The 57,671-nt window shown below is 29.6% G+C and carries 51 protein-coding genes, 5 tRNA genes and 1 pseudogene (2 of these 57 cut by a window edge); 45 read left to right on the top strand and 12 right to left on the bottom strand.

The genetic code is table 11. From position 1 onward, the window contains the following. Together mreB and F1564_RS08530 are read right to left on the bottom strand one after the other, a co-directional pair. Positions 1-580: the 5' portion of a rod shape-determining protein gene (mreB, locus tag F1564_RS08535; protein ID WP_018450483.1), read on the bottom strand. 467 nt of this gene lie to the left of the window's left edge; 580 of the gene's 1,047 nt are visible here — the first part of the coding sequence; its start codon is at positions 578-580; its stop codon lies off the left edge, out of view. A 156-nt stretch (positions 581-736) separates the two neighbouring features. Beyond that, positions 737-3,331 carry a DNA translocase FtsK gene (locus tag F1564_RS08530; RefSeq protein ID WP_018450484.1) on the bottom strand — a complete coding sequence of 865 codons (2,595 nt, stop codon included), beginning with the start codon at positions 3,329-3,331 and terminating at the stop codon, positions 737-739. Positions 3,332-3,757: 426 nt separating this feature from the next. Here F1564_RS08530 and F1564_RS08525 point away from each other — a divergent pair, with 426 nt between their 5' ends. The 13 genes from F1564_RS08525 (at position 3,758) to ruvA (ending at position 19,619) form a co-directional block, all read left to right on the top strand. Further along, positions 3,758-5,476 (top strand): phospho-sugar mutase, encoded by a 1,719-nt coding sequence (locus tag F1564_RS08525; protein WP_018450485.1) that lies wholly within the window; start codon positions 3,758-3,760, stop codon positions 5,474-5,476. 332 nt (positions 5,477-5,808) lie between these two features. Then, positions 5,809-7,395 (top strand): PAS domain-containing protein, encoded by a 1,587-nt coding sequence (locus F1564_RS08520; RefSeq protein ID WP_018450487.1) that lies wholly within the window; start codon positions 5,809-5,811, stop codon positions 7,393-7,395. 233 nt (positions 7,396-7,628) lie between these two features. Next, positions 7,629-8,261: a MotA/TolQ/ExbB proton channel family protein gene (locus F1564_RS08515; protein WP_018450488.1), complete on the top strand. Its 633-nt coding sequence runs from the start codon at positions 7,629-7,631 to the stop codon at positions 8,259-8,261. A 20-nt stretch (positions 8,262-8,281) separates the two neighbouring features. Next, on the top strand, positions 8,282-8,701 hold the full coding sequence (locus tag F1564_RS08510) for an ExbD/TolR family protein (protein ID WP_018450489.1): 420 nt from the start codon (positions 8,282-8,284) through the stop codon (positions 8,699-8,701). 63 nt (positions 8,702-8,764) lie between these two features. Continuing rightward, on the top strand, positions 8,765-10,840 hold the full coding sequence (locus F1564_RS08505; RefSeq protein ID WP_232053374.1) for a TonB-dependent receptor: 2,076 nt from the start codon (positions 8,765-8,767) through the stop codon (positions 10,838-10,840). 52 nt (positions 10,841-10,892) lie between these two features. Next, positions 10,893-12,083: a TonB family protein gene (locus F1564_RS08500; protein WP_018450491.1), complete on the top strand. Its 1,191-nt coding sequence runs from the start codon at positions 10,893-10,895 to the stop codon at positions 12,081-12,083. A 128-nt stretch (positions 12,084-12,211) separates the two neighbouring features. Beyond that, entirely contained in the window at positions 12,212-13,486 is a 1,275-nt protein-coding gene (gene hemW, locus F1564_RS08495; RefSeq protein WP_018450492.1) for a radical SAM family heme chaperone HemW, read from the top strand. A 210-nt stretch (positions 13,487-13,696) separates the two neighbouring features. Then, complete coding sequence (locus F1564_RS08490) at positions 13,697-14,380, top strand: YggS family pyridoxal phosphate-dependent enzyme (RefSeq protein ID WP_018450493.1); 684 nt, start codon at positions 13,697-13,699, stop codon at positions 14,378-14,380. A gap of 11 nt (positions 14,381-14,391) precedes the next feature. Continuing rightward, complete coding sequence (locus tag F1564_RS08485) at positions 14,392-14,931, top strand: cell division protein SepF (protein ID WP_018450494.1); 540 nt, start codon at positions 14,392-14,394, stop codon at positions 14,929-14,931. Positions 14,932-15,043: 112 nt separating this feature from the next. Beyond that, the gene (locus F1564_RS08480) at positions 15,044-16,234 is read left to right on the top strand and encodes a M50 family metallopeptidase (protein ID WP_018450495.1); all 1,191 of its coding nucleotides are present in this window, start codon (positions 15,044-15,046) and stop codon (positions 16,232-16,234) included. A 471-nt stretch (positions 16,235-16,705) separates the two neighbouring features. Beyond that, the gene (locus tag F1564_RS08470) at positions 16,706-18,043 is read left to right on the top strand and encodes a D-alanyl-D-alanine carboxypeptidase family protein (RefSeq protein WP_018450496.1); all 1,338 of its coding nucleotides are present in this window, start codon (positions 16,706-16,708) and stop codon (positions 18,041-18,043) included. 67 nt (positions 18,044-18,110) lie between these two features. After that, on the top strand, positions 18,111-18,896 hold the full coding sequence (murI, locus tag F1564_RS08465; protein ID WP_018450497.1) for a glutamate racemase: 786 nt from the start codon (positions 18,111-18,113) through the stop codon (positions 18,894-18,896). An 81-nt stretch (positions 18,897-18,977) separates the two neighbouring features. Next, entirely contained in the window at positions 18,978-19,619 is a 642-nt protein-coding gene (gene ruvA / locus F1564_RS08460) for a Holliday junction branch migration protein RuvA (RefSeq protein ID WP_018450498.1), read from the top strand. Between the two features lie 374 nt (positions 19,620-19,993). On the opposite strand, the gene F1564_RS08455 is transcribed toward ruvA, so the two are convergent. After that, a complete protein-coding gene (locus F1564_RS08455; protein WP_018450499.1) occupies positions 19,994-20,209 on the bottom strand; it encodes a hypothetical protein in 216 nt (71 codons plus the stop codon). A gap of 229 nt (positions 20,210-20,438) precedes the next feature. On the opposite strand from F1564_RS08455, the gene F1564_RS10525 reads away from it, so the two are divergent. The 10 genes from F1564_RS10525 to F1564_RS10385 all read left to right on the top strand — a co-directional run bounded on the left by F1564_RS10525 (position 20,439) and on the right by F1564_RS10385 (position 31,473). After that, positions 20,439-20,873 carry a J domain-containing protein gene (locus tag F1564_RS10525; protein ID WP_018450500.1) on the top strand — a complete coding sequence of 145 codons (435 nt, stop codon included), beginning with the start codon at positions 20,439-20,441 and terminating at the stop codon, positions 20,871-20,873. A 2-nt stretch (positions 20,874-20,875) separates the two neighbouring features. Then, positions 20,876-21,694: an FHA domain-containing protein gene (locus F1564_RS08445; RefSeq protein ID WP_018450501.1), complete on the top strand. Its 819-nt coding sequence runs from the start codon at positions 20,876-20,878 to the stop codon at positions 21,692-21,694. Positions 21,695-21,719: 25 nt separating this feature from the next. Next, complete coding sequence (locus F1564_RS08440) at positions 21,720-22,358, top strand: FHA domain-containing protein (protein WP_018450502.1); 639 nt, start codon at positions 21,720-21,722, stop codon at positions 22,356-22,358. 211 nt (positions 22,359-22,569) lie between these two features. Next, positions 22,570-24,972: a protein phosphatase 2C domain-containing protein gene (locus tag F1564_RS08435; protein ID WP_018450503.1), complete on the top strand. Its 2,403-nt coding sequence runs from the start codon at positions 22,570-22,572 to the stop codon at positions 24,970-24,972. Between the two features lie 16 nt (positions 24,973-24,988). Beyond that, positions 24,989-26,368: a hypothetical protein gene (locus tag F1564_RS08430; protein WP_149201934.1), complete on the top strand. Its 1,380-nt coding sequence runs from the start codon at positions 24,989-24,991 to the stop codon at positions 26,366-26,368. A 14-nt stretch (positions 26,369-26,382) separates the two neighbouring features. After that, positions 26,383-27,288, top strand: coding sequence for a serine/threonine-protein kinase (locus F1564_RS08425; protein ID WP_018450505.1), 906 nt, complete (start codon positions 26,383-26,385; stop codon positions 27,286-27,288). Positions 27,289-27,549: 261 nt separating this feature from the next. Continuing rightward, complete coding sequence (locus tag F1564_RS08420; RefSeq protein WP_018450506.1) at positions 27,550-30,213, top strand: acetate and sugar kinases/Hsc70/actin family protein; 2,664 nt, start codon at positions 27,550-27,552, stop codon at positions 30,211-30,213. Positions 30,214-30,228: 15 nt separating this feature from the next. After that, positions 30,229-30,636 (top strand): efflux RND transporter periplasmic adaptor subunit, encoded by a 408-nt coding sequence (locus F1564_RS10395; RefSeq protein WP_232053372.1) that lies wholly within the window; start codon positions 30,229-30,231, stop codon positions 30,634-30,636. 28 nt (positions 30,637-30,664) lie between these two features. Continuing rightward, complete coding sequence (locus F1564_RS10390; RefSeq protein ID WP_232053371.1) at positions 30,665-30,844, top strand: HlyD family efflux transporter periplasmic adaptor subunit; 180 nt, start codon at positions 30,665-30,667, stop codon at positions 30,842-30,844. Positions 30,845-31,239: 395 nt separating this feature from the next. Beyond that, positions 31,240-31,473 (top strand): hypothetical protein, encoded by a 234-nt coding sequence (locus F1564_RS10385; RefSeq protein ID WP_232053370.1) that lies wholly within the window; start codon positions 31,240-31,242, stop codon positions 31,471-31,473. Positions 31,474-31,596: 123 nt separating this feature from the next. On the opposite strand, the pseudogene F1564_RS10555 reads toward F1564_RS10385, so the two are convergent. The 6 genes and pseudogenes from F1564_RS10555 to F1564_RS10355 all read right to left on the bottom strand — a co-directional run bounded on the left by F1564_RS10555 (position 31,597) and on the right by F1564_RS10355 (position 35,459). Then, positions 31,597-32,739, bottom strand: a pseudogene (locus tag F1564_RS10555) (CapA family protein). A 627-nt stretch (positions 32,740-33,366) separates the two neighbouring features. Beyond that, complete coding sequence (locus F1564_RS10545) at positions 33,367-33,486, bottom strand: hypothetical protein (protein WP_332103014.1); 120 nt, start codon at positions 33,484-33,486, stop codon at positions 33,367-33,369. Between the two features lie 53 nt (positions 33,487-33,539). Next, on the bottom strand, positions 33,540-34,028 hold the full coding sequence (locus tag F1564_RS10370; protein WP_232053367.1) for an acyl carrier protein: 489 nt from the start codon (positions 34,026-34,028) through the stop codon (positions 33,540-33,542). A 204-nt stretch (positions 34,029-34,232) separates the two neighbouring features. After that, positions 34,233-34,415, bottom strand: coding sequence for an AMP-binding protein (locus tag F1564_RS10365; protein ID WP_232053366.1), 183 nt, complete (start codon positions 34,413-34,415; stop codon positions 34,233-34,235). A gap of 185 nt (positions 34,416-34,600) precedes the next feature. Then, the gene (locus tag F1564_RS10360) at positions 34,601-34,771 is read right to left on the bottom strand and encodes a hypothetical protein (RefSeq protein ID WP_232053365.1); all 171 of its coding nucleotides are present in this window, start codon (positions 34,769-34,771) and stop codon (positions 34,601-34,603) included. Further along, positions 34,758-35,459 carry an AMP-binding protein gene (locus tag F1564_RS10355; protein ID WP_232053364.1) on the bottom strand — a complete coding sequence of 234 codons (702 nt, stop codon included), beginning with the start codon at positions 35,457-35,459 and terminating at the stop codon, positions 34,758-34,760. The genes F1564_RS10360 and F1564_RS10355 overlap by 14 nt, the downstream gene beginning before the upstream one ends. Before the next feature lie 222 nt (positions 35,460-35,681). Here F1564_RS10355 and F1564_RS08400 point away from each other — a divergent pair, with 222 nt between their 5' ends. Both F1564_RS08400 and F1564_RS08395 read left to right on the top strand, forming a co-directional pair. Then, a complete protein-coding gene (locus F1564_RS08400) occupies positions 35,682-35,981 on the top strand; it encodes a YciI family protein (RefSeq protein WP_018450510.1) in 300 nt (99 codons plus the stop codon). Between the two features lie 350 nt (positions 35,982-36,331). Further along, complete coding sequence (locus F1564_RS08395) at positions 36,332-36,961, top strand: lysozyme inhibitor LprI family protein (RefSeq protein ID WP_018450511.1); 630 nt, start codon at positions 36,332-36,334, stop codon at positions 36,959-36,961. Positions 36,962-37,033: 72 nt separating this feature from the next. Here the strand turns inward: F1564_RS08395 and F1564_RS08390 are convergent, their stop codons facing one another. The 3 genes from F1564_RS08390 to truA form a co-directional block, all read right to left on the bottom strand. Next, positions 37,034-37,723: an N-acetylmuramoyl-L-alanine amidase family protein gene (locus F1564_RS08390; protein WP_018450512.1), complete on the bottom strand. Its 690-nt coding sequence runs from the start codon at positions 37,721-37,723 to the stop codon at positions 37,034-37,036. Positions 37,724-38,023: 300 nt separating this feature from the next. Then, positions 38,024-38,491, bottom strand: coding sequence for a GNAT family N-acetyltransferase (locus F1564_RS08380; RefSeq protein WP_018450513.1), 468 nt, complete (start codon positions 38,489-38,491; stop codon positions 38,024-38,026). A 29-nt stretch (positions 38,492-38,520) separates the two neighbouring features. Next, positions 38,521-39,279: a tRNA pseudouridine(38-40) synthase TruA gene (truA, locus tag F1564_RS08375; protein ID WP_018450514.1), complete on the bottom strand. Its 759-nt coding sequence runs from the start codon at positions 39,277-39,279 to the stop codon at positions 38,521-38,523. A 169-nt stretch (positions 39,280-39,448) separates the two neighbouring features. Between truA and F1564_RS08370 the strand changes: the two genes are divergently transcribed. The 20 genes from F1564_RS08370 to ileS form a co-directional block, all read left to right on the top strand. Next, entirely contained in the window at positions 39,449-39,934 is a 486-nt protein-coding gene (locus tag F1564_RS08370; protein WP_018450515.1) for an HMA2 domain-containing protein, read from the top strand. Between the two features lie 26 nt (positions 39,935-39,960). Then, entirely contained in the window at positions 39,961-40,332 is a 372-nt protein-coding gene (locus F1564_RS08365) for an HMA2 domain-containing protein (protein WP_018450516.1), read from the top strand. 35 nt (positions 40,333-40,367) lie between these two features. Next, positions 40,368-42,551: a heavy metal translocating P-type ATPase gene (locus F1564_RS08360; protein WP_018450517.1), complete on the top strand. Its 2,184-nt coding sequence runs from the start codon at positions 40,368-40,370 to the stop codon at positions 42,549-42,551. 35 nt (positions 42,552-42,586) lie between these two features. Beyond that, a complete protein-coding gene (locus F1564_RS08355; RefSeq protein ID WP_018450518.1) occupies positions 42,587-43,333 on the top strand; it encodes a hypothetical protein in 747 nt (248 codons plus the stop codon). Positions 43,334-43,372: 39 nt separating this feature from the next. Beyond that, positions 43,373-43,660 carry a hypothetical protein gene (locus F1564_RS08350; RefSeq protein ID WP_018450519.1) on the top strand — a complete coding sequence of 96 codons (288 nt, stop codon included), beginning with the start codon at positions 43,373-43,375 and terminating at the stop codon, positions 43,658-43,660. 39 nt (positions 43,661-43,699) lie between these two features. Next, the gene (gene gpmA, locus F1564_RS08345) at positions 43,700-44,386 is read left to right on the top strand and encodes a 2,3-diphosphoglycerate-dependent phosphoglycerate mutase (protein ID WP_018450520.1); all 687 of its coding nucleotides are present in this window, start codon (positions 43,700-43,702) and stop codon (positions 44,384-44,386) included. Positions 44,387-44,629: 243 nt separating this feature from the next. After that, a complete protein-coding gene (locus F1564_RS08340) occupies positions 44,630-45,031 on the top strand; it encodes a DUF2721 domain-containing protein (protein ID WP_018450521.1) in 402 nt (133 codons plus the stop codon). Between the two features lie 188 nt (positions 45,032-45,219). After that, entirely contained in the window at positions 45,220-46,560 is a 1,341-nt protein-coding gene (gene glmU / locus F1564_RS08335; protein ID WP_018450522.1) for a bifunctional UDP-N-acetylglucosamine diphosphorylase/glucosamine-1-phosphate N-acetyltransferase GlmU, read from the top strand. 57 nt (positions 46,561-46,617) lie between these two features. Continuing rightward, positions 46,618-47,610 carry a ribose-phosphate diphosphokinase gene (locus tag F1564_RS08330; protein ID WP_026231245.1) on the top strand — a complete coding sequence of 331 codons (993 nt, stop codon included), beginning with the start codon at positions 46,618-46,620 and terminating at the stop codon, positions 47,608-47,610. After that, positions 47,603-48,229: an L-threonylcarbamoyladenylate synthase gene (locus F1564_RS08325; protein ID WP_232053363.1), complete on the top strand. Its 627-nt coding sequence runs from the start codon at positions 47,603-47,605 to the stop codon at positions 48,227-48,229. Before F1564_RS08330 ends, F1564_RS08325 begins: the two co-directional genes overlap by 8 nt. A gap of 27 nt (positions 48,230-48,256) precedes the next feature. Next, positions 48,257-48,730: a hypothetical protein gene (locus F1564_RS08320; RefSeq protein ID WP_018450525.1), complete on the top strand. Its 474-nt coding sequence runs from the start codon at positions 48,257-48,259 to the stop codon at positions 48,728-48,730. Between the two features lie 37 nt (positions 48,731-48,767). Beyond that, complete coding sequence (locus tag F1564_RS08315; RefSeq protein ID WP_018450526.1) at positions 48,768-49,961, top strand: GspE/PulE family protein; 1,194 nt, start codon at positions 48,768-48,770, stop codon at positions 49,959-49,961. Positions 49,962-50,229: 268 nt separating this feature from the next. Beyond that, positions 50,230-50,306, top strand: a tRNA-Pro gene (locus tag F1564_RS08310). A gap of 12 nt (positions 50,307-50,318) precedes the next feature. Then, positions 50,319-50,394: transfer RNA gene (locus F1564_RS08305), tRNA-Gly, on the top strand. Positions 50,395-50,425: 31 nt separating this feature from the next. Next, positions 50,426-50,501 (top strand) — tRNA-His (locus F1564_RS08300). Between the two features lie 6 nt (positions 50,502-50,507). Next, a tRNA-Lys gene (locus F1564_RS08295) sits at positions 50,508-50,583 on the top strand. A 22-nt stretch (positions 50,584-50,605) separates the two neighbouring features. Continuing rightward, positions 50,606-50,689: transfer RNA gene (locus tag F1564_RS08290), tRNA-Leu, on the top strand. A 200-nt stretch (positions 50,690-50,889) separates the two neighbouring features. Next, entirely contained in the window at positions 50,890-53,055 is a 2,166-nt protein-coding gene (locus F1564_RS08285; protein ID WP_018450527.1) for a Tex family protein, read from the top strand. A 134-nt stretch (positions 53,056-53,189) separates the two neighbouring features. Further along, positions 53,190-54,767 (top strand): L-lactate permease, encoded by a 1,578-nt coding sequence (locus F1564_RS08280; protein ID WP_018450528.1) that lies wholly within the window; start codon positions 53,190-53,192, stop codon positions 54,765-54,767. 250 nt (positions 54,768-55,017) lie between these two features. Beyond that, positions 55,018-57,671 carry the 5' portion of an isoleucine--tRNA ligase gene (gene ileS / locus F1564_RS08275; RefSeq protein ID WP_018450529.1) on the top strand. It continues 139 nt past the right edge of the window, so only the first 2,654 of its 2,793 coding nucleotides appear in the window; its start codon is at positions 55,018-55,020; the stop codon falls past the right edge of the window.

Raw genomic sequence — 57,671 nt, 5'->3', positions numbered from 1 at the left:
AATGATCCCCAGCGATTTTAACTGATCTAGATAATGCCGCTCCACCTGATACAATAAATGCGATTTCAGTAGTTCCTCCACCTATATCGACGATTAAATGCCCTTTTGGTTCAAATAAATCAATTCCAACACCGATTGCAGCGGCTATTGGTTCCTCAATTAGATAAACTTCTTTTGCTCCAGCATCTTTTACAACTTCAATTACTGCTCTTCTTTCTACTTGTGTAACTCCACTTGGAACACATATAATTACTCTCGAGCTTTGGAATTTATCTTTTTTTATTCTATGTAAAAATTCTTCAAGCATTCTTTCAGTAACTTCATAATTTGAAATTACTCCATTTTTTAATGGACGAATAATTTCAGTATGCTTAGCTGTTCTACCGATTATTTCCTTTGCCTTTTCACCGATATGTTCCAATTCTTCTGTTTTCTTATTGATAGCCACATAAGTTGGCTCATCTACCTGAATTCCTTCTCCCTTTACATACATGACAGTGTTTGCCGTTCCTAAATCAATAGCTATATCACGTGTAGCCTTTGGTGCTATATTTGTCTTAAACAAGTCAAAAAATTTCATCTATTCTATCTCCTTCATTCTTTTTTGTTTTTTTATAAAATATCTATCAATTATTATAGCCTTAAAGTATTTTACCATTTTTTTTGAATATACTCAAGCAACTTTAAGGATGAATTTTCTATAATATTAATTAATATCCTGAAATTTATCTTTTTTTTAATTAATTTCATTAATATTATCGGCTATTATCTGATCATCATAACTTATAATTCCATGTTCCTTTAGCTGATCATAAATTCTAGAGGCTCTGTTAAATCCTATTTTTAATTTGCGTTGAAGAAGTGAAATTGAAACTTTGTTCTCCTGTCTTATGATATTTACTGCATTTTCAAAGTAAGGATCTGTATCATCATCTATTTCCTCTTCAGGTTCTTTTAAAATTTCATTTCTATATTTTACTTTTTTGGTAGATTTCAACGTATCAGTTAAGTCTTTAACTTCTTCATCAGAAATATATGCTCCCTGTATTCTTTCTAATTTTGAAGATCCGTTGGCAAGCAATAGCATATCACCTTGACCTAAAAGTTTTTCTGCGCCTGCCGAATCAAGTATTGTTCTCGAATCAATTTGTGATCTTAGTGCAAATGAAATTCTGCTTGGCAAGTTAGCCTTTATCATTCCAGTTATAACATCTGTAGATGGCCGTTGTGTCGCAACAACTAAATGGATTCCAACTGCCCTTGCCTTTTGTGCAATTCTTGCAATTGATTCCTCCACGCTTCCAGAGGCAACCATCATAAGGTCAGCCAGCTCATCAATTATTATAACAATATACGGCATTTTTTCCACGAAGCTCAATGAATTATAACCTTTTATATTTCTTACCCCATTTTCCATAAGTTTCATATATCTGTTTTCCATTTCGTTAACTGCCCATTTTAATGCTATTGCAGCTTGTTCAGGATCTATAATTACTGGCACTAAAAGATGCGGAATATCGTTATATGGCATAAGTTCCACCATTTTCGGATCAACCATTATAAATTTTACTTCCTTGTCAGATTTTTTTGAAATCAATGTTGAAATTAACGTATTTACACAAACTGATTTTCCAGATCCTGTTTGTCCTGCAATAAGCAAATGTGGCATTTTAACAATATCTATGAATTTATCTCGCCCAACAATATCTTTTCCCAATATTACCTTTAATTCTCCAGTATCAAGTTCCTTATTTTTTATAATATTTGAAAAATGCACAGGCTCCTTTATTTTATTTGGAGTTTCAATTCCAATTGTATTTTTTCCTGGAATTGGAGCTTCTATACGAATGCTTTCCGCCGCAAGGTTCATTGCAATATCATCTGAAAGTCCCGTTACTTTGCTAACTTTTACACCCTTTGGAATTATAATTTCATATCTTGTTATAGTTGGTCCATATTCATAATTTACAACTTTTGCATCAATTCCAAATTCCTTTAATACATTTTCCAAATGACTTACATTTTCCCTTATATTTTCTTCTATTTTCTGCTTTCTTTCAAGATCCATCGGTTTTGACTTAAAAATTTCTGCAATGGATTTTTTTACGACGTCATCATATCCCTGATCATTATCAAATACTGCATTAATTTTTTTCAATTCATCTTCCAGCTCTTTTTCTTTTAATTCTCCATTTTCAAATGCTTCAAGTTTTGGAAATTGCTGAAAATTTGGATCTGCATTCACTGAATTAATTTCTTCTTTTTTTAAGGGAGTTATAATTTCGAGCTTTGGTTCTTTTTCGTTCTTTTCATTACCTTTTTTGATTTCAGATTTTTTTTCATTTTTTACTTCTTTTTTATTTTCTGAATTATTCTCATTTTTTGTGTCTGAAGTATTTTTATTATTTTCAGATTTTTCTGTATTTTCTAATGGTTTTACAACTGTTTCCAATGTGTCTTCTTTTTTTCTTTTTTCCTTTTCTTTTATTTTCTCTCTTCTTGCATTTTCGTCTTTTTTAAAATTCCCTTTTTCCTTTTCTTCAAAAATTTCAATCCATTCTTTTTCTTTTTCTGCAAGCTCTTCTTTAGAGTAAACTTCTGTTTTTTGTAAAAAATTATTTTTAGGCTTTTTAGAAATTTCAAAACTTAGCTTTTCATTTCTAGACTGTATAATTTTAGCCTTTAACATTTCTCTTTGATACCGCTTATAATCCGTCTTCTTTAAATTTTCAGCATATTTTTTTGCAGCTAATTTTCTTTTTTTCTCTTTGTAATCATCACTTTTATAATATTTTATTACTTCTTTTAAAACTTCATATCCAAGCTCAATTAAATCTCTGATTAGCAACGCTACAAAAAATAATGCCACTATTAAAAGAACAAAAAACATCCATTGAAAATGCAGTATTTTATAAAATGGCATTGAAAGCAATGCTCCCAAAATTCCTCCACTTTCACGTCCAAACCCTATTTCCAGAAGTTGTCTTCCAGCCTCGGTAAAATTATCTGATAAAGGGTTTCCCTTAACAACAGAACCTCTTATCAAAATCATTCCCCAACTTAAAAATAACCCTAATAACGCAGCGATTTTCCCTTGTGTTATGTCAATTCTTATTTTTTCATGAAAAAATAGAGTTATTCCATACAACATGGAAACTACAGCTATAAACCATGTCATTTTTCCAAAAAATAACGTAATTCCGCTCAATATAAGCGAAAATATATTTTCTCCGATATTATCACTGAGCATTTTTGACTTATTTGCTAATAATAAAACCAATATAAGTCCAACAGCAAACCAGATTATACCTTCAATTTTTCTTTTACTCATGTCATTATCCTTTCTAAAAATTCTATCTAATTTTCACAGATTCCAAATCTAAAAATTTTTAATTAATTTTATTTTATAATAAAGCCATTCTCAAAACCCTTTAAAAATTATATTAAAATAAATAAAACTTAAAACTTAGATTGGAATGGAATAGTCATCGGTTCTAAAGTGACTTTTTTACATTATACTATATTTTTTCAATTTTGTCATTTTCTATTTCTTAAAAAAATAAACTATAATTAAAAAATAGACCTCTATTTTAAATATAAAATTAAATTTATTTAGTAAAAAAAAACATAATTTTTTTTCATTTAGATACTTGTTAATTGAAATAAATGTGGTAAAATTAAAATAGGGTGTAGAGAAATTCATTACAAAAAAATATACTAAAATTAAATTTTTAAATAAAACTTTAGGAGGAATACCATGGACTACATTAAAAAATATGAATATTGGCTAAATTCAGATGCCATTGATGAAAAAGACAGAGAAGAATTAAAAAGCATTGCAGGGAATGAAAAAGAAATAGAAGATAGATTTTTTAAAGATTTGAGTTTTGGAACTGGAGGAATTAGAGGAGTTCGTGGAATTGGAACTAACAGAATGAATAAATATGTAATTAGAAAAGTAACTCAAGGACTTGCAAATTATATGTTAAGTTTTGATGAAAAAGCGGCAAAAGAAAAAGGAATTATAATTGCTCATGACTGTAGAATAGGTTCGAGGGAATATGCATTGAATACTGCAAGGGTAATGGCAGCAAATGGAATTAAAGCATATATTTATGAAAGCTTACGTTCAACTCCTGAGTTGTCATTTGGTGTAAGATATAAAGGATGTATGGCCGGAATAGTCGTTACAGCTTCTCATAATCCTGCCGAATATAATGGATATAAAGTTTATTGGGATGATGGAGCACAAGTTGTCGATCCACATGCACCAGCAATTGTTGAAGAAGTAAATAAGATTGGGACATTGGAAGAAATAAAAGTTATTTCTGAAGAAGAAGGAAGAGAAAAAGGATTAATTATTCAGCTTGATCATCAAATTGATGACGATTATATAGCAGCAATCAAAAAACAAACTATACATACAGATATTCCAGGAAAAGAAGACTTCAAAATTGTTTATACACCGCTTCACGGAACTGGTGGAAGACCAATGAAGAGAATTTTATCTGAATTTGGATATTCATTTGAAGTTGTAAAAGAACAAATTGAGCCTGACGGAAATTTCCCGACAGTAGTTTATGCAAATCCTGAAGAAGTAGCGGCATTTAAATTGGGAACAAAATTGGCAAATGAAATTGGAGCAAAATTAATTTTAGCTAATGATCCTGATGCAGACAGAATCGGAATTGCAATAAGAGATGACAAAGATGAATGGTATTATCCAAATGGTAACCAAGTAGGGTTATTGCTATTGCAATACTTATTAAACTATAAGAAAGATATTCCATCAGATGCAAAAGTGATAACAACTGTAGTTTCTACACCGATGATTGATGTTGTCGCTCCAGCTAAAAATGTTGGAGTTATGAAAACACTAACAGGATTTAAATATATTGGAGAAAAAATTAGACAATTTGAAAATAAAGAATTGGCTGGAGAATATTTATTTGGATTTGAAGAAAGCTATGGATATTTGATAGGAACTCATGCAAGAGATAAAGATGCTTTAGTAACTTCAATGGTTATTTCTGAAATGGCAACTTATTATAACTCAAAAGGAACTTCTATTTACAAAGAATTACAAAAATTGTATGAAGAATTCGGATATTATTTAGAAGGAATCAAATCAGTAACCTTAAAAGGTAAAGATGGAATTGAACAAATGGCAGCATTAATGGGAAACTTGAGAGAAAATGTAAAAGATGAACTGCTTGGCAAGAAAATTAAAATTAAAAGAGATTTCTTCACACATAAAGAATACAATTTGAAAACTGGTGAAGAAAAAGAAATTAAATTGCCAAAAGAAAATGTGTTGCAATTCGTGTTGGAAGACAACACATTTATTACAGCAAGACCATCTGGAACAGAACCAAAAATTAAATTCTATTTCAGCGTAAATGCAGATTCTAATGAAAATGTCAAAGCTAAACTTGATAAAACAATGGAAGAATTTTCTAAATTTATCGAAGTTTAATTTTTGAACATAAATATTTTAGGAAATAAAAAATAAGAACTTAATAGAAATTAAGTAAAAAATAAAATATATAGAGGCAGGAATATTCTTGTATCGAGAATGCTTTTCCTGCTTTTTTATTGGAAAATTGAAAAAAAATGAAAATATTGGTTACCAAAAGCAGTTAAAATTTGGATTATTTTTTGAAAATGTACCATAAGTTACATATTTTAAAGATAAAAATATGATAAAATAAAATAGAAGTTTTATAATCAAATATTTTTTAAATAAAATTAATTTGTAAAAAGATTTTGAACTTTAATTAAAAAATAAAATATGAGGTGGTGTTTTTTATGGAAAAAGCGAATATGAAGGATCATTTGAATATAAATTTTGATTTGATTGAGAAAATGACTGAAATTAAGAAAGATTATATAGAGGGAACAGCGGATGTTGAAACGACAAGAAGGCGGATAAAGGAAACTTTTAAGGATAAAAAGATAACTCCTGCTGAGTTTGCCTATTCTGAGCAGAAAATAAAGGATTTAGGATTTGACGATGCAACTGTTCACGATAAGATGGATGATGTGCTTGATTTATTTGATGAAATTATTGAAAGAGAAGATTCTTCGTTGCCTGAGGGACATCCAATAAAAACTTATTTGAGGGAAAATGAAGCGGCTAGAAAGCTGATTGCTGAAATGAAGGAAGAATTAAATAAGAAATTTATAAAAAATAGATGGCTGGAGTTTTACGATAAACTTTATACATTTAATTTGACACACTTAGCTAGAAAACAGCATCAGTTATTTTCGATACTTGAAAGTAAAGGGTTTGACAGACCGTCTAGAATAATGTGGACTTTTGATAATGCAGTCAGGGATAATATAAGTGAGGCTAGAAAGCTGTTAATGGAAGATAAAATGGAAGAATTTTATGCGAAACAGGAAATTGCTTGGGAATTGACATTGGATATAATGCATAAGGAAGAAGAGATTTTATTTCCAACTTCGCTTAAAATGATTACTGAAGAAGAATTTAGAAATATGAGAAGTGGCGATGATGAGATTGGATATTTCCTGATTGACAAGCCTGAAGGATTTTTGCCTGAGAAAAAAGAGGAAAAAATTGAAAAAGAGGAAAATGTAAATATAAATACGTCTCAAACAGGTAATTTTATGAACGACTTAGCGGGACTTCTTTCAAAATATAATATGAATACAGGCGGAGAAAAATCTGACGTGCTAGATGTTAAACAAGGAAAACTTACTTTGGAACAAATAAACTTAATTTTCCAACATATGCCAGTGGATTTATCTTTTGTGGATGAAAATGAGATTGTTAAGTTTTATACTGATACGAAACATAGAATTTTTCCTAGAAGTGCGGGAGTTATAGGAAGAGATGTTAAAAATTGCCATCCAAGAGAAAGTGTTGCTTCGGTTTTGGAAATAATTGATGCATTTAGAAATAATGAGCAAGATGAAGTGGATTTTTGGCTTGAAATGAATGGGAAATTTATTTATATCTATTATGTAGCTGTGAGAGATGAAAAAGGTATATTTAAAGGAGTTCTTGAGATGATGCAAGATGTTACGAGAATAAGAAGCCTTGAAGGAAAGAGAACGCTTGTAACTTGGGAAAAACCTAAAAAATCTGAAATTAATCAAGAGAATGAAAAAGATTTTGAAGAAGATAAAAATCCTTATGGATTAACAGAAAATACAATAATTGGAGAAATAATAGATAAATATCCTTATATAAGAGAATTTATGCCAACATTGTCGCCTACATACAAAAAACTGCTTGATCCAATTCAATATATGATAATGTCTAAAGTTGCAACGCTTGATATGATTGCGATGCGTGGCGGATTTCCTCTAGATGAGTTAATAGAAAGAATCTCTAATCAAATTAGAAGAAATGAAACTGGAAAATAGTTTTTATGGAAAGAATACGAGTTAGAACATAGCATAGGAGTTAAAAAAAATTTGGGACTTGCTGAAAAAATTGTATGGAAAGCATAAATTTTTATTATTTGCATACTTTAAATTTAGCAGTTCCATTTTTTATTTTTAAAATTTAGTTGAATTGTCAAAAAACATTTGACATACATAAATTTATGATATAAAATATTATTATTATCAAAATAATTTATAGAAAGGAAAAATGAATGTTGCTACATTATTTTATTGCAGGTGGAATATTTATGTGGGGAATACTGCTGGCTTCTATTTGTGGAGTTGCGGTAATTCTGGAAAAATTATGGATTTTTCTTATGAAGGAAAAAGAGTTTACCAGAGAGTATAGGAAACAGCTTTACAAAGCGTTGAAGACAGAAAGTAAAGAAGAAATTATTAAGATTGCAAAATCAAAAAGAGATTCAGTTTCTAAAATTATTACAAAAACGATGGAAAATATAGATTTAGATTTGGATAAAATTGAGGAATCGGAGAAGGAATATCTTGAAGAGGTAATAAAAGAAGCGGTTTTAGGACAGACAGGAAAGCTGGAAAAAGGAATGTGGCTTCTTGGAGCAGTTGTAAATACGGCACCGCAGTTGGGGCTTCTTGGAACAGTTACTGGGATGATAACATCGTTTTCAGCATTGTCTGCAAGTGCTGAAAGTTCAAAAACAGTTGCGGCTGGGATATCAGAAGCACTTTATACAACAGCATTTGGTCTAATTGTAGCAATACCTGCACTAATTTTTTATAATTATTTTAATAGAAGAATAGATGCAGTAGCTTTAGAAATGGAAAGAGCGGCTTTACATATTATGGGAAGAGTGAAAAAAAAATTATAAAGTATTGAAAGGAATAAAAAATGAAATTTTCTAACAGAAGAAGTAGACAGAATGCAGAAATATCAATGCTTAATCTTATAGATGTCATATTTATGCTATTAATATTTTTTATGATTGCTACGACATTTAATAAATATTCACAATTTCAGCTTTCGGTTCCTAAATCAGATGCTAAATTTGATAAAAAAGAGAAGGCAAAGATAGAAATAATAGTTAATAGAGAAAAAAAATATTTTTTGAAGTTAGGAAATAATGTTAAAGAAATTTCGGGAGAGAATATTCATAATGAGATTTTGAGATTGCCGAAAGAGATGCTTGAAAATGTTGCATTGACAGCGGACGAGCATTTGGAATATGGCTATATTGTGGAAATAATGTCAAAATTGCGGAATGAGAATGTAAAAAATGTTAGTCTTAATATACAAAAAAATAATAAATAATATATAGAATGAAGAAAGGAGAGCATGGCAGATGTGTATTAATGTCATGCGGGAATGAAATTTATGTTAAAAAAATTTGCGATTTTAAGTTTAATTTTAGCTAGTATTTCTTTATATGCAGAGGGAAAATATGAAGGAAAACTTGAAGAGGTAGTTGTAACAGCGACAGGATTTAGCGATAATGTTGACAATCAGATAAAAAATGTAACTATTATTACGTCGGAGGATATTAAGGAAAAAGGGTATAATACTGTAGAAGATATATTAAAACAGGCACCAGGAATTAATATTACACAAACTGGATTTGGTTCAGCAGTAGATATTAGAGGGCAAGGAAGATTTGGATTGGGAACGAGTGCGAATATTTCTAAAGCAGTTTCTTCAGTAAAAATCTTGATTGATGGAGATATTGCTATGGATACAATTGATACTTCTCATGCTTATATTCCTTTGAATACAATATCAGTTAATGATGTGGAACGAGTGGAAGTAATAAATGGTGGAGGAACAGTTCTGTATGGAAGTGGAACTCGAGGTGGAGTTGTAAACATCATTACAAAAAATAGGACAAAAGAAGGAGCTTCAGGTAAAATTTATTATCAAAATAGCTCTTATGGAACAAATAAATTAGGATTTGATACAGGAATTAATTATGATAATAAATTTATTATTGATTTGGGATATGAAAATGTTAATGGAAAAGGGTATAGAAGAGGTTCTAAAGAAGCGTATGAATATTTGAATGGGAGCTTGAAATATAATATAACAGATAATCACAGTTTAAAATTTAAGGCGGCGAGATACAATTCAGAAGAAACATTGGCATCAGATTTAACAAAATCGCAACTTTTGGGTGACAGAAGACAGTCTGGAACTTTGAGTGATCTTGATATTGATAGAAAAGAATATAGCTTGGGATACGAAGGGAAAGTTACCGATAACTTGAAATTATCATTGACAGGATATAAACAGGATACAAATAAAATTATGTACGGAATGCCTAAAACGAAATTTGAAGATAATAAAAAAGGAATCAATTTTAAGGGAAATTATGGGCTTGAAAATGGGAATATAATTTTTGGATATAACTACATCGACCATAAAGGAAGTAGAGAGCAAACTATATTTGGTACACCAATTATGAATGTTGATTTGGCGAAAAAGACAAGCTCGTTTTATTTGCTGGGACGGCATAAAATTGTTGGTAATTTAGAGGGAACAGCAGGATATAGATACGAAAGAGCGGAATATAAAACGAATAGGGAAGTTCCATCTACAAGAATGCCGATACCTGGCGGAAGAGGCTTTGTGACTATTCCATCAAGAGAAATGCACGGTTCAAGAAAAGACAATAATAGTGCTTATGAATTAGGACTTAATTACAAATATTCTGATACAGGAAATGTTTATGTGAAATATGAAAGAGGATTTAGATCACCAGCTGCAACAGAATTTGTTGATTATGCACCAGGAGCTAGAAATTATACTTTAAATAATTTAAAAACCGAAAAATTTAATACGTATGAAGCAGGATTTAAAGATATGTTATGGAATTCGTTTGTAAGTGCTACAGCGTTTCATACACGAACAAATAATGAAATATATTTGAATATGGATCACGGAGTGCTGGGAGGGCCAAGTACAGCAAGATGGACATTCCATAATTTAAAAGCTACCGAAAGAACAGGTGTAGAACTATTTGCTGAACAATATCTAGGTAAATTGAGAGTAAATGAATCATTTACATATGTAAATGCTAAAATTAAAAAAGTTGGAGATGATGTGCTAACTTCAACAACTTATAATTTTAAAGATGGACAAAAAATACCGGGAGTTCCATCTACAAAAGTTACATTAGGGCTTGACTATGAAATAGCAGATGGTTTGAGAACTACTGCTAACTTAAATTATTATTCAAGTTCAGTGGATACTTACAATGATAAAATACCTTCATATTCTACAACAGATTTAGGTTTAAAATACAAACATCAAAGTGGATTTGGGCTTAATGCAGGAGTAAAAAATGTATTTAACAAAAAATACAATGTTGCTCAAGGAAAAGACCCGCTTACAGGAAATACAGTATATTCACCAGCTGACGAACGAACTTATTACATTGGAGCAAGTTATGAATTTTAGAAAAGTGAACTTATTTCATAAATTTGTTTAGAGCGTTAAAGAGAGGGAAGAAATGAAATTTTATATAATTTCAATTATTTTAAATGTTATGGTTTTGTTTATTCCAGCAGCCTATTATGTTTCTAATAGTAGTGAAAAGAAAAGTAAGCAAAATGAGCCAATAACAGTAAATTTAAGCGAAAGTGTATTCCAAAGTGTTTCACAAGGAACAGCTGGAAATGAAAATATTGGAGAGAAAAATGGAGAATCTGGAAATAATGAGAGTGTAAAGAATTCTGATGACACTAAAAATACTGGAAATTCTGAAAAAATAAAAGTTTCACAAAAAAATGAAATCTCAAATTCACATTCTGAATCTAACTCAGAAAAAATTAATAACTTAAACGATCAGAAAGAAAGTCGGAAAACTGAAAATATTAAGACAATCTCACAAAATGAACAAGAAAAAGAACAGCCAAAAGTATTTTCACTAGAAAATAAGAAAAGGGATATTTCACAGGCTATTTCCAGTATTTCATCAACCTCGCCAGTAAAATCAATACTTTCCTCGAGAAATACTGAAAAAGTTTCACAAAAAAATGAGAACATAAAAGTAATTTCAAAAGAAAATCTGACAAACACAGTATCAACATCTACAAATATTTCAAAAAATATTTCAGAAAACACTGCTGGAAATGGCAAAAATAATTCTCATATTTATAAAGTAAAAACTAATAGTATTGCTGGAAATGAGAATCAGGTAGACAGTACTAATAAAAATGATAAAAGTGATTCTTTTGTTCAAAAAGTGAGAAATAGCGAAAATAGTGGAAAAAATGGAAATAACAGAGGAAATATTAATGCAAAAGTTGAAAGTGGAGGTAATTCAAAGACAGGGAATTTAGAAAAAACTAGCAAAAATTCTAATAAAAATCATGATATTGAACAAAGAAGAAATGTAGAAAAAGGTAAAGAGGAAAATATAAATGTTTGTAACGAAGGAAAGGATTTTACAGTTTCATATAATCCAAATTTGAGTTATCCTCCTGCAGCACAAAGGCTTGGAAATAAAGGAGTTGTTACAGTTTCAGTAAGATTTAGTTTTAATAGCAGTGGTTCTGTCAGTGTGATTTCAGTTTCGGGAGGAAGTTCGATTTTTCAGCAAGAGGCAAGGAGAGCAGCTAGTAGAATAAGAGTGAAAATAAAAAATCCTGAAACTTTGAAATGTACAATATCAAGATCATTTAAATTTGAATTGAGATAATAAGAAAGGTAAAAAGGGAGTTATATTTTCTCCCTTATATTTTATTTATCAAAATATTGATTCAAAAAGTTTGAAATCACATCTTAGATATGGTAAAATATAATAAGCAATTTAAAAAAGGTAAAAAAATGATGGTTGAAGCAAGAAATATTAAAGCATTAAAAATAAAAAATGTTGATGCAATATATATTCACATTCCATTTTGCGATAAAAAATGCGAATATTGTGATTTCTGCACATTTGTGAGAATGGAAAAGGAATATAGAAAATATACAAATTATTTGATTAAAGAGATTAGAATGTATCCGAAAATTAAATATGATACAATTTATTTTGGCGGGGGAACGCCTTCTCTACTGCCTGTCGAAATGATAAGTGAAATATTAAATGAACTTGATTGGTCTGAAAATGCTGAAATTACGTTAGAATTAAATCCAACAGATATGACTTTTGAAAAGTTGAAAAAATTTCGAAAAATTGGTATAAATAGGTTAAGTATTGGGATTCAGAGTTTTCAGGATCATGTTTTAAAATTTATTGGAAGGCAACATAGTTCTGAGGATGCGATAAATGTTTATAAAATGGCAAGAAAAGCAGGATTTTGCAATATTACAGTGGATTTGATGTTTGGGATTCCTAATCAAACTATTGAGGATTTGCAAAGGGATCTTGATATTTTGAAGGTGTTAAAACCTGAAAATGTTTCAATTTATTCGCTTATTTGGGAAGAAGGGACGGTTTTTTGGAGCAAATTGCAAAAGGGAATTTTATCTGAGATTGATCAGGATTTGGAAGCTCTAATGTATGAAAAAATTATTGATTTTTTTACAAAAAATGGATATTGCCAGTATGAAATTTCTAATTTTGCGAGAATTGATGGTAAAGATATTAAAATTGGTAAAATAAGAAAATTTGAAGATTTAAAGAAATTGCAGAAAAATGCAGGAAGACATAATTTGAAATATTGGCGAAATCAGAAATTTATTGGTGTTGGAATGAGTTCAGCTAGTTATTTTGGTGATAACAGACATAGTAATGAGCGAACTTTTAAGAAATATTATAATTTGGTTGATGATGAAAGATTGCCAATTGATGAAAATACGATTGAAATTGTGGATGAAGTTGAAAGTAAGAAATTAAAGAAAATGCTGGGACTGCGGCTTATTCAAGAGGGAATTGAGTATTTTGAAGATGAGAAAGTTGAAAAACTTATAGAAAATGGACTATTGGAAAAATTAACTATAAGAAAAAAAATTGCTACAAAAGAAAAAAAAATAGAAAGTAAAGTTAAAAATAATGAAAATTTTAGTGATAAAATAGTTGAAAATACTTATGAAATGAGGCTTCGTCTGACACAAAGGGGAATGTTGTTAGCAAATGATGTATTTGTTGAATTTATTTAGAAAAAAGGTTATAATAAAATAATTGTAAAAATGTCATATTTGTGTTTGATAGAAGATTATGTAAGTAGAAAATGTTTTATAATGTAATAAAAATAGTTTTAATAATTAAGACTTAAATGAACCTAAAATTTGAATAAAATCATAAAGTTTTTAAGTTTAACTTTGAAACAATTTGTTATAACAGTGTAAAATGAGTTAAAGGGAGTAAAAATGGAACTTAATAATTTAAAAATTCAGCAAAATTATAAAAAGATCTTGGAAGATATAGAAAAATATTCTCCATATCCTGAAAAAGTTAAAATTCTGTTTGTAAGTAAGTATTTTAATGTTGAAGAACATAAAGCTCTAATTGAAATGGGATACGATTACTTTGGTGAAAATCGGGCTCAGCTTTATCGGGATAAGTTAAATGAATTTTCAGGTGAAAAATATAAAAATATTAAATGGGATTTTATTGGAAGGTTGCAAAAAAATAAAATAAAGTATATAATTAATAGTGTGAATTTAATACATTCGATAGATTCTTATGAACTTTTAGAAGAAATAAATAAAAAAGCTATTGAAAATAATAGAATTATAAATGGTTTAATTGAAATTAATGTTTCAAAGGAAGAATCTAAAACAGGAGTTTATATTGAAGATTTTAAAAAAAATAGCGAGAAATATTTTTCTATGAGCAATGTGAAAATAATAGGTTTTATGACAATGGCTCCATTTGAGGCAAGTGAAGCGGAAATAAATAGTTATTTTTCAAATATGAGAGATTTAAAGGAAGAATATCAAAAAAAATATGATTATATTACAACTCTTTCTATGGGAATGTCGAATGATTATGTGGAAGCACTAAAAAATGGTACAACTATAATTAGAATAGGAAGTAAATTATTTAAGTAGGAGGTTATGCTTTGGGACTTAAGAGAAAATTAATGGAATTTTTTGGCGATGACATCGAAGATGAAGATGAAGATGAATTATCTGAAGAATCGTCAGAAAATGAAAAAAAAGAAGTGGCAACAGAACAGCCACAACAAAATCAGCAGTCTAAAGTTCAGCACAAAACAACAGCAAATCGTGTAGAAACAGAAAAACAGCCAGAAGAAAAAAAAGGAATAGGAAGTCTTTTTGGCGTAGGAAAAAAGGAGGAAATTACAAAAATGCCAACATCTAAAGTAAATGTCTCGATTATTAGACCAAAGGTTTTTGAAGACTCGAGATTAATTGCAGATGCAATAAAGGAAAACAAAATTGTAACATTTAGTTTGGAATTTTTAGAATATGAAGTAGGACAAAGAGTAATAGATTTTGTAAGTGGGGCTGCTTATGCGATGAGTGCACATTTGTCAAAAGTTACTGACAAAGTTTTAACTTCTATTCCAATGGAAATTGATTATGAAGATATTGATGCCTCATTAGGAGAAGATGAAGGCGAAGGTACTTACTTATAATCAAATGTAAAAGTTAAGTTTTAGAATTTAACTGCTTTTTTTGAGATTTTCTCATTTAAAGCAGTATTTTTTGATAATCTAAAAATATAAACAAAAAAATGGAGAGTGAATAATGGGAATAATTTTTACAATAATAATTTTAGGAATCATAGTATTTATACATGAACTGGGACATTTTGCTACAGCTAAGTATTTTGGAATGCCTGTTACAGAATTTGCAATTGGAATGGGACCAAGGCTTTTTTCAGTAAAAAAGGAGGAAACAGTTTATTCAATCAGAATTTTACCATTGGGAGGATTTGTTAATATTGAAGGAATGCAGCCTGAAAAGTTTGATTTGGAAGCATTTAAGAAGGAAAGAATGGATGAAATTATTGAAAAATTAAAAGATGAAATAAATAGTGAAAATAATGAGATTAAAGATGAACAATTTATTAGTGAAGTGAAAAAAAGATTAGATGCAGCTGTAAAACAAGAATTAAAAAGACAAGAAAATATACAGAAAAATGGATTTTTTACGAAATCGCCATTTAGCAGGTTTATTGTGCTAATCGCAGGAGTTGTGATGAATTTTATTTCTGCTTTAGTTGCTTTATACATAATGCTTTCTATTGCAGGAGTTGTGCCTCCTCAATATTCACAGGCAATTGTTGGAGAAATTGAGCAAAATTCAAAAGCAAATGGAAAATTGAAGGTAAATGACAAGATTTTAACAATTAATGGTAAAAATATAGCAAATTGGAGTGAAATGACTAAAAAAATTGGCGAAATTAGTCAAAATTATAAAAATGAAGATGTCATCTTAAAAGTATTAAGAGATAATAAAGAAATTACTGAAAATGTAAAATTAGCTTATAACGAAAAAACTAGAAGCAATATCCTTGGAATTCATTTATTAAGCCAAAAATCAACATTTGGAGAAAGAATAAAAATAAGTTTTATTATGTTTGGAGATTATTTTAAACTGACGCTTGACGGCGTTAAAATGCTTGTAACGGGAAAAGTCGCAATGAAGGAAATGACAGGTCCTGTAGGGCTTCCTAAAGTTATTGGAGAGGCTTATGGTCAAGGAGGGCTGTTTGCTATGCTTGGTGTCTTTATCTTAATTTCTATAAATATTGGCATTATGAACTTGCTGCCAATTCCTGCACTTGATGGAGGAAGATTGATTTTTATAATTCCTGAATTTTTTGGAATTAAAATTAATAAAAAAATTGAAGAAAAAATACATTTAATAGGAATGATATTCTTACTTGTATTGATGATGATTATTGTGTTTTTCGATGTTACAAAATATTTTTAAGAAAGTTTGGCTAATTATAAAAATAAAAGTTATGAAATAAATAATAATAATATTTATAAGTGAAGAAAAATAGAATGAAAATTTAAAAATATTGTGTCTTGGGATTTTACAAAGGCTTACTTAAAAGTTTTGTTGGAATTGACAGAAGAATATGGAAGAAAACTGGAAATAAATATTTAAGTATAAGGAACTGAAAGAAAAATTTGAAAATAAATTTAAAGAAACAAAAGAAAATTTAGATGATTTTTCAGAAAAGTAAAAGTTAAGGCAGAAGCATTTACAGAAGTTTTAATAATTTTTTATATAATTTTAATATATAATTAATGATATTGTTATAATTAATTTCCGATTTCAAATTAAGAAAATAAATTTTTTCTCTTTACAAAAAAATTACAAATGAAAAACTAATAATAAAATAGTATAATAACCTTTAGGAAAATTATTAGGTATGAAAAGAGGAAAGAAAAGGAAATGAGAAAAAAAGTAAAAATTGGTATTAGAAGTAAAAAAATGGTGTTATCTATGGTATTTTTGGCTATGTCAGCGTTTTCATTTGCTGAAGGCGAGAATTATCACGATTACAAGGCATTATTAATTGGGGATATAAATGGAAATATTATAAAGGAAGACAATAGTTTAGCAGTTCGGCCTTTAGCATCGGTTACAAAAATTATGACATCAATATTGACATTAGATAAAATAAAATCTGGTCAAATTTCCTATGATGATAAGGTAACAGTTTCATCAAAAGCAGCTTCAGTTCCTTATGGAGTAAAATTGACTGCTGGGAAACAGTATACAGTAAGGGATTTATTAAAGGCTACAATTATAAAGTCATCAAATAACGCCGCCTATGCACTTGCTGAATATGTGGGAGGAGATGTTCCAAGTTTTGTACGTTCTATGAATGAAAAGGCAAGAAGTTATGGCTTAGATTCCCTAAGATACTGTTCTCCAAATGGATTGCCGCCTAGTTATACAGGTTCTTGCATGGATCAAGGCAATGCACGTGATTTGTATAAATTGGCACAAATAACATTAAAAGATTATAGTGAATATTTAAATTTTTCAAAAAATAAAGTAGAATATATTGACAACGGAAATACAAAAGTAACTTCTACAAACACACTTTTAGGAAATGTACAAGGAGTAGACGGATTAAAAACAGGTTACCACGATGCCGCAGGTTCAAATATCGTATTGACGGCAAATAGGGGTGACGATAGAATGATAGCTGTTATTTTAGGTTCAAATCATGCGAAAGATAGAAATGCAATTGGAGCAAGAGAAATAAACGATTATTATATAAATGGCTATGCAAAGAAAAATAATAGTACAAGCAGCAGCTATGCTTATGCAAGTAATAACAACAATAGTAATTATAATAGTGGGAACAGTAACAAGAACAGATATAATTATAATGATAGCGATCAAAACAATAATAACGATAACAGCAATAATAGTAATGAAGCTAGCAGTAATGCTGAAAATAATAATACTAGAAAAGGAAATAAAATAGAGCAATTCTTCAATACAATTTTTGGTAAAAATAATAATAGTAATAATTCAGCAAAGAAAATGAAAATTATAAGTAAAAATGATATAGTGGCGGTAGCAAAAATAGGTGAAAATAAATATAACTTATATCCTACAAAAGATGTAGAAATAACTGCAACTCAACGACCAAATTTGACTTATACAGTAAACTTAAATTCGGGAGTGAATAAGAATAGCAGAGGCAAAATTGTAGGAACTTATGTTGCAACTGATGGAACGTTGACTTATAGTGGAGAATTAATTATGAGATAATATAAAAAGAGCTGTTTTTATAACGGCTCAATTTTATTTTATTAATATAGAACAGAAAGGAAGTAAAATGTCTATCGGAGTATTTGATTCGGGAATTGGGGGACTTACTGTATTAAAGGAAATTAGGAAAGTTTTACCAGATGAAAAAATATATTATCTTGGAGATACGGCAAGAGTTCCGTATGGAGAAAAGACAAAAGAGCTGATTATAAGATATTCAAAGGAAATTGTTGAATTTTTGCTGGAAAAAAATGTGAGTGCTATCGTAGTGGCTTGTAACACAGCCACTGCACTTGCATTAAAGGAATTGAAGGAAACTTTTAAAATTCCGATTATTGGAGTAATTGAGGCTGGGGCAAGAACGGCAATAAATACAACAAAAAGTGGTAAAATTGGTGTAATTGGAACAAAGGCGACTATACAGTCTGGAAAATATAAAGAGGAAATAAAACTTTTTAATAAAAAAGTGGAAGTGCTTCAAAAGGCTTGTCCACTTTTTGTTCCAGCGGTGGAAGAGGGAATTTTGAGTGGAAAATTAGTGAATCAAATAATAACGACATATCTTGATGATTTTAAAGGGAAAATAGATACTTTAATATTAGGATGTACTCATTATCCGTTGTTAAAAGATGCCATAAGTAAAATTTATCCAGATATAAAGATTGTAGATCCCGCAAAGGAAACGGCTTTGGATTTGAAGGAAATTTTGGAGCAAAATGAATTTTTAAAAAATGACGCAAAAAAAAATGAAGAAGTAAAATATTATGTAACAGATGGACAGGAAAAATTTAAGGAAATTGGTATTATGTTTTTAGAAGAGAATATTCCAAGAGTTGAACTGGTGAAATTATAAATGTTATTTGTCAAGGAATCAGAATAAATAAGTCTTCTTTTTATTTAATAGAAAATATAAAAAAATAGAGAAAGGATGTAGATGTTTGAGTATATTTTAGGAAAATTGGTGATAAAAAAAATAGATTATGTTGCATTAGAGATAAATGGATTGGCGTATAAAATTCATATATCATTAAAAACTTTTGAAAAAATAGCTGATATTGGAAATAATGAAAAATTATATATTTTTACAAATGTGAAAGAAGATGATATTTCACTTTATGGGTTTAAAACGCAAAATGAAAGAGAGCTTTTTAAGGCTTTGATAAGTATAAGTGGAGTAGGACCAAAACTTGCAATTGCAATATTGTCAACTTTTAATATGAGAGAAATTATAGAGATTGTTATGGAAGATGAGTCTAAAATCTTTACAAGAGTTCCAGGGCTTGGAATAAAAAAGGCTCAAAAAATAATATTGGATCTGAAGGATAAAGTTAAAAAAATAGATGTGTCAGAAATGTTTGAAGAAACTAGCAATGTATCAAGTGGAAAATTAATAACTTCAGAGTCTTTTGACCCTAAAATCTCATTAATGAAGGAAGATCTAAAATTAGCTCTGGAATCTTTAGGATATACAAATACCGATATTTCCAAATGGATAAAAGATAGTGAATTGGCTCAATTAAAGGATATTAGTGAAGCTATAAAAATAGTTTTACAAAAAATTCAAAATAAAAAATAGTTCTGTAAAATAATATTAATACTATTTTTTATTAGAGAAATGAATTTATTATAAATTCTGTTTAACAAGGGATCTTGATCTTTTGCTATAATTTCTATTTTTTAAATAGAATATTATTTATCAAAGGGTTAGTCCTTTTGTTTTTACAAATAAATAAAATGTACCTTTAAACTTTTTACTTTAAAATTAAGTTTTTAGGTACATTTTTTTTTGCTAAAAAAAATCTTTCTAATCTTATCATTTATAGTGAACCCTATTTAAAATTAAACTGCTAAAAATTATCTAAATTTAGGGTTTGAGTAAAATAGTCATAATTTTTGAGTTCAGTTTTAAAGCAGTTTTACTATAAAATCAAGAAGTAGATTTAGTATTAATTATTTACCGTGTTTTTTTACTGCAGGCTTTTTATTATTTCTTTTTTCCTGAAAATTTGCAGCTCGTTTTTTTTCTGTTTTTTTATTAATTGGTTTTCTTTTGGGTTGAACGATCATTGCTTTTGGCTTTGGATTTTTGGGTGGCATAGCGAAAGATACGATTGATATTCCTGTAATTCCCAAAATTGCAACTATTTTTTTAAAAGTATTTTTCATATTAATCATCTCCATTCAGATTTATCTTTATTTTTTATTATGTTCATATCTTCTCTTGAACAAGTATATAATATCATTTAATTTTGACAAAAATATGTAAAATTTATGACTTTTTTGTGAAATTTTAAATTAATAGTTTTAAAAATAAATTAAAAAAATATTGACAAATATATAAAAATATAGTATTATTTAATTAAAATTAAATATTAATTAAAAAAAAGGAAGAAAAATGAATTATTATGAAGTATTAGGTGTGTCTGAAAATGCTGATGTTTCAGAAATAAAGAAAAAATATAGGAAATTGGCGATAAAATATCATCCAGACAGGAATTCAGGAGATGGAAATGCTACTAAGAAATTTCGGGAGGTAACTGAGGCTTATGAGATTCTTGGGGATGAAAAGAAAAGAGAAGAGTATGATTGTAGAAGGAAGAATATTCAGAGTCAAAGAAAAAATAAGAATAAAAAAGGAAATGTTAAAAATAAATTTCCTCAAAACGATTTTACTTTCGGAAGGGATTTTTTTAAAAGTGCTAGGGAAATGAGAGGGATGTTTGAAAATAGTTTTAGGATGAATAAAAAGCAAGAGGGAAAAGCGAAATTAGAGAAGGAAAATATAAAAATTCAGTTTGAGCGTTTTTTTGATATGAAAGGAAAAGGATAAAAATGTTATGGGGAATCAGAAGATTTCTGAGGAATTTCAGAAGTATTTTTAAACGACCATTTGGGCGTGGGAGCATTTATCGGCTGGAAAGACTCAGAAGTGTTGCACGAATGAGAGAAAATGGTAAAAGTAATACTGAAAGAAGCAGTTTGGGAGTTGACAAAGGGATAAAAAAATATGAAAAGCGAAAATTAAATACAAGAAATCAGAAAAGTTATAAATTTTTTAATGTAAAAAATATTTTGATAATGATGGTTTTGATGTTTACATTTATTTTTGTGCATTTTTCAGGATATTCTATAAAAAGTCTTTATTTTTCAATTTTTATTTATATTGGAGTTACACTTTACTTGCTTATTGTGGAAAGATTTTTTGAAAAAGCAGAAGTTCAAGAGGAAATTAAAAATATAAAAAATGATAGAGAAAGGGAACATAATGTTTTTTTAGAAAGAGTGAAGGAAATAGAGAATTTGGAGAAAAATCAGATTGAGCATATATTTTTGAAGGATTCTGAAGATTATGATATGAAAATATGGAAAGTTGGAAGGGCGACTTCTCTTTTAATTGGGAAACAGTCGCCTAGAAATAGAGTGGATATTGATGTAAGTGAAGGAATTTATTCTAATTTGGTTAGCAGAGCTCACGGCATTTTAAATCGTGTTAATGGAATTTGGTATTATGAAGATTTAGGCTCGCAAAACGGGAGTGGAATTGAAAAAAATCTGGATAAGCGAAAAATAAAATTAAAAAAAAATATACCTATAAAAGTGGAATCAGGCGATATAATTTATTTGGCAACTACAAAAATATTATTAAAATAAATAAAAAATGGAGGAATATTTTAAAATGAAATTAGATAGATGTAAAAATGGGCATATATACGATATTTCTAGATATAGTTCGTGTCCCTACTGTAAATCGGAAGGATTTGAAACAGAAACACAAGATGATAAAATTAATTTAGTTGAGCAAATGGAAGATGAGGATAGAACTACTGCCTACTGGTCAAAAGATAGCACTGTAGATCCTGTTGTGGGATGGCTTACGTGCATTGAAGGGCATGACAAGGGGAAAGATTACAGGATTGTGAGTGAGCGGAACTTTATTGGACGTGGGGAAAATATGGACATTCAAATTTCAGGCGATACTATGATTTCTAGAAAAAATCATTGCTCGATAAGCTATAATCCAAAACAGCGTAAGTTTATGCTAACTCCTGGAGATTCTAACGGGCTAATTTATTTAAATGGAGAAGCTGTCTATAATACGGTAGAATTAAGGGCTTATTCAGTTATGGAAATGGGGGAAAGTAAGTTTGTGTTTGTAAATCTTTGTGGAGACTATTTTGATTGGGAAAAGGAAAAAGCAAGAGAGGAAAACGTGAAGAGGAAACACGAAAATTTAAATGATGAAAAAATTGTGAAAAATACGAATTTTCAGAATAAAAATAATGATTTAGAAGTAAAAATTGAAGAATATGAATAAGTTTAATAAATTTAAAAACTGTTTATAATTTAAATTTTTATTTTTAACGAAATTTTGCTTAGTAAATGAATTAATTATTATAATTAAAAGTATAAATATTTAGATAAGTTGCTAATATAGAACAAAATAAATAATTTTCATATATAAAATAAATATGTAAAAATATATTTATAAAATTGAATTAATAAAAAACACAGGGAGAAATGGGAAGATGAGGAAAGATGAGGCAAAATTTATTACGGAATTTTTGAGTGAAGCTGGGACGAAAGCTGAAAATAGTGATTATTTTGGATATGTTTTGCTGGATAATTATGGGATTTGGGCTGTGGCTGATGGATTTGATGAGGAAGAAGGGGCAAAAGCTGCAGCAAGGATTGCTGTAGAATCTGTAATTGAATATTTTATGCTGCGTCCACGATTTAATTATGATGTAATAAAGGAAATGATGGATTATGCCAATTTAAAGGTTAAGGAAAAACAGGAGGAAGCTAAAAAATATTCTCTTATGCACACTTCCCTTTTGATCGTCGTAAGCAATTATAATTCAATTTTATATGGAAATATTGGAAATACAAGGTTTTATCATATTAGAGGCGGATATATTGTTTCTCAGAGTAAAGATGATACGATAGCACAGCTTTTGGTGGATGAAGAGGCATTAAATATATCAGATATGAGATTTCACAGGCAAAGAAATGATTTGCTACAGGCAATTGGGGATTTTGGAAAAATTAAGCCAAATATTATAAAAAGTCCTGTGGAGCTTATGGAAAATGATATTTTTTGCTTGGCGACTGTGGGATTTTGGGAAAATATCGATGAACACGATATGGAAAATGATTTATCCAGATTTGAGGATAAAAAGCAATGGTTAAATTCATTGGAAAAGAGGATACTCGCTTCGCTTAGGGATAATATTGAAAATTATACGATTACACAGGTAGAAGTGCAGGCTGTAGCCAGTTCAGAGCCTATGGTAAAGGATAGAAGTAAACTTATAAAAAAGATAATTTTAGTAGTAATGATAGTTGTTGTGATTATTTTATTTATTATAATTTGGAATGTAAAAAGACGAAATAGTATTTTACAGGCGGCGACACAATATGAAAAGTTAGCAGATGAAGAGATTTTGAAAAAGAATTTTAGTAATTCAATTGATAACTTGAAATTAGAAGCTGGAGAATATGAAAAATTAAAGCCAAAAAGTAAAGGAATAATAGGATTTCTTACAAATGCTGAGAAAAAAAGAAATGATGCGGATAAAAAAATTAGTGAGATAAAAAAGAAAATTGAAGAAACGGAAAAAATTAAAGAGGCATTTTCAAATATTAATGAAGGAAATGAACTGTTTAATAATGGAAATTATGATGAGGCAAACGTAAAATATCAGCAGGCTAAATATAATTTGAATGACAATAGCTATAAACGTGATGAACTGAATACAGAAGAAATTTTAACGACGTTGGATTCACGGATAAATTCGGCTGTGAAATTAAAAGAGGCAAAGGCTTTGGAAATGGCTGGAGATAATGCGGTTAATGAAGGAAGCTATAATTTGGCAAAAGTTAGTTATAAAAATGCAGAAGATATGTATTTAGCAAATGGAAGAGCAGATTATGTTTCACAAATTGAGAAAAAAATAGAAGAAATAGCGGATAAGGAAAAAACGGCATATAATGGTGCGATGCTTGCAGAAAACAAAGGAGATTCACTAGCACAAAGTAACATTAATTCTTCAAAAGAGGCTTATTATCAGGCACGTCAGATGTACCAGACGCTTGGAGATACTGTGAAAGCAGGAGAAATTGACAATAAGATACAAGAGGTTAATTCACAGCAAAATGCTGATTTACAGACTGCTAATAATCTTGTTCAGGAAGGACTTTCACAAATAACAGCAAACAATCCAGCACAGGCAATAGGAATTTTGACACAGGCTAAAAATATTTATCAAAAAATGAAAGATACAAATAATGTAAATACTGTTGGAAAATATATAAGCCAGGCACGGGAATTTATCAAGTTTGAAAGTCAGAATGCTGAAAAACTGAAGGAAAAGGAATTGCAATATTCGGAAAAATTAAAATCTCAAGAAATAGAATATTCAGAAAAGCTAAGACAGCAGGAAATTCAGCTGCAGCAGCAATTGCAGGTAAAAGAAGCAGAAATAAAGGCACAGCAGGAACAAATGGAGAGAGAAAGGCAAAAGCGGGAAGAAATATCAAGAAAAATGGAAAATGCTTCAAATCTAGAAAGGCAGGCGGATCAACTGGCTATAGATGAAAAATATGAGGAAAGTATCTCAAAATATGAAGAAACTAAAAAACTTTTGGAAGAAGTAAATGTGGATGGAAATTTTGGAAATCAAGCAGGTAAGATTGAAGATTTAAATAAAAAAATTGAAAAAAGTGAAGGATATTTGCTGAAAAAAAAGGGAGAAGAGGATCTGAAAAATAAAAAATGGAAAGATGCTATGGAAAAACTTACGCAGGCAAAGGAAAAACTGGAAAAGGCTGGGATAAAGCAAAATGAATTGGAAAAAATAGGGAAAGAATTGAAAAGAGCCGTGAAAAAGGTAAATAGGAAATGGTGGCAGTTCTGGAAGATTTTTTAAGATGGGAGGGGGAAAAATGGTAAAAAATATAAAATTAAATACTTTCTTTTTTAAGGAATATGTGCAAATTGCTGAAAAAGATACATATTCAGCATACATTCCAAATGGAAATAGAGGAATTTGGTGTATTGCTAATCTTGAGGAAAAAATATATGATAAAAAACAAGAAAATATAGAAATAGATCAAAAAATAGAAAATAGTAGTATTATAAATAAAAAAAATGTTAAAAGGAAAAATTTAGCAAAAGCTGGAGTTCATAAAGTTATTGAAAAATATTTGGAAAATAGTAGTTTTTCAATTGAAAATATGAAAAAGATAATACAGTCTTCCAAAGATAAAGTAATTTTTGAGAAAAGTAAATTTTTTAAAGTTGAAAAAAATAATGAAAAATATTTTGATTTAAAAGATTTTTATTCACAAATTGTTGTTATTATTGACAAAGATGATATGATTGTGGGAAATATGGGGAAAACTGAACTTACTTTGTATCGGGAAAATAGGATTGTGGAAAAAATATGTGGAGAGGAAATTAAGAAAGTAAAGTTACGGAAAAATGACTATTTGTTGGCTGGAAGTCCTGAGTTTTGGAAAAATGTTAATGAGAATGAGATTGAGGAAGTTTTTGTTGATTTGAAAAGTAAGGGGAATATCGAGAAAAATTTAAGTAGGAAAATAAAGGATGCTGAAGTGAAATTAAAAAAAGTGATACCATTTTTGTCAATTTTTGTGGAAAATATTGAAATGGAAGATAATGACGAAGAATTGGAAAGGGAAATTAATAGGGAAAATAAGAAAAGGAAAATAGCTGTAAAATATGTGTTTTTAGTGATAATATTTTTATCTTTGTTTATTTCAGTGGGGAAAAATATTCAAAAGGGGAATTTGAAAATTAAGAAGGAAAAAATTTTAGAAAGTGTGGTGGCTGGAAAAATTAAGGAAAAGGCGAAATTAATAGAAAATAATTTGATTGAAAAAAGTGAAATGGAGCAAAATAAAATAATGGAAAAAAATAAAATTAGACAGAAAAATGTTGGAAATATTGAGGAAAAAGCTAGAAATACAGAGAAAAATAAAACAAGAAATGTAATTAAAAGTGGAAAAGAAAAAAATAAGAATGTGAAAAATTTGGAAATAGTTCAAAATGCTGACGAAAATGGAGAAAGTAAAAAAAGTAAAGTGAAAAGCGGAGAAAAAGGGAAAAGTCAGCAGGTAAGAAAAAAAATTGATAGAAATAAAGAGGAGCAAAATAAAAAAAATTTTAATGTAGATAATAAAAGTTTTAAAAAAGAGTATAATTTAAAAAATGATAAACTTTCACAGCTTGAAAGGGAAATTGAGAGAAACTGGGAAATTTTAGAACGTGATATGAATGGAAATAATTTGAAGAAAATATAAAAGGGAAAAGTGAGATGGATTTTTTATCAAAGGGAACAATATTAAATGGGAAATATAAGATTATAAATTATGTGGCTAAAAGTGATTTTTCTAATATTTATTTGGCTGAAAATGGTCAAAGGAAAAAAGTGGCTGTGAAAGAATGTTATCCCTCTGAAATTGTTATGAGGTATGAAAATAAAGTTTTTACAGAGAAATATAGAAAAGATTTTGAGAAATTGAAAGAATGTTTTCGGAAAGAGAAACATATTTTAGAAAAGTTTTGTAAGAAGTCTAAAGGAAGTAAGGGGAAATTTTGGAATAAAGTTATTAAAGATGATGTCATTAGGATTTTAGATTTTTTTAGTGAAAATGGAACAAATTATATCGTTATGGAATATTTTGGGATTACTTTGAAAAAGTATATTTTAGAAAATAAGATTCAAGATGAAAAAACAAGAATAAACGATATTTTAAAAATATTTAGAAAAATTGTAAGAGTTGTCGGTAAGATTCATAAGAAAGGTATTATTCACTGTGATTTAAAACCTTCAAATATTTTAATTGATATTAGGGGAAATATTAGAATTATTGATTTTGGGTCAAGTTTGAGAAAAGGGCAAAAGATAGATTTTATTGAGGTTTCAGAAGGATATTCAGCTATTGAAGTTTATTCAAAAAAGGTTCAGATTGATGAGAGAGTGGATGTTTATTCACTTTCGGCACTTTTGTATTTTATGCTTTGTGGGAAGAAAATTGATGGGGCAGTTAAGAGGTTTTATAAGCCAGAATTGGAGTTTGCAAGAGAAGTGATTTTAGGATTTGAGAAAATTGGGAAATTTAAGGAAGTGGAAAAAATAATAAAAAAAGGATTGGAATTTGAAAGGAAAAAGAGATTTAAGAGTGTTAGGGAAATGATTGAAAAATTAGAATTATTATAAATAATATTTGTTAATTTTTAAAATATAGTTCATGTAAAAAAATTCTATAATTTTATATAAATGTATAGTAAAACTAATTTAAAACTGAACTCAAAAGCTATGGATATTTTACTCAAACTCTAAGTTTATATAGTTTTTAATAGTTTAATTTTGAATGTGTATGAGTATATATAAATTTATCGGTATAAAGATTTTTTTTATAGAATTATATAAAAAGTTTAAATTTTCACAAATTTAATAAATAAAGGGGAAAATATAGAGATGAAATTGTTTTATGAGGAAGAATTACGGAGAAAATCCTATTATGAGATGTATCAAATTGCGATTGAGGAAAAGTTGGTGGATGTGCATTTGGAAACGCCTACGAGAGAGGAGCTAATTGCACTTCTGATGAAGTATCGGGGAGTGAAGGCTAATTATTGTATTGACAAGTATAATAAAAATGGGCTTGTGAATGTTCAGCAGCTTTTTGACAGTAAACTTGGAGAAAGGATTCATCATGAAAATAAAATACGAGTGCCGCACAAAATTATTTTGTATAAGGAACTTGATTTAATGAGAGAGGATAATTATAAAATTGAAATTCCTGAAAATGTCAGCATTGCAAACGTTTTTCTTATAAATGCAAATAATTATCTTTGTGGAATTTTTCATCTGGAAAAAGATTTGAAAAGTAGGAATAAATATTTTTTAATTAGTAAAAAAGAATTTTTTAGAGTTGAAACATTGAGAAATAATAAGTTTTCGTTTTTATTTTTTAAAGAAAATGACTTAAAATTTATTCATGAATTTTATAATTGGAAGGAAGATGAGCCATATCCGCTTTATCCATATCAGATGGATTATTATAAAGTTGAAATTGAAAATTTTGTTGTAAAAAATCTGGAAACTACAAATACTCCGCTTTGTATTGATTTTGGAACTGTGAATACAGCTTTGGGAGCATATCTGGATAGAAATTATGTGAGGGATTTGCCGACTAATGATATTTTGAATGGGAATGTTGTCATTGATGCGATAAACTATGTGAAATTTGATGATGGGGAAAGGCATTACCGTGAAATTTTTCCAACGTTAGTTTATGTTGAGGATTGCAGTGATAGTAATAATATTAAGTATTCGTTTGGATATGATGTGGTAAGAAAATTGGAAAAAAATGATTATATTGTTAATGGCTCGATTTTTTATAACTTGAAAAGGTGGGTGCATGAACATAATAATCTGGAAAAAATTAATGATGAGTTTGGGAATATTTTGTATGTAAAAAGAAAGGAAATAATAAAGGCTTATTTGAAATATGTTGTAAATCGTGCAGAATATATGTTTAAATGCAAATTTAAAAAGATTCATGCTTCCAGTCCTGTAAAATTAAAAGAGCAGTTTTTGACAATGTTTCAGGAAATTTTTATGGTAGAAAATAAAATTAATAAAAGTTCTGAAAATGAAGCTGATAAACAGAATAAAATTTCTTATGAAAAAAATTATGAATATGAAATTATTCGTGAAAATGCAATGGATGAAGCGATTGCTGTGCTTTATAATACGATTGAGATACAGATAAGGAAGGGGAGATATAAGGAAAATGAAGAATATAGTGCTTTAATTATTGATTGTGGTGGCGGGACGACGGATTTAGCGGCTTGTAAATATGTGATTAATAAGGACAGGATTTCATATTATTTGGATATAAGAACAAGTTTTGAAAATGGAGATGAAAATTTTGGGGGAAATGACTTGACTTATAGGATTATGCAGTTTTTGAAAATTGTGCTGGGGGCAAAGTATTCTGAAAATAGAATTGTTTCTGTTAATGATTTGATAAAATATGATAATGATATGATTTATAAAGTGATTGATGATAGCGGTGTTGATAAAATTTTTGAAAATATGAATTTGGAATATGAAAAATATGAGAAAATAATACCGACAAAATATTCACAATTTGAAAATAAAATGAGCGAAGAATATCAAAAAATACGAAATAATTTTTATATGCTCTGGGAAGCTGCTGAAAATTTAAAAAAAGAGTTTTTTACATCTGATGGAAGACTGCGAACACGTTTTGATGCACCTAGAAATTATGAAAAAAGGAATGACATTCATATAACGCAGTTAAAAAGCTGGAAAATTCACACTTATGAAAATGAAATATTTAACACAGTAACAGATTATCCAAGACATATTTTTACAATAAAGGAAATAGAAAAAATTGTAAAAGCCGATATTTATGGAATGCTTAGAAAATTTTTGAACACTTACTATAAGGAAGGGCTGCTTTTTGAGTATTCGTTGATAAAGTTGAGCGGACAATCGACTAAAATTAGTACATTTCAGGAAGTTCTGAAGGAATTTGTACCAGGGAAAATGATTGAATATAAGGAACTTAGTCATCGTGATGATTACGAGCTAAAGTTGAACTGTCTGGATGGAGCTATAAAATATTTGGATTATAAGCGGTTTGGGCATATAGATGTGGAAATTGTGAATGAAGTGCCGCTTGTGCCGTATTCTGTGTGGGTGGAAAAATACGATGGGAAAAGAGTTGAAATGATACAGACTTCACGAAAGGCTGATATCTTGGTTGGGCAAATTGACAAGAAAAGTTCAGCTGAAGAGCTAAAAATTTATGTCTATAATGCTGAAGGGGAACTCAAAAAAGAGATGATTTATAAAAATGAAGATGACTATGAGGAAATGGATGCACAGGAAATCTTGCCAGAATTTGTAAATATTATTTCTCAAAATGACACTGATACAATTCAAAATGATACAGTTAGATTTTTTGTTTATACTGATCTAAATAACTGGGGATTTTTTGTTGTGCCAATTCAAAGAAAGTCAGATCAGCTTTATCTTGGACGTAAACAGTATTTTCCTTATGAAGATAATTTAAGTGAAAATTCTTATTTTGATGGAAATCACTAAAAAAGGGGAAAAATATTGAAAAAAAAAGATGAACTAATTTGGTTAATGCCAACGATTTTTATTTTTATTATTCTTTTTATGATAAAATTTTGTACACCTAAAATTAATAAAAAATATATTGTCAGCAAAATAAAACGTGAAAATCTTGAACTTTTTGTAAATATGAAAGGAACTGTTGCTGCAAATAATATTACTAAAATTGGATTAGATGTAAATTTATCAGTTGACGGTGTTTATTTTAAAGCTGGAGATTTTGTGAAAAAGGGTGATATAATAGTAAAATTTAGCGACTATCAGAAAAGTGATGATGTTGAAAAAAGAGTATTGCTAGTTATAAAAAATGCACATTTGAGGAATCTTGAAAAACAGCAGAAATTAGGAGCGGATGTGAGTAAGAAGATTCAAGAAGTAAAGGGGAAATAGATGGATTGGAGCTGGAAGTAAAAATGAGATGAAAAATGCTGTGTTAGTTCAGAGAACTGTGAGAAGTCCGTTTGATGGCTATATTGTAAAAATTAATGCTGTAAAGGGTGGAATTATAAATAAAAATAAGCCTGTAGTGGTTTTGACGGAAAAGAATGATCTGAAAATAATAAGTGAAAGTATGACAGATGAAAAATTAAAAATTTGAGTATTGGAAATATGGCTGAAATAAGTCTTTTAGGAGAGAAAATAAAAAGCTGGAGAAGAAAAACACTTGAAGAATTAGTTGAAATTAAAATGATAAAAGTGAAAAGGTTTTAAAATAGAGATAATAAAGGGATTTAGATTTGTTTTCTGAAAAGAAAGTGATTGAAGCGGAATTATTTAAAATTAACAAAGTTGTAAACATGAATGTACTTGAATTTTTGCCGATTTCTTTTAGAGATTTATTTTAAGTGAGAAAGTGGATATTCGTGTGATTTATAGAAAGAAAGAGAATGTTTTAGTTGTTCCTAAAAAAGCGGTTATTTTAAAAATCAGAAAAAGTATATTTATTTGATTGATAAAAATAATTTGGTTAAGGAAAGGGAGATTTTTGTTGGAGTGGATAATGGAGAAAAGGTTGAAATTTTTGGAATGAATATTGAGGAAGGTATGGAAATTGTAGAAAATCCTGATGATAAAATTGCAAATAATGTAATTGTGGAAAGAAAAAATATTCAAGATGAAGAAATTGAAAAGAAAAAAAGAATAGAAAAATTAGAGAATGAAAATGAAAAAATAGGAAATAAAATGAATGAAAATGAGAGGGAGATTATTAGATTGAAGAAAAAATAATAGATTGAGATTTTTTTAATTTGAATTTTTGAAAGGTGAAAAATTATAATTTATATTATTTTACTCTAAATAAAAGATTTTTTACAAGGGGTCAAAACCCTTGTCAGTAAATAAATAAAATTTTTAATTTGAATTTCCAATTTTATTTATTTTTCCATTATTAGTTACAGAAAGTCCGTTTCCATTTGGAAAATCAGATTTATTTAAGGAAATTATTTTTGATGGCTAATTTTTCTGAATCTATAAAAGGGCCTGCACTTTCATAAGTTTGTCTTACAGGGATAACTTCTCCAGAGACAAAATTTCCATTATTATCTATTTTTATCTTAAAAATTGGAGCAATTCCCATTGATCCAGAAACATTTATTTTTCCGAAAGTTGCAAAATTTCCTCCACTGTAAGAGATAAATTTATTTTGTAAAGTTCAATCGCTCTTGTAACGTGTGGTCCTTGTCCGAAAACGATGTTAGCTCCATTGTCTATCGCAAAATGGGCAAATTCATAAACATTTCCCCGATCTTCTCCATGAAAAATTTCGTGATTTCGAGTAATATGTTCTGCTCCAGCACCTTCAGCTCCACCGTGAAACATAACAATTACAATATCAACTTTTGATTTTAATTCAGAAATAAGTTTTTTTGCATAATTATAATCATTTAATTTTACAGTAGCTGAATTTGGAGCAAATGAAACAAATCCAAATTTTTTTCCATTTTTTTCCAAGATAGTGCTTTCAGCGATACCTTTAATTCCAGAGTATTTTATATTCAAATTATTAAGATTTTGGATAGTTTCCTTAATTCCTGTTTGTCCAAAATCATTACTGTGATTATTGGCAATACTTAAATAATTAAACCCAGCCTGCTTTAAGTATTTTCCGTATTTTGACGGCATACGAAAAGCATAACATACATTTGATTATCACAGCTTTTTGAGTTCCACCAGTATCAAATAACGTTCCTTCCAGATTTCCCACAGTAATATCTGCATTTTGAAGAATATCTTGAGTATTTTCCAAAATATTTGCATTATTTTTGAAGTAAATCAGACGGGTAATTTGAGCCAAGCATTATGTCTCCGACTCCGATTATTGTAAATTCAGATTTTTCATCTTTTTATTCTTTTCATCATTTCTATTTTTAGAAATACCTATTTTTCTAAATTTATAAGTCTATTCTTAAAATCTTTAAAATTGGGATTTGTAATAATTAATGCAAGTGCAAAAGCTAAAATAGCAAACAAAATTAGTAGTATATTTTTTTTCATTTATTAAATCCTTTCATAAAAAATAACTTTTTTATAAATATTAACACTTCACATTGCTAAATAAATTATTCTATAATTGATGTTTTTACTTTGAATCGATCCTTTTTAAGTTAAATTCAATGTTAAGAAATACGATAAATTCTAATAAATAGTATTTAAAATCACTGTTTAAAAATGTAAATTATATTTTATTTAATAAAAGGGGTCTTTTCCCTTTCTAAATAGTAATTCTAAGTTTACTGCATATTAATTAATTTATTTTTCTTAATTTTCAACATATTCTTTTATAATTTTTCTGCCTTTTCAGTTATCTCATCATAAGTTCCTTCTGGTTTAAATTTTCCAGCACTGCCACCTCGATTTTTAGGCTTTGGAAATTTCATATATCTTGAATATGCTTCAAATGCTCCTTTTATACCAATACATTGAATATCAATGTTTAATTCCTTTGCTATTATAGCAAAGACTTTTTAAATTGAGCAACTTTCCCATCTTGTTCTCGCACCTTCTGGAAAAATCACAATGCTTTTTCCGCTTTTAAATATCCAACAATTTCTTCCACACTTTTTCTGATATTTTTATTAATATCAATTAATACAACATTTCCATTTGAAACAAGTAGTTTCATTACACCTTTTTAAAATACCAGTCAATTGCTAAAAATAAAGTGTTAAAGACAATTTTTCCTGGAAATAATGAACCTAAAATCAATGGATCTACAAAACTTTGGTGATTTGATACGAAAATTTGCGGATCATTAGTTAATTTTTTTCTATCAATTTTTTACTCTGAAATATAAGTCAATAATTGGCTGAAATACCTTTAATAATTTTGTTAGCCATCATTTTATTATCTTCTATTGGCTTTGTTTGGCTGATAATTTGCTTCCAATCTACGTCATTGTCTTCAAATTTTGTAGCTTTCTGGTTAATGTATTCGGATAATAATTTTAAATTTGGCATTTCAGCAAATTTTTCTTCATCTAGCTGAATTCCAAAACTATTTTCAATAAATGCAAAAAATTCTACAATATCAAGTGAATCCATTCCAATTTCAAGTTCCAGATTTTCTTCTGGCTGTGGCTCAATTCCTTTGTTTTTCTTGACGTATTCCTTTAATATTTTGTACGCTTCATCTGTTGGTTCAGGCGTTTTTTCTTTTTTTGTAATTTCATTTTTTTCATATAAATCAGGCAACATAAATCTACGTATTTTCCCAACTCGAGTTTTTGGCAACTCTTCTTCAAACAGTTTGTAGTCAAGAATTTTTTCATAATTATGTGCCTTCAAATTATAATCTTCTACAATATTTCTAATATAAGCCTTTGTATTTGTAATTCCACGTTTTCTAAATTCCAGTAATTCTGGGACAATTATTGCAGCTAGTTTATTCTTATGATTAAAACTCCATTTCCTTAATTAAGCCATTACTTTTAGCAATTACTCTATTTTCAAGCGTTTCTGGATCAATGTTCTTACCATTTGATAAAACAATCATTGTATTTTTCTTCCACGAATTGTAACAAATCCTTCTTCATCAATCGTTGCTAAATCTCCTGTTTTAAACCATCCATCTTCGGTAATCACTTCTGCCGTTTTTTCAGGCTTATTGTAATATCCCTTCATAACAATTGGTCCTTTAACCCACAACTCTTCATCCACAATTTTTATATCCACATTATGTAATTTTTTCCAACTGTCCCAATTTTTCTCTTTTTTTGAATTTACAGCAATAACTGAGAAGTTTCAGTAAGCCCATAACCTTCTAAAGCATAAAATCCCAATGTTTCGTAAAATTTTGAAATTTCAGGATCCATTTTCGCTCCACCAACAACGATAAAGTCAAGATGTCCACCAAATTTTTATGAACTTTTGCAAAATTTTCTTTTTATTTTTAATGATTTTACATTACTCATCATTTTATAAATAAATCTTGTAATAAATTTTGCATCAATTTGCTGCTTTATTCCATCATAAAATAATTTAAATACTCTAGGCACTCCAATTATGGCAGTTACCCTATTTTTTTTCAAGTGCATCAAATATTTCCTTACTTGCAATTTTTACAAATACGACTGATGTTTGATATTTCAACATTAAAAGCACACTTGCAGTTAAAGGCAGGACATGATGAAACGGCAATATTGCCAAAATTTGATCTCTATAATCAAATATTCCTTTTTCGTAGAGTCCTTCCATTTCGGTATTTAAGTTATTAAACGATAACATTACACCTTTTGGATTTCCTGTTGTTCCTGAAGTGTAAAGCATAGCGGCTGTTTCATCTCCAGTTGGATTATCAAGCTCAAATTGCATATTTTTTATAGTATTCATCTTTTCCTGTTCAATGATAATCTTATCGACGTTTACTAATTTTATACTATCTTTTAAACTATATTTTTCAACTGCTTCCAAAATAGTTTTTTCTGTTTCATTTGAACAAAAAATCACATTTGGATGTGAATCTTCCAGAACGTATAAAATTTCATTTGAACTACTATTGGCATCAATGGCAATTCCAGCAGATCTTTTATCCCATACAGAAAAAAAGCTGTAAATCCACTCTGGACGATTTTCCATGACAATCAGCCCAAATTTTTTCTTTTCTAAATCAACTATATATTCAGAAAAATATTTTATATTATTTATTAAATCAATATAATTAATATGTCTATTCTCAAAATCAACTAACGCTAGTCTTTCTGTTCTTTCTAAAAACATAATTTTCCTCCTTTTTTACATCTTTCAAAATTCAATTAAGTATACCATAATCATAGATAAAATTCAATTTCATATTATTTGTATATAGAAATATTTGTTTATAAAATTAATTATGCTCAACAGATTCATTATAGTTTTACTAACAAATAAAATATTTATATTGATTATTCTAAAATATATTGTAAAATATAAAAGAAAATTTTAGAAAGGAAAATTAAGATTATGAAACAAATTTTTATTGTAGCTACAACTTATACAAAGCCGTTAGATGAAGTAGGAAAATTTAGACAAGAACACTTTGCATTTATTCAAAAAAATATTGATGCTGGAAAATTTATTGCAGGAGGACGTCAAAATCCGCCAACAGGTGGTCTTATTTTAGCATATAACGTAACAAGAGAAGAACTTGAGGAAATATTAAAGGAAGATCCGTATTATAGAAATAGTTTAATTGAGACTGTGATAACTGAATTTACACCGGCATTACTTGATAAGGAATTTGAAAAATATTCTAAATTATAATAATGCCAAATTTTTCATTCCCTAAGTTGGTATTTTAATATTGTTTAGCAAGAGTTTTGTCTTTTGGTTATTTAATGTCAAAATAATTTGCTATTTTATTTTTTATAAGGAAATCAAATTAAGTATACACTAGTATATTTGATAATTTTAAAAGAGGTTTTAGCCTCTTTTTTTTCTATTTTAGAATCTTTTGTATGTAGATAAATTTATCTTGTTAATTTAAAATTAATTTAAATAAAACTAAAATCAAATGGGGGGGGGTACAATATAACAAAATAGTTTTAAAACTAAAGAATAATCTTTGATAAAAAATTAAAATAAATTATATTTAAGGAAAGGAATAGAAAAATATGAATGATAACAAAAACACCATAATTTTGGTAACTACAATATCAGCCATAGCTGTCTTAGCCTTTTTTTCAGTAGGAGGATTTTTACTATATAATTCTCATATAAAAAATAAGGAAATGGAAGTTAAGTTGAGATTAGAACAAGAAAAGACAAAGCAGGAAATAGCTAAAAGTCAAAGTCAACAGCAATTAGCACAAGTTACAACTGCTTCTCAAGAAACAACGACAGCACCAGTTGTGAGAAAGAGAAGAACAAATTATGAGGCTGAGTTGATGAATAGAATGAGTTCAGTTCAAGATACAGATATTAATGGAACTAACGCAGAAATGGGAGCACAAGCAAGTCGAGCATACGAATCTTGGGACAGAGAATTAAATAAAGTTTATAAACTTCTTATGTCTGAATTACCAGATGGTCAAAAAACAAGATTGCGAAATGAAGAAAGAGCTTGGTTAAAAAGAATGGTTAGTGAAACTAAAAAGTCGGTGTATGAAATGTGTGGTGGAGATGAATTTAATGGACAGGCATGCGGAACAGGTGCTACTTTAGCTGAAATTGGAACAAAATTAGATATGACAAAGGAAAGAACGATAGAACTTGCGAGAATGTATGATGAATTGTATAAATAATAAATTATATAAAATAAAAAAAGTCTGCCAATTATGACAGCTTTTTTATTATTTAATTAAAATAAATTTTGATTATTTTTCTCTAAAATACTTTTCAATTCCATTTACAATACTTTTTACCATCACATTTTGAAAGTCAGGAGAAGCCATTTTTCTGTCTTCTTCAGGATTTGTCATGAATCCCATTTCTAGTAATGTGTTTGTAACTGTTGACCAGTTTGTTCCTGTTAGGTCATCTCTGTAGGAAACGCCTCGGCTTTTGAAGCCTGTTGCTTTTGTGTATTCTGATAGGATTGCTTTTGAGAATTTATCACTTGATTGTTGTACACTTTTTGTGTGTGGATTTTTAGATGATGATGTAAGTACAGTAACTCCTCTGGTACTGCTGTTTTCTGATGCATCTGCATGCAATCTTAAATAGACATCGCAACCTGCTTTATTTGTCATTAAGGCTCTTTCTTTGTTGCTTATGTTTACATCATTTTTTTCTCTTACCATAAATACTGAATATCCTTTAGCTTTTAAAGCATCTCTCAATTTTAAGCCTACTTCAAGGGCTAGCTGATATTCAGGCTTTTTAGTTGCAACACCTTTTGTTCCGTAGGCTACTTTTGGTTTTCTCTTGCTTGAACCAGGGGCTACCTCTTCTGTTTGCATATTTCCTTTTGCCTGATGTCCTGGATCAATACATACCTTTTCAGCTGCATTTGCTAATCCTGAAATGCTGCTAATTAAAATTGCTAATTTTAATAGTAATTTCATAGTTATTATTCCTTTCTTTTTAATAAAGTTCAGTATAAATTTCTGTATCCGTTTCCTTCAAAATATACTCTATAGACACTTCTGTATGGAATATCTTCAAAAACATATTTACTAAAATTAAATTTTTTTCCTGATTTTAAACTGATGCAAGTATCATTTTCTATTACTTTACAATGTTCTATGTATCTTGAAAAACCAAGAATCCAAATAATAAAAATTAAGGTATACTGTATTATACGTTAGTTATATTTGATTACCATTTTAATTTTATTATATAAAAATTGATAAAGAAAATAATTCCTATTTTACTAAATATCTCATCAAATATCGTTCAACATTATCTCCGTATTCATTATCCAAATTATCTGCTATTTCAAATCCTAGCTTTTCATAAATTCTTTTTGCAGTAAAATTATCCATATCAACAGTAAGTTCTATCTTTTTAATTCCCATTTCCTTCAAAGTTTTCATTACAAATTGAAGAAGTATTTTTGCATATCCATTTTTTTGAAATTTTGGAACAGTAGAAACTCCGTAAACATAAGCTGATTCTCTGTCAAAACTGCTCAAAACCTCGATAACTGACATTAATTCATCTTTATCATCACTTAACATCACAAAAACTTTTCCGTATTTAGCAAATGGTTTAATATTCCAGTTTCCAACAGTTGCTTCTCCAAAAACTTCATTTTCATGTTCTACAATTTTAAATAGTAAATCTGAATCTTTTTTTGCATCCAATATTCTTATCTTATAATTTTTTTTCATAAAAATCTCGCTTTCTTTTTTATAATTTTTTAGTAATTTACTTTATATAAATATAATCCTTCTGAAGATGCTAAGATTTTTTTATTATCAGCATTAGGATTTTCTAGATTTTTTATAATATAATCTTCTTTTTCTTTACCAAAATAAATGGCAAGTGCTGAGCCAACCATAATTCGGACCATGGTTTTTAAAAATCCGTTTCCACAAATTTCAATATTTACCTGATTTTTTTCCCATTTTTTATCATAAAAGCATTTTATATAAAAAATTTCTCTCACCGGATTTCTGTAAGCCTTATCCTTTTTCATAAAACTGCTAAAATCGTGTTTTCCAATAAAAGAATCCATTATTTTCTGAAACTTTTCCACATTCACTTCCTTTTTAAGACCAGTTATATAATTTGCCTCAAATGGCGGAATGTCTTCTTCGGTTCTCAAAATATACAAATAAGTTCGATTTTTCGCATCAAAACGTGCATTAAAATTTTCATTTGCTTCTGTGATATTTAAAATTTTAATTTCTCCTTTTAAAGACTTGTTAATTTGTCTTTTTATTGCTTCCAAAGGAATATTGCCGTCAATTAGAAAATTGGAAACTTGCTCCATTGCATGAACTCCCTTGTCAGTTCTTCCTGAAGAAATCATATTTATTTTTTGGGAAAATGCTTTTAAAATTACTTTTTCAATTTCTCCTTGAACAGTTTTTATATTATTATGCTTTTGCCTTTGAAATCCTGAAAATTTACTTCCATCATATTGATAAATGATTTTTACATTTCTTTTTTTCATATTTTTCCTTTTTGTTTTTTTCTTTCTCTCTTTCTTTTTATATTGTATCGTTAATTTTGCCTAAAGTAAAGGTAAAAATAAAAATTTAGAAAAATTATGAAAAAAATCTATCTTGTAATTTAAAATAAAAAGTTATATAATAAATTAGAAAAATGTAAGGAGTCAGTTTATGTTACAAAGTTTTTATGGCATTATTCAAGTGAAACATTACCAAAACGCGCGTTTGCGACTGCAGACAGAAGTGCTGAAAGATGATAAAGAGTTGAAAGAGGAATTTTTGCATAATATTCGGCGAATAGTCGGGATAAATTCTGTGGAAGTCAATTCTATTACTGGAAGCATCTTAATTTATTTTGATGAAAAAGTTATTGAAAGTTCCTTTTTGTATTTAGTAGTCTTAAGATTGCTTCATTTGGATGAGGAAGCCTTGAAGAATAAGCCTGGAAGAATAAGAGAATTGTTAAAACAGATATTTGAATCAGCAGATATGGCTGTTTATAATAAAAGTAGAGGTTATTTGGATTTTAAGACATTGACTGCGGGTATTTTTATTTTTTACGGAATTAAAAAATTATGGAAAGTACCAGGATTGCCTAAAGGGGCTACATTGTTGTGGTGGGCTTCCAGACTTTTATCAGATGAAAAAAGAAAATAAAAGACAAAAAATTAAAGGGGAAAAGGATGTTAGAAAATTTTTTTAGAACAACATATCTAATATTTAATCAGATAAAGGTAGTCCACAGTATTCCTGGAAGACTTAGGCTATTTGTTCCAAATTTATCAAATGTTCCAGAAGAATTGAAAAAATATGATGATGAAGTTAAGAAATTTATTTTATCAAAAAAAGGGATAAAAAGCGTTGAGTATTCATACATAACAAATAAAATTTTACTTTATTACGACCCGAATTTGATTTCAGAAAAGGAAATATTAGAATGGATGAATAAAGTTTGGAAAACTGTGATTAATCATCCTGAATTGTATCAAAATAAATCCTTGAAGGAAATAGAAGATAATTTGGAAGTTTTTTATGATTTGATAAAAAAACTTTAAGTTTTGACGGAAAAGGAAAAAGAAAGGGAAATTTTATGGCTAGTAGAAATTATTTGCTGAATTGTGAAATTTTACATGAAATTCGTGGAAGAATTAGAATTCGTTCAAGAGCGCTAAAACATCTTGGTGTTCACAAAGAAGAAATAACAAAGCGTTTAATGCAAGTTCATTATATAAAAAGTGTTGAAATTTCAACTATTACAGGTTCTATACTTATTTATTCTGATAACTTTTCGCTAACTGGAGAAAATTTTGTGCCTTTGCTTCAAAATACATTGAATGTGTATTTGGTTGATATTTACAAAAATGAAAAAAAGGAAACATCGAATAAATATGTGATAGAAAGACGATTGCAGGAAGAATCGCCGAAAGAAATTATGAAGAATATCGGAGCTGCGGTATTGCTGCTTTTACTTCCAGGTTCAAAAACGAAGTTGACTGAAATTAGAAGATTGTTTAACTACAAAACTCTTTCAACAATTTCTTTAGCGTTGCCTGTTTTAAAAAATGGAATTTTTTCATTAATTAAAAATAAGCGGCCGAATGCGGATACATTGAGTTCTACAGCGATAATAAGCAGTATCGCTTTGGGAAGTGAGCGAACAGCTTTGACAATTATGATTTTGGAAAGAATTGCAGAACTTTTGACGGCTTATACTATGAAAAAAACTCGTGGCGTAATTAAAGATATGCTAAGTGTTGGAGAAAGCTATGTTTGGAAAGCGTCTGAAGATGAAGACCAAGTGGCGAAAAAAGTTCCAATTGAAGAAATTAAAAAAGGTGATTTGATACTTGTTCAAACTGGAGAAAAAATAAGTGTCGATGGAACAATTGAAAAGGGAAGTGCGGTAATTGACCAGTCAGCAATTACTGGAGAATATATGCCTGTTAAGAAGGAAACTGGACAGGAAGTTTTTGCTGGAACACTTTTAAAAAGTGGAAATATAACTGTAAGAGCTGAAAAAGTTGGAGACGACAGAACCGCTTCAAGAATTATAAAATTGGTGGAAGACGCTTCATTTAATAAAGCAGACATTCAATCTTATGCCGATGCATTTTCTGCACAGTTGATTCCGTTAAATTTCCTTCTTGCTGGAATAGTTTACGCTTCGACCAGAAATTTACAAAAGGCTTTGAGTATGCTTGTAATTGACTATTCATGTGGAATAAGACTATCGACAGCAACAGCATTTTCTGCTTCAATTAATACAGCTGCTAAAAATGGAATTTTGATTAAGGGAAGCAACTATTTGGAAGAGCTTTCAAAGGCTGATACAGTAATATTTGATAAAACTGGAACAATTACAGAAGGAAAACCTAAAGTTCAAACAGTAAAAACTTTTGCTAAAAATATGAAAGATGATAGAATGATTGCATTAGCTGCGGCTGCTGAAGAAACTTCCACACATCCTTTGGCAAGTGCAATTTTAAACGAAGTAAGAAATAGAGGATTAAAAATACCACGACATAAAGAAGATGTAATTAAAGTGGCAAGAGGAATTGAAACTTATGTAAATAGGGACATAATTCGTGTAGGAAGCAGAAGATACATGGAAGAAAATAATATTTTGGTAGAAATGTCAGCTGATGTGGTAAAAGGAATGCAAAATAACGGCGAAATCGTTATTTATGTGGCTAAAAATGAGAATTTAATCGGTGTAATCGGAGTTTCTGATCCACCAAGGGAAAATATCAAAAAAGCTATGAACCGTTTGAGAAATCAAGGAATAGACGATATTGTGCTACTTACAGGAGATTTGAAACAGCAAGCTGAAACTATTGCGTCAAGAATGTCGATGGACAGATATGAATCAGAATTGCTGCCAGAAGACAAAGCGAAGGACATCTTAAAATTCCGTTCAATTGGATCAAAAGTTATCATGATTGGAGATGGAATAAACGACGCTCCAGCTCTTTCTTATGCAAATGTGGGAATAGCACTTGGAAGCACTAGAACCGATGTTGCAATGGAAGCTGCCGATGTTACAATAACTTCTGATGATCCGTTGTTAATACCGGCTGTAATCGGTCTGGCTAAAAATACTGTAAAAATTATAAAGCAAAATTTCGCAATGGCAATTGGAATAAACAGTTTCGCACTTGTATTAGGTGCGACAGGATTGCTGCCAGCGATATATAGTTCAGTTTTGCATAATTCAATAACAATTTTAGTAGTTGGAAATTCATTAAGACTTCTAAAATATGATGTCAACAAATAGGATTTTTGTGTTTTATCTGATTTGGAGGAAATTATATGAAAAAATTAACTTTGACGGTATTGCATAAATTACCAAATCGTGTCAGATTTAAAGTTTCACATGAAATTATTGACACAAAAAAATTTTTTGAAACAATAAAAGTTGGAGCAAAAAGTACAGCTTTACGGTATAATCGAACTATAAATACATTGCTTATAACTTTTGAGCCAGAAGAAATTACGATTGATGAAGTGATTTATCGAACTGCGACAGCACTATCGGTTGAGCATGGTATGACTTCAGTAAAACTGGTGGAAGATTTTGAGGAAAAATCAATAGATTCATTGTCTGTATACTCTGGAGCCGCAATACTGCTTTCTTTTTTGTATGGACTTGGAAAAAGTAAAATTGAAAAATTACAATTGGATATAAATAATTTTACAGCAGGACTTACAACAGCAGCAATTATGGAACATGCTTATATGGAAACACGGCGGAAAGGTTTTTTTGACATAGAAATATTGCCTGCCTTGTATTTGCTTAAATCCTATATGGCAAATAGATCAGTTGTAGCAATAGCACTTATGTGGCTTACAACTTTTGGACGGCATCTTGTACTAAATAATTTTTCAAACAAGGAAGTGAGAATTTACAGATTGAAATCTGATAATGGAAAATTTCATTATGTTGTAGATGTAAAAGACGATAATTCCATCGAAAATTTGAGTGATTTAATAGATCATATATTTTTTAGTAACAGGGCGGGGAATGAATCAGATGACAAATATATAGCTTTAAAATAAAAAAACTAAAAATGATAATTAAAATTTGGAGGTAAGAATATGATAAAAATTGGAAATGTTAAAAAAGAACATTTGGTAGGAGCGGCAATAGGAGTGGGAACAGTTGCAATAGGTTATTATTTATATAAAAAAAATCAAAGTAAAGTTGATAGTTTTCTTCGAAAACAAGGAATAAATATAAAAACATCTTCTCAAGCAGCTTATGACAATATGAATCTTGAAGAATTGATGACTACAAAAGAGCATCTTGAAGATTTAATTGCTGAAAAAGAACTTTCTACAAATTCAGCTGTTGTAGAAACAGTTGTAGAAGCTGAAACAAAATAGTAAATTAATAAAAAATATTAAATTATAGGAGGAAAAGATATGAAATTAGTATTGATTCGACATGGTGAAAGCCAATGGAACTTGGAAAACAAATTTACAGGATGGAAAGATGTGGATTTGAGTCCTAAAGGAGTCGAAGAAGCAAAAGCTGGAGGAAAAGCATTAAAAGAACAAGGCTTAGTTTTTGATGTTGCGTATACATCTTACTTAAAAAGAGCTATCAAAACTTTAAATTATGTTTTGGAAGAATTGGATGAATTGTATATTCCAGTTTATAAATCTTGGAGATTGAATGAACGTCATTACGGTGCATTGCAAGGATTGAACAAAGCAGAGACAGCTAAGAAATATGGAGATGACCAAGTGCTTATTTGGAGAAGAAGTTTTGATGTTGCGCCACCTGCAATTGACAAATTAAGTGAATATTATCCAAAATCAGACAGAAGATATGCTGATTTGACTGACGAAGAAGCGCCGCTTGGAGAAAGTTTGAAAGATACAATCGCAAGAGTTTTGCCATACTGGCATTCAGACATTTCAAAAAGTTTGCAGGAAGGGAAAAATGTTATTGTAGCAGCTCACGGAAACAGCTTGAGAGCTTTAATAAAATATTTGTTAAATATTTCAGATGAAGATATTTTGAAATTGAATTTAACAACTGGAAAACCTTTAATTTTTGAAATAGACAAAGATTTAAATGTAGTTTCATCACCAGATTCTTTTTAGTCAAAATATAATATAATTTTTAGCAAGGATTAAAGTTTAGTAATCCTTGCGTTTTTTGTATTTTTTAAAAATATGAATTTGTAATTAATAATTCTTTATTTAATAATATTTTTCATTTAAACATCAAATTAGCTATAAATTTTCTTTAGAAAGGAATTAAAATTTTTTATTACCAAATAAAATATCATTTCTATTTTTTATGAAATTTAATATAAAAATAAATTTTAAAGGAAGGTGAAAAATATGACTTTGGAAATAACTACACCTGCAGTTCTTTTTCCTACTGTATCTTTACTTTTACTTGCGTATACAAACAGATTTTTAGCACTTACAGCGATTGTCAGACAAATGGATTCAAGCGGGGAAGTAGAGCATGAATTTTATCAAGTTAAAAATTTGAGGAAAAGACTGAACTATATAAAAAAAATGCAATATTTTGGAGTTTCAAGTTTGTTAATGTGTGCCATTTCTATGCTGTTTTTATTTCTTCAAATGGATTTTATTGGAAAAATAAGTTTTGGAATAAGTCTTGTGTCGTTGATAATTTCGTTGTTGTTTTCACTTTTGGAAATTCAGATTTCACTAGAGGCTTTGAGAATTCATTTGAATCATAATAGTGAGAATGAAGAAAAAAATAAACAATAAATATTTTATGGGTACAAAATTTTGGTTGTATAAAATAAAACTTTCAAATCTAAAAAATTTTTTTATCATTTGAATAAATTAGAAAAAATTGATATAATTAGTATATAAAGTAAAATAATGATTTTGCAACTTGAGTAAAAATTAAAGATAAATACTTTGTTGTTGATTATTAAACTGAAGGAGGAATAATGATTTCGGTAATTTTGGCGGCTGGAAAGGGGACTAGAATGAAGTCTGAGCAGTCTAAAGTTTTGCATAAGGTAAATGGTGTTCCAATGATTAGAAGAGTTGTAGATGTTCTTGAAAATATTGGAAATAAAAAAAATGTCTTTATTTTGGGGCATAAAAAGGAAGATGTGCTGGCTGAAATGGGAGATGTTGATTTTGTTACGCAAAGGGAGCAACTTGGAACAGGACATGCGATTTTAATTGCAAAGGATAAAATTAGGGAATATGGTGAAGATGTGCTTATCACTTGTGGAGATACACCTCTTTTAAAGGAAGAAACATTAAGAAACTTAAAAGATGCTTTTGATAAGAAAAAACTTGACTGTATTGTACTTTCCTGTAAAGTTAAGAATCCGTTTGGATATGGACGGATTGTTAAGGAAAGTGGAAAAATTTCAAATATTGTTGAAGAAAAGGAAGCAGATGAAAATGAGAAAAAAATAGATGAAATTAATACAGGAGTCTATATTTTTAAAAATGAAAGTTTGCTTTATGCGATAGAGAAAATTGACAATAATAATTCAAAAGGTGAATATTATTTAACTGATGCCATAAAGATTTTAACAAGTGAAGGCTACAATGTTGACAGTTTTCAAATTGAAGATGAAGATGAAATTTTGGGAGTAAATTCTAAAGTTCAGTTGGCACAGGCAGAGAAAATTTTGAGAAATAGAAAAAATATTGAACTAATGGATAGTGGTGTAATTTTGATTGATCCAGATGCTACTTACATTGAAGATAATGTTCAAATTGGGCAAGATACTGTAATTTATCCAAATGTTACAATTCAAGGAAACACTAAAATTGGAAAAAACTGTGAAATCTTGGGAAATACTAGAATTGAAAATTCGGTAATTGCAGACAATGTAAAAATAGAAGCCTCTGTTGTTGAGCAGTCTATTCTTGAACAAGGAGTAACTGTTGGTCCATTTGCGCATCTACGTCCAAAAGCGTATTTAAAAGAAACTGTACACGTTGGAAACTTTGTAGAAATAAAAAATGCTACTCTTGAAAAAGGTGTAAAAACAGGACATTTAACTTATATTGGAGATGCTGAGATTGGGCAAGATACAAATGTTGGGGCAGGAACTATTACTTGTAACTATGATGGAAAAAATAAGCATAAGACAAAAATTGGAAAAAATGCATTTATTGGAAGTAATTCAATAATTGTAGCACCTGTAGAAATAGGAGATAAAGTCCTTACAGCTGCAGGTTCAGTAATTACAAAGGATATTCCTGATGAAGCACTTGCTTTTGGAAGGGCAAAACAGGTAAATAAAGAGAGAAAAAATAAATAGTTGGAAATAGGGAAATCTCAAAAAAATAAAAATATTAATGAGAGAAAGGGAAATAAAATGATAACATTAACCAAAGAAGACAAAGACAAAATTAGAGTATTTGCAGGAACATCAAGTGAAAAATTGGCAGAAAAGATTGTAAAATATCTAGATATGGATTTATCAGCTGCTGAAATCGTAAAATTTGCTGATGGAGAAACTTTTGCAAAGGCGAAACAAAGTGTACGTGGTTGTAAAGTATTTATTGTTCAGTCTACCTCAAAGCCTGTAAATGAAAGCCTTATGGAACTTTTAGTCTTTATCGATGCAATTAAAAGATCTTCAGCTAAGGAAATTATCGCTGTAATTCCTTATTACGGATATGCAAGACAAGATAGAAAGGCAAGTCCAAGAGAGCCAATTACATCAAAACTTGTTGCAAACTTATTGACAGTTGCAGGAGCTACAAGAGTAATTACAATGGACTTGCATGCAAGACAAATTCAAGGATTTTTTGATATTCCAGTAGATCATATGGAAGCATTGCCAATTTTGGCTAAACACTTTATAAAATATGGATTTAGTCCAGAAGATGCAGTTGTTGTATCGCCTGACGTTGGTGGAGTAAAAAGAGCTAGAGGACTTGCAAACTGGCTGCATACGCCACTTGCAATAATTGATAAAAGACGTGCTAAGGCAAATGTTTCAGAAGTTATGAATATTATTGGTGATGTAAAAGGTAAAAAGGCTATTTTGATAGATGATATGATTGATACAGCTGGAACAATTTGCAATGCCGCACAAGCTCTAATTGACAAGGGTGCATTGGAAGTTTATGGATGTGCGACACATGCTGTCTTTTCTGATCCTGCAGTCGAAAGATTAAAAAATTCAGCATTTACTGAAATTGTAGTAACAGATACTATTCAATTGCCTGAAGATAAAAAATTTGATAAATTAAAAATATTGACAACAAGTAAAATGTTTGCAGAAATAATAACTAGAATAGCTACAAATAACCCAATAAGCGGTTTATTTGAAATGCCAGTTGATGATGGAAATGATGACTAAGATTGATAAAGATAAAAAAAGTAAAATTGAAAAAGCTATAAAAATTTTAAAAAATGGAGGGGTTGCCGTATTTCCTACAGATACCGTCTATGGAATCGGCTCTCTTCCTAAAAAAGAAGATGTCAAAAAAATCTATAAAATAAAAAAACGTGATATTTCTAAAAAAATAATTGCGTTAATTAGCGACAAAGAAATTTTGAAGGATTTAATAAATGAAACTGAAGAAAATATGAAAAAAATTTCTAAAATTCTCAATGAGTATTGGCCAGGGGAACTGACAGTGATTTTTCGTGCAAATTGTAATTTTACACAGAGATTTGATGAGAATATGGAAACTGTTGGAATTCGAATTCCAAAAAATAAGATTGCTTTGGAAGTAATAAAAAAATCTGGTGGAATATTATTGACTTCAAGTGCGAATATTTCAGGGGAAAGTGCAGTTAAAAGAATTGAGGATTTAAGTGAAGAATTACTAAAAAATGTAGATGTCGTTATCTCAAATGAGGAATCAGAATTGACAGGAAAGCCATCGACAATTGTAAAATATGAAAATGGAGAACTTGTTTTATTAAGGGAAGGTAATATTTTATTTGAGGAAATATTAAGAAAATTAAAATAATAAATAAAAAAGAAGAAAGGAGAATTTATGGCAAAAATGGTAAATCCAAATACAGTTAGCAATATGGATTTAATAAATGCGAAATCACAGGCTAAAATGCAACAGCTTGTGCAAAAAATTGGAAAGAGTAAAAGAAAGGTCAATGTTACATTTTCAAAAATTTCAAGAAGTTATTTGGCAAAAATGATTGAGGAAATGAGAAAAATGATGAGCCAATATGAAAAACAGCTGCCGAATGTGTTTGGTTTCTTTAAATATTTGGAAAATGAAGTTAAAATTACAAAGGCAAATAAAAAAGAAAAAACTAAAAATGTAAAATTATCTTACGAAGAAGTTGACTTTTTTAAATTGCAGCTAAAAGAGACATTAAAGGGGATTGAAGCTCAACGTGCGACTTTGAAATGGTACAATTTTATTAAAAAAGGATTGTTCAAAACACTGAAAAAACAGACAGAATTAGTGTTGGAAGAATTTAACAGCGGAAGTGTGAAAAAGAAATAATTGAAAATATAAAAGCGGGAAGGGAAAATTGAGGACAATGAATGAAAAAATAATTGAAAAGGCAAAATTAAAGGACGTTGCCGATAATAAAAAAAATAGTTTTTTATCAAAAGATACTGTTTCATATTTAAATGAAATTGTAAAGGCTGGGTTTAAGGAGCGAGCCAGCGATATTCATGTAAAATTTGACTTGCTGGAAGGAATGGAAATAAAATATCGGATTGACGGTTATCTTAAAGAAAGTCAGAAATTATATGAAGCTGTAAATAAAAAAGTTCTTGAAAAAAATATTAAAGAAATTATTGCCAGAATGAAAATTTTGGCTGGAATGAATGTTGCAGAGAAAAGAAAGCCGCAAGACGGCAGCTTTTCTTTTTTATTAAATTCAAAAAATGTCAACAAACGTTATGATATAAGGGCTGCCTATATGCCAACAGCTGGTGGGGAAAGTATGGTTTTACGTATTTTGGAAAATTATCTAAAAGATATAAGACTTGAAACATTGGGATTTTCAAAGCAAAGTATTGAAATGTTAAATGGAATTTTAGATAGGAAATACGGAATGATTTTAGTAAGCGGACCTACAGGTTCTGGAAAATCTACAACATTAAAATCTTTAATAAATATGTTGAATAACGGAAGAAAAAAAATCATAACTGTGGAAGATCCAGTTGAAAGCAAAATTGATGGAACCATTCAAATACAGGTAAATCAAGAAATTGGAGTAACATTTTCTGAAGTTTTAAAAGCTACATTAAGAAATGATCCTGATATTATTGTAATTTCTGAAATTAGGGACGAAGTTACAGCAGAAATAGCTGTAAGAGCCGCATTAACAGGACATCTTGTAATTTCTACAATCCATACAAATGATGCAGTTTCTACATTAATTAGGCTAGTAGATATGGGAATCCCGAAATATTTAATATTAGATTCATTAATTGGAGTAATTGGGCAGCGATTAGTTGGTAAAAAATGCCAGAAGTGTATGGGAAAAGGATGTGATGAGTGTTCTAGTGGATATAGCGGAAGAATTTCAATAAATGAAATACTTGTGTTAAATCAGGATGTGCGGAATATTTTGAAGGAAGATAATCATCTTAGCTCTGAAACTAAAGATAAGTTGAAAATGCTAAATCAAAAATATTTTATTGATTTTGCAGAAGATGCTGATGAAAAAATTGAAAAGGGATTAATTTTTGAAAGAGAAAAGACAGCAGTTATTTTTTAAAAATCTATTTTTAAAATTAAAATAAATTAGTTTTGAAAATTTTTGTAATTTAATTATGTTACTCAAACTCCGACAAAGTAAAAAATATAAATACACAATTTTTATATTTTATAGGGGTTTGAGTGCAGTTTAGAATTTTTTTTAAAATTATATTTGAGTAAAAGTAAAAAAATTGTAAAAAGTTGTTGACATTTATTTGAAATTATGATATTATATTTCTTGTCCAAGAGTGATTAAGAAGATATGAAAAAATCACTTACTAAAGGAACGGTGTATAGCGCAGCTCGGTAGCGCACCTGCCTTGGGAGCAGGGGGTCGTAGGTTCAAATCCTACTACACCGACCATGTTATGATTTTGCGGGAGTAGCTCAGTTGGTAGAGCGTCAGCCTTCCAAGCTGAATGTCGCGAGTTCGACCCTCGTCTCCCGCTCCATTTTATTTATAAAGGAAAATTCATATATATGGTGATCGTAGTTCAGTTGGTAGAGCGCCAGTTTGTGGCACTGGTTGTCGCGGGTTCAAGTCCCGTCGATCACCCCATAATATGAGCCATTAGCTCAGTCGGTAGAGCACTTGACTTTTAATCAAGGTGTCACTGGTTCGATCCCAGTATGGCTCACCATTTATTAAATTAAATAATATTTGCGAGAGTGGCGAAATTGGTATACGCACTAGACTTAGGATCTAGCGTCTTCGACATGTGGGTTCGAGTCCCACCTTTCGCACCATAAAAACCCACACAAAATAGTGGATTAGTTCAGTAATATCAGCACTTCTAAAGGTTGATATTTTTTTTTGCAAATATTTACCCTTTAAAATTTTCAACTCATCTCATAAAATTATTCAACTGGTTATTTTTTATAAATTATGCTAAAATAGTTTTGGTAAATTTAAAATAAAAAATTAAATTGTAAATGGAGGAAAGGCATTGGATATTTTAAAAAATGTGGCAAGTGAGCTAAAATTTGGCGAGTCACAAGTGGAAAATACAATAAAACTTTTTGATGAAGGAGCGACTGTGCCATTTATTGCTCGTTATAGAAAAGAAGTTACGGGAAATCTAGATGAGGAGCAAATTAGGGATGTAATTGAGAAAGTTACTTATTACAGAAATTTGGAGAATAGGAAAGAGGAAGTTTTAAGACTTATAGAAGAGCAGGGAAAATTAACTGATGAGCTGAAAAATAGCATAACTTGTGCAACAAAACTTCAGGAAGTGGAAGATCTTTATTTGCCTTACAAGAAAAAGAAAAAAACGAAGGCAGATATTGCAAAAGAGCAAGGTTTAGAACCTTTGACAGAATTTGCATTGATGCCAACAAATACTTTTGAGATGATGCAAAAAGAGGCAGAAAAATATTTGAGTGAAGAAGTTAAGTCAGCTGAAGATGCGATTAATGGAGTGCATTTGATTATTGCTCAAAATATTTCGGAAAATGTGAAAATAAGGGAATTTTTGAGGGATAAAATTTCAGAATTTGGAATTTTGACTTCTAAAGTTGTGGAAAAAAATAAGGAAAATGATGAAAAAGGGGTTTATCAAGATTATTATGAGTATTCAGAACTTATTAAAAAAGCTGCTTCTAATAGAATTTTAGCGATAAATCGTGGTGAAAAAGAAAAAATATTAAAAGTTGACATTGAAATTGACGAAAAAACTGAAAAATTTATAATGGACTTTATTTTGAATACTTTTAAAAATAAAAATTTAGTTGAATTTTTGAGCAAAGTTATAAAAGATTCACTGGATAGATTGGCTTATCCGTCGATAAAAAACGAAGTGAGAAATATTTATACTGAAAAAGCTGAGGAGGAAGCGATTAACATTTTTTCTGAAAATTTAGAAAAACTCCTACTGCAGCCACCTTTAACAAAAAAAACATTAATGGGGCTTGATCCCGGTTACAGAACTGGATGTAAATTGGTAATTATCAACAAAGATGGCTTTTATGAAACAAATGATGTGCTTTTTCTAGTTGAAGAAATGCATAATCCTAAACAGCTTGAAACTGCAAAGAAAAAAATATTGGATTACATAAAAAAATATGATGTTGATATTATTGCAATTGGGAATGGAACGGCTTCTCGTGAAACTGAAAGTTTTGTGGCAGATGTTATAAAAGAAGCATCAAAACCTGTGTCATATTTGATTGTAAGTGAAGCAGGAGCTTCAGTTTATTCAGCTTCAAAAATTGCGATTGAGGAGTTTCCTGATTTGGATGTAACGGCGAGAGGAGCGATTTCGATTGCTAGAAGAATTCAGGATCCGATGGCTGAGCTTGTGAAGATAGATCCAAAGTCAATTGGAGTCGGAATGTATCAGCACGATGTGAATCAAAAAAAATTGAATGAAACTTTGGAACAGACGATTGAACATGTTGTAAATAATGTTGGAGTCAATATTAATACGGCTTCGTGGGCATTACTTAGTTTTGTGTCTGGAATTAAGAAAAATGTAGCTAAAAATCTTGTGGATTATAGGCACGAAAATGGAGATTTTAAGGACAGAAAAGAGCTTATGAAAGTAAAAGGTTTGGGAGCGAAGGCATTTGAGCAGATGGCGGGATTTGTTGTAGTACCAGACAGTAAAAATCCTCTAGACAATACGATTATCCATCCAGAATCGTATCACATCGCTGAAACAATCTTGAAGGAAGCAAATTGTAAAGTTGATGATCTGAAGTTTGATTTGAATGAAGTTAGACAAAAGCTAAAAGCTATAAAACTAGAAAAAATTATAAAAGAAAATAATTTTGGAAATGAAACTGCAAAAGATGTTTATGAAGCATTGTTAAAAGACAGGAGGGATCCAAGAGATGAGTTTGAGAAGCCGCTTCTGAGATCAGATATTTTGAATATGGATGATTTGCAAGAGGGGATGGTACTTGAAGGAACTGTAAGAAATGTAGCCAAATTTGGAGCTTTTGTGGATATTGGATTAAAAGGTGATGCACTGCTTCATATTTCTGAAATAGCAGAAAAATTTGTTTCAGATCCTACAAAGGAACTTTCTGTGGGGCAAATTATTAAAGTTAAAATATTGTCGCTGGATAAGGAAAGAGGAAGGGTGGGACTTACTAGAAAAGGAATTTAACATTAAAAAAATATAAAAATTAGCAAAATAAGAATAAAAATATAGAAAAACGTTTGTACTTTTGTAAAAAATTTGATAATATATAGTATAAGATGTTAATTATTTTAATAAATTATAGAAAGAAGGTTAGAAAAATGGAATTTTTAGTAGGTTTAATACCAATAATTTTATTTTTAATTTTGTTAGCAGTTTTAAAAAAATCTGCGTTGTTTAGTACTTATGCGAGCTTGATTGTAGCGATTATTTTGAACTTTGTCATGTCAAGCTGGCGAATTCCAGTTCAAGGGATTATTGCTTCACTTTTTGAAGGATTCGCAGTGGCTTGGATGCCAATTGGATTTGTAATAATAGCGGCCATTTTTGCTTATGATTTATCAGTAAAAAATGGTAAAATTGAAATTATCAAAACAATGCTAGGAAATATTACATCAGATAGACGTGCACAAGCTTTAATACTTGCCTGGGGATTTGGTGGATTTATAGAAGGTATTGCAGGATATGGGACAGCAGTTGCAATTCCAGCGGCAATTATGATTTCTTTAGGATTTTCTCCTATGGCAGCAGCGATGATTTGTTTACTTGCAAATTCGACACCGACAGCATTTGGAACAGTAGGGCTTCCAGTTACAACAATGATTTCAAACTTTGGATTAAATGCTCAACAGACAGCATTATTTACATCATTGCTATTGTTACTATTAACTTGTATTATTCCTTTTATTTTAGTAATTTTTGCAAATAAAGAAATGGATGGCGGAAAAAATCCAGCTTTTGGAAAAGGAATTTTACCAGTAATTATCGCATCAATTATTGGGTATATGGTACAGCCATTAATAGCTATGGCAACTGGAGCTGAACTTCCTACAATTATTTCAAGTTTATTAGCAATGATTTTAATGATTATTGCAACAAAAATGTTTGTTAAGGCGGAAGAAGGATTCAAAACTGTGGCAGTTTCTACTAAAGATGCAATTTTAGCTTGGCTTCCGTATATTTTAATGGTAGTTTTAATTGTAGGAACAAGTCCAGTTGTTAAAGTTATAAATGAGCCTTTACACGAGCATACAATTTCAACAATTGATTTTTCATTTGGACATTGGGCAACTTGGTTTAGAGATGCAAAAAGTGCAAAAGAAGCTGGAGTTGCGTTTAAATGGATTTTGGCACCAGCCGCACCTTTATTTGCAGCAACAGTTATCGCAGGATTTATTCAAAAAGTAAAAGTAAAAGATATGGTTGAAGTACTAGGTCATACAATTTATCATAAATTAGATAAAATGTTAGTAATCATGGGAATTGTAGCACTTTCAGTAGTTATGAAACACAGCGGAATGACAGCAAGTATTGCTGGTGGTCTTAAAACATTGACTGGATCAGGATTCCCATTCATTGCACCGTTCTTAGGTACAATTGGAACATTTGTTACAGGAAGTGATTTATCATCTAACTTGTTATTTGGTGGAATTCAAGTAGGAGTAGCGAAAGGATTATCACAAAATCCAGCATTGCAATCATTGTTAATTGCAGCCAATACAGCTGGAGCAACAGGTGGTAAAATGATTTCACCACAAAATATCGCAATTGTAACATCAGTTTCTGCAGCATTGAATGGAAAAGACGGAGAACTTTTAGGAAAAACTATTAAATATTCTGTAATGTATGGACTTGTATTAGGTATTTTGACATTTGTTGGAGCAGGAATGCTTCATTAAAGATTTGAAACTAAGAATTATAGAGTTTTAAAAAAGTAAATATAATAGTTAATAAAAAGGAGAATACTGAAGTTATAAAAATTTTGGTATCTCCTTATTTATTTAAAAAATTAAATTTTGTTGCCAAATAAAATATTATTTTATTTTTTAGATGGGATTTAGTATGGGTTATTTAAAAATATATAAAATTGTGATATAATAAAAGACATAAAAACAGCAAAAAAAATAATAAAAAAAATAGGAGGAAGTAATGTCAGAAAACAACAATCCAGAAAAAATGGATTATGCAAAAACGCTTAATTTGCCAAAAACAAGTTTTAAAATGAAAGCTAATTTGGCTCAAAAAGAACCTTTGACATTAAGGGACTGGAAAAAAGCTGAAATTTATGAAAAATCATTGAATGAAGGGGCGCCATTTTTTGTACTGCACGATGGACCGCCTTATGCGAATGGAGATATTCACATTGGACATGCATTAAATAAAATATTGAAGGATATTATCTTAAAATACAAAAGACTTAGAGGATACAACGCACCATATATTCCAGGATGGGATACACATGGGCTTCCTATCGAGTGGAAAATAATGGAAGAACTTGGAGAAAAAGCAAAAAATATGACTCCATTGCAAATTAGACAGGAATGTAAAAAATATGCATTAAAATGGATAGAAAAACAAAAAGAAGGATTTAAAAGACTTGGAATTTTAGGAAACTGGGAAAATCCTTATATCACTTTAATGCCTGAGTACGAAGCAGAACAGTTAAAAGTATTTAAGGAAATTTACGAAAATGGTTATGTTTATAAAGGGCTAAAACCTGTTTACTGGTCGCCTACGACTGAAACAGCTTTGGCTGAAGCGGAAATTGAATACAAAGATGTAGAATCTCATTCAATTTATGTAAAATTTGAAGGAACACAGGATTTATTAGATAAATTAGGAGTAGAGGAGGCAAGTATTCTTATTTGGACAACAACACCTTGGACATTGCCTGCAAACTTGGGAGTATTTTTACATCCTGAATTTGACTATGGATTATACAAAACAGAAAAAGGCAATATTGTAGTTGCAAAAGAACTGGCTGAAACTGTATTTAAGACACTTGGAATTTCTTATGAATTATTGAAGGAATTTAAAGGGACTGAACTTGAGAAGACTCATTACAGACATCCGTTCTTGAATAGAGAAGGGTTAGTAATGCTTGGAGATTATGTTACAGTTGATGCAGGGACTGGAGCAGTACATTCGGCACCTGGACACGGAGCGGACGATTACAATTATTCACGAAAATATGAACTTGGAGTATTATCGCCAGTTGATGACAGAGGGCATATGACAAAGGAAGCTGGAAAATACGAAGGAATGTTTTATGCAAAAGCAAGCAATGTAATTGTACAGGACTTGACGGAAAGCGGACATTTACTGCATCACAGCAAATTTGTTCACTCGTATCCGCATGACTGGAGAAGTAAAAAACCTGTAATTTTCAGAGCAACTGAGCAATGGTTCATTAGTGTTGATGAAAGCGATATTAGGGAAAATGCGATAAAAGCATTGGATGATGTGGAATTTGTACCATCTTGGGGTAAAAATAGAATTGGTTCAATGTTAGAAACTCGTCCAGACTGGACTATTTCAAGACAAAGAGTATGGGGAGTACCAATACCATTGTTCTACAACAGAGCGACTGATGAAGTTATCTATGAGCCAGAAATTATGGACAGAGTAATTGAAATGGTAAAAAAAGAAGGAACTGACATTTGGTGGAAATATGAAGCCAAAGAAATTATTGGGGATGAACTTTTAGAAAAATATAACTTGAAAGATGTGGATATTAGAAAAGAAAGAAGTATAATGGACGTCTGGTTTGACTCAGGAGTTTCACATAGAAGTGTGCTAGTGCCAAGAAATTTGCCAAGACCAGCAGACTTGTACCTTGAAGGAAGTGACCAGCATAGAGGGTGGTTCCAATCTTCATTGTTGACATCGATTGCAAGTACAAAAGATGCTCCTTACAAAAGAATCCTAACTCACGGATTTACAATGGATGGGCAAGGAAGAAAAATGTCTAAATCACTTGGAAACACAATACTTCCAAAGGATATTACAGAAAAATATGGAGCAGATATTTTAAGATTGTGGGTATCTTCAGTAGATTACAGAGAAGATGTTAGAATTTCAGAAAATATTTTGCAGCAAATGTCTGACGCATATAGAAGAATCAGAAATACAGCCAGATTTTTGATGGGTAACTTAAATGATTTTGATTATGCAAATGATAAAGTTGACTACAATGATATGTTTGAAATTGACAAGTGGGCAATGCACAAACTGGAAGAATTAAAGGCTAAAACAACAGACTTTTATGATAAATATGAATTTTACAGTCTATTTCAGGAAATTACATATTTCTGCTCAATGGAAATGTCTTCATTCTATCTGGACATAGTAAAAGACAGGCTTTACTGTGAAGGCACAACTTCAATTGAAAGAAGAAGTGCACAAACTGTATTGACAGAAGTTCTGAAAGTGCTGGTAAGAATAATTGCCCCAGTATTGTCGTTTACGGCTGATGAAATTTGGGAAAGAATACCAGAAACGTTAAAAGAAGAAGAAAGTGTGCATTTATCAAAATGGATTGAAGCAAGACCTGAATATTTGAATGAAGAATTAGCACAAAAATGGGATAAAATCGCACGTCTAAGAAGAGAAGTGAACAAAAAGCTGGAAGCAGAAAGACAGACTGGATTAATAGGACATTCTCTTGATGCAAGAGTTCTTTTAAACATTGCCAATGATGAATATTCATTTATAAAAGATTATACAGAAAATGAAGTTTCTGACTTGTTTATCGTATCTCAAGTTAAATTTGTAAATGATAATTTAGCAGAAAGTGAAATCGA

This window comes from Leptotrichia shahii, from assembly GCF_008327825.1.
GTDB classification, from domain to species: Bacteria; Fusobacteriota; Fusobacteriia; order Fusobacteriales; family Leptotrichiaceae; genus Leptotrichia; species Leptotrichia shahii.
The sequence above is the reverse complement of the archived record's forward strand: the minus strand, read 5'-3'. Positions and strand labels throughout refer to the sequence as shown.

Excerpts from the sequence above, each read along its gene's own strand:
- F1564_RS08530 (WP_018450484.1), bottom strand. The coding sequence starts at position 3,331 with ATGAGTAAAAGAAAAATTGAAGGTATAATCTGGTTTGCTGTTGGACTT.
- F1564_RS08525 (WP_018450485.1), top strand. The coding sequence starts at position 3,758 with ATGGACTACATTAAAAAATATGAATATTGGCTAAATTCAGATGCCATT.
- F1564_RS08520 (WP_018450487.1), top strand. The coding sequence starts at position 5,809 with ATGGAAAAAGCGAATATGAAGGATCATTTGAATATAAATTTTGATTTG.
- F1564_RS08515 (WP_018450488.1), top strand. The coding sequence starts at position 7,629 with ATGTTGCTACATTATTTTATTGCAGGTGGAATATTTATGTGGGGAATA.
- F1564_RS08510 (WP_018450489.1), top strand. The coding sequence starts at position 8,282 with ATGAAATTTTCTAACAGAAGAAGTAGACAGAATGCAGAAATATCAATG.
- F1564_RS08505 (WP_232053374.1), top strand. The coding sequence starts at position 8,765 with ATGTTAAAAAAATTTGCGATTTTAAGTTTAATTTTAGCTAGTATTTCT.
- F1564_RS08500 (WP_018450491.1), top strand. The coding sequence starts at position 10,893 with ATGAAATTTTATATAATTTCAATTATTTTAAATGTTATGGTTTTGTTT.
- hemW (WP_018450492.1), top strand. The coding sequence starts at position 12,212 with ATGATGGTTGAAGCAAGAAATATTAAAGCATTAAAAATAAAAAATGTT.
- F1564_RS08490 (WP_018450493.1), top strand. The coding sequence starts at position 13,697 with ATGGAACTTAATAATTTAAAAATTCAGCAAAATTATAAAAAGATCTTG.
- F1564_RS08480 (WP_018450495.1), top strand. The coding sequence starts at position 15,044 with ATGGGAATAATTTTTACAATAATAATTTTAGGAATCATAGTATTTATA.
- F1564_RS08470 (WP_018450496.1), top strand. The coding sequence starts at position 16,706 with ATGAGAAAAAAAGTAAAAATTGGTATTAGAAGTAAAAAAATGGTGTTA.
- murI (WP_018450497.1), top strand. The coding sequence starts at position 18,111 with ATGTCTATCGGAGTATTTGATTCGGGAATTGGGGGACTTACTGTATTA.
- ruvA (WP_018450498.1), top strand. The coding sequence starts at position 18,978 with ATGTTTGAGTATATTTTAGGAAAATTGGTGATAAAAAAAATAGATTAT.
- F1564_RS08455 (WP_018450499.1), bottom strand. The coding sequence starts at position 20,209 with ATGAAAAATACTTTTAAAAAAATAGTTGCAATTTTGGGAATTACAGGA.
- F1564_RS10525 (WP_018450500.1), top strand. The coding sequence starts at position 20,439 with ATGAATTATTATGAAGTATTAGGTGTGTCTGAAAATGCTGATGTTTCA.
- F1564_RS08445 (WP_018450501.1), top strand. The coding sequence starts at position 20,876 with ATGTTATGGGGAATCAGAAGATTTCTGAGGAATTTCAGAAGTATTTTT.
- F1564_RS08440 (WP_018450502.1), top strand. The coding sequence starts at position 21,720 with ATGAAATTAGATAGATGTAAAAATGGGCATATATACGATATTTCTAGA.
- F1564_RS08435 (WP_018450503.1), top strand. The coding sequence starts at position 22,570 with ATGAGGAAAGATGAGGCAAAATTTATTACGGAATTTTTGAGTGAAGCT.
- F1564_RS08430 (WP_149201934.1), top strand. The coding sequence starts at position 24,989 with ATGGTAAAAAATATAAAATTAAATACTTTCTTTTTTAAGGAATATGTG.
- F1564_RS08425 (WP_018450505.1), top strand. The coding sequence starts at position 26,383 with ATGGATTTTTTATCAAAGGGAACAATATTAAATGGGAAATATAAGATT.
- F1564_RS08420 (WP_018450506.1), top strand. The coding sequence starts at position 27,550 with ATGAAATTGTTTTATGAGGAAGAATTACGGAGAAAATCCTATTATGAG.
- F1564_RS10390 (WP_232053371.1), top strand. The coding sequence starts at position 30,665 with ATGAAAAATGCTGTGTTAGTTCAGAGAACTGTGAGAAGTCCGTTTGAT.
- F1564_RS10355 (WP_232053364.1), bottom strand. The coding sequence starts at position 35,459 with ATGTTTTTAGAAAGAACAGAAAGACTAGCGTTAGTTGATTTTGAGAAT.
- F1564_RS08400 (WP_018450510.1), top strand. The coding sequence starts at position 35,682 with ATGAAACAAATTTTTATTGTAGCTACAACTTATACAAAGCCGTTAGAT.
- F1564_RS08395 (WP_018450511.1), top strand. The coding sequence starts at position 36,332 with ATGAATGATAACAAAAACACCATAATTTTGGTAACTACAATATCAGCC.
- F1564_RS08390 (WP_018450512.1), bottom strand. The coding sequence starts at position 37,723 with ATGAAATTACTATTAAAATTAGCAATTTTAATTAGCAGCATTTCAGGA.
- F1564_RS08380 (WP_018450513.1), bottom strand. The coding sequence starts at position 38,491 with ATGAAAAAAAATTATAAGATAAGAATATTGGATGCAAAAAAAGATTCA.
- truA (WP_018450514.1), bottom strand. The coding sequence starts at position 39,279 with ATGAAAAAAAGAAATGTAAAAATCATTTATCAATATGATGGAAGTAAA.
- F1564_RS08370 (WP_018450515.1), top strand. The coding sequence starts at position 39,449 with ATGTTACAAAGTTTTTATGGCATTATTCAAGTGAAACATTACCAAAAC.
- F1564_RS08365 (WP_018450516.1), top strand. The coding sequence starts at position 39,961 with ATGTTAGAAAATTTTTTTAGAACAACATATCTAATATTTAATCAGATA.
- F1564_RS08360 (WP_018450517.1), top strand. The coding sequence starts at position 40,368 with ATGGCTAGTAGAAATTATTTGCTGAATTGTGAAATTTTACATGAAATT.
- F1564_RS08355 (WP_018450518.1), top strand. The coding sequence starts at position 42,587 with ATGAAAAAATTAACTTTGACGGTATTGCATAAATTACCAAATCGTGTC.
- F1564_RS08350 (WP_018450519.1), top strand. The coding sequence starts at position 43,373 with ATGATAAAAATTGGAAATGTTAAAAAAGAACATTTGGTAGGAGCGGCA.
- gpmA (WP_018450520.1), top strand. The coding sequence starts at position 43,700 with ATGAAATTAGTATTGATTCGACATGGTGAAAGCCAATGGAACTTGGAA.
- F1564_RS08340 (WP_018450521.1), top strand. The coding sequence starts at position 44,630 with ATGACTTTGGAAATAACTACACCTGCAGTTCTTTTTCCTACTGTATCT.
- glmU (WP_018450522.1), top strand. The coding sequence starts at position 45,220 with ATGATTTCGGTAATTTTGGCGGCTGGAAAGGGGACTAGAATGAAGTCT.
- F1564_RS08330 (WP_026231245.1), top strand. The coding sequence starts at position 46,618 with ATGATAACATTAACCAAAGAAGACAAAGACAAAATTAGAGTATTTGCA.
- F1564_RS08325 (WP_232053363.1), top strand. The coding sequence starts at position 47,603 with ATGACTAAGATTGATAAAGATAAAAAAAGTAAAATTGAAAAAGCTATA.
- F1564_RS08320 (WP_018450525.1), top strand. The coding sequence starts at position 48,257 with ATGGCAAAAATGGTAAATCCAAATACAGTTAGCAATATGGATTTAATA.
- F1564_RS08315 (WP_018450526.1), top strand. The coding sequence starts at position 48,768 with ATGAATGAAAAAATAATTGAAAAGGCAAAATTAAAGGACGTTGCCGAT.
- F1564_RS08280 (WP_018450528.1), top strand. The coding sequence starts at position 53,190 with ATGGAATTTTTAGTAGGTTTAATACCAATAATTTTATTTTTAATTTTG.